The sequence below is a fragment of the Desulfovulcanus sp. genome (assembly GCF_982781345.1).
In genome coordinates this window covers 1-57,671 of sequence record NZ_CEYAEZ010000004.1, presented here as the reverse complement: position 1 = coordinate 57,671, position 57,671 = coordinate 1, and the positions used below count along the sequence as shown (strand labels likewise).

The window sequence follows — 57,671 nt, the reverse complement described above, 5'->3', positions numbered from 1 at the left end:
CTCAGATAATGGCATTACTAACTTGCATAGACCTAATGATGTTATTGTCGATGCTTCTATACCTGCAGTCATTAAAAATGGTTTAAAAGGCTGGGGGCCATCTGGAGAAGTTGACGATTGTGTTATTACTGTCCCTGATAGAAGTTATGCTACAATGTATCGTGAAATAGTGGAAGATATTAAAGTGAGAGGGCAGTTTGATCCAACTAAAGTAGGTAGTGTTGCTAATGTTGGCTTAATGGCAATGAAAGCTGAGGAATATGGTTCGCACGATAAAACATTTTTCCCTCCTGCTGATGGTACTATAAAAGTTGTTGATGGAGATGGAAAAATATTACTTGAGCATTGTGTAAATGAAGGAGATATTTATAGAAGCTGTATTACCAAAGATAAGGCAATTAGAAATTGGGTTAAGCTTGCTGTAGATAGAGCAGAAGAGAGTGGATGGACTTTAGTTTTTTGGCTTGATTCATTTAGAGCCCACGATAGAGAAATCATTAAGAAGGTTAAAGAAGAATTACCTAAATATAACCTTGACAATATTGATTATTACATCAAACCACCTCAAGATGCTATGAAGTTTACTTTAGAAAGGTTTAGAAACGGTGAAGATACTATTGCAGCAACAGGTAATGTACTAAGAGATTATTTAACTGACTTGTTTCCCATTATTGAAGTCGGAACAAGTGCTAGGAGCCTTTCTATCGTTCCACTTATTGCCGGAGGTGGTGTGTATGAGACAGGTGCTGGAGGTAGTGCGCCCAAGCATGTTCAACAATTTGTCAAAGAAGGACATTTGAGATGGGATAGTTTAGGAGAGTTCTTGGCTTTTGCTGAATCATTACAACTTGCTTACAAGCAATCTGAAGATAAAAAATTGCTTATTATAGCAAATGCTTTGTCTAAAGCTATTGGTAAATATCTTGATAATGATAAAACACCAAAGAGAAAGGTAGGAGAACTTGACACGAGAGGAAGCCATTTCTATCTTGCACTTTACTGGGCCCAGGCTCTGGCTGAACAAACTGAAGATGAGCAACTGGCACAAAAATATGCCAAAGTAGCTAAAGAGCTGGAAACAAATGAAGCAAAAATATTAGAAGAGATCCAGGCAACAGAAGGATCTCCTAAAGACATCGGCGGATATTATCATCCTGATAAAGAGAAAACTGAGTTTGCCATGCGGCCAAGTAAAATTTTTAGGGACATTATTGACTCCCTTTAAATTAATTCCCTGAAACCGTGAATTTATCTAATCATGACCGTTTTGAATATCAGAAAGAGGACTGTCCTTCCCGCACCTAATCGGATACGGTTGTATTAAATGAACTTCAGTTTTCAAAACAATAGGCCTTCATCCTTAGGTGCGGGGAGACAGTTCCAACTTAGACGGTTTAGATTTGAAATAATTCACGGCTTCATGTTGATAAGCTAGACAAAGCACTTCCTTTGAAAGGAAGTGCTTTGTCTATTTTTCTTAACTTTTTGTTTAAGTGTTAAGTTTTATTTAGCCTAAATCCTTGAGTTTTATTGTGCTTCGTTATAGTCCTTGACCATTCTGAACACCTGAGGGGGGCTGTACCTGTGCACTATTATACATTCTCCAGAGAATGGAATTGTAAAGAAAGTATATGTCTCTACACGGTGTTAATTGTGCAGTCGGGTAAGACTATTAGAGTTGGTGCTTCGGATGACAGTTTGGTCGTTGAAGCGCTGCTACCCATGCAAGATGTGGTTTATGTGTAACCCGGATGCTTTTACCGCGCAGTATGGCCGTACCTTTTAGCTGGCCAGTGTAACTTTAATACGGGATTATCTTGAATGGGAAGGACAAAAATATCGCCATTTCCCGATATGATTGTGCTGGTCAATATTAAGACAGGCGAGCGCACCATCCTGGAATATCTACTTGATCCCTACCTGGAACGATTGCCCCACGCCTTTACTGAAAGCTTAATTATAACCAACTAAAATGACCGGAGCTAATTGTCCCGTGAACGGTAAAAATTCACAACTATTTTTCCTGCATAATAGGTTTGTACCTTTTATCACTTTTTTTGTACCTCATATCGAATTTGAAGTGCAAATTTTCAAGAATGTTAATATTAACTTTATTAAATTCCACAAGGAAAAAAATGAGGAGAGAAACTAATGGCCAAAACCTTGACCCAAAAAATTCTGGAAAGTCATCTGGTCGTGGGCGAGTATGAGCCTGGGAAAGAAATAGGTATTCGCATAGACCAGACTTTGACTCAGGATGCCACTGGCACCATGTGTAACCTTCAGTTTGAGGCTATGGGCATTCCCAGGGTAAAGACTGAACTTTCAGTTAGTTATGTTGACCACAACACTATTCAGGCTGGTTTTGAGAATCCTGATGATCACAAGTACCTACAAACAATGGCTGCAAAATACGGGATGATTTATTCCCGTCCCGGCAATGGTATTTGTCATCAGGTACATCTGGAGAGGTTTGCTGCTCCTGGCAAAACCCTGCTTGGTTCTGACAGTCATACCCCAACTGGTGGCGGCATTGGCATGGTAGCTATTGGCGCTGGCGGTCTGGATGTTGCCGTGGCTATGGCTGGCGGGCCGTTTTATCTCACCTGTCCCAAAGTGGTTCGCATCAATTTGACAGGTAAATTGCCTGAGTGGGTGACTGCTAAAGATGTAATTTTAAAAGTACTGGAGATTTTTGGCAGCAAAGGCAATGTCGGATGCGTGTTTGAATATACAGGCGAAGGAGTAAAAACACTGAGTGTTCCTGAGCGGGCTACCATTACCAATATGGGCGCTGAGTGTGGGGTGACCTTTTCTATTTTCCCCAGTGATGAAGTGACCAGAGAATTTCTAAGGGCACAGGCCAGGGAGACAGATTGGGTGCCGCTGGCTGCTGATGAAGGCGCTGTTTATGAAAAAGAGGTGGAAATTAATTTAAGCGAGCTTGAGCCGATGATTGCCTGTCCGCACAACCCTGGTAATGTGAAAAAGCTGGCAGAAGTGGAAGGGCTGGCTGTTGATCAGGTTTGCATTGGTAGTTGCACAAATTCTTCTTATCGCGATCTTATGATCGTGGCTGAAATGCTGGATGGCAAGGTTTGTCATCAGGATGTGAGTTTTGTTGTTGCTCCAGGTTCCAGACAGGTTATGCGTATGCTGGCAGAGAACGGAGCGCTGGATAAATTAATTGCTGCTGGTGCCAGAATAGCTGAAAGCGCTTGTGGTTTTTGTATCGGCAATAGTTGTGCCCCGCGCAGCAATGGCGTGTCTTTACGGACCAGTAACCGCAATTTCTTGGGGCGCTGTGGGACAAAGTCAGCAGATGTTTATTTGCTTAGTCCTGAAGCTGCTGCTGCTGCTGTTATTACCGGCAAGGTTACTGATCCGCGTGCATTGGAGATAAGCTATCCTGAGATTATTCAGCCTGAAATGTTCTTAATTGACGACACCATGTTTATCGCTCCGTCACCAGAGCCAGAAAAGATTGAAATTTATCGTGGCCCAAATATTGGCGAGCCTCCAGTGAATGATCCCATGCCTGAAAAGATAGATGGCGTGGTAACCATCAAAGTTGGTGATGAGATTACCACCGACCATATCATTCCAGCGGGCAGCCGGATGAAATATCGTTCCAATGTGCCCAAATACGCAGAATTTGTCTTTGAGGTTCTGGATCCGGAATTTCATATCCGGGCCAAGGCCTATAAAGAGAAAAACAAACATAATATAATTGTTGGTGGTCTGAGTTATGGTCAAGGGTCTTCCAGAGAACATGCGGCAATTTGTCCCATGTATCTGGGGGTAAAGGCCGTTATTGCCAGATCTTTTGAACGCATCCACGCGGCAAATCTTGTGAACTTTGGTATTGCTCCGCTGCTATTTCTCAATGAGGCCGATTACGAGGATGTTGCTCAGGATGACGAATTGGAGATAGCGGATATGCGGGAAAAGATTAAGGCTGGCCAGGATCTGACAGTTGTGAATAAAACCAAAGGTAAAAGTTTTACCGTAACTTATCAGCTCTCAGACCGTCAGAAAGAGATCCTTTTGGCTGGTGGAACACTTAGCTATATGAAAATGAAAGCGTAAGGAGAGTATCATGGCACAACGCGGCATTAGAGAATATGATGCAAAAAGAATGCTGGCAAATTATCTGAAAGATAATCTGCCAGAGATTGCTTTTGAATTTAAGGGCGTTTTGGTTACACCTGAAACAGATTGGGACGTCCTGGTAAAAGAAAATCCCTGGTTGGCTACTGAAAAGTTGGTAGCCAAGCCGGACCAATTGTTCGGAAAGCGAGGCAAGCATGGCCTGGTCCTGGTAAATGCCAGCCTGGATGAGGTAAAGGCCTGGATTGGCGAAAGAATGAACAAAGACGTGACCATTGGCCAGGTGACCAATGAGTTGAATTGTTTTTTGGTCGAGCCATGTGTTCCACATGAGAAGGAATATTATTTGGCCATGACCACAGAAAGAGAAGGAGATAAGATTTTTATTTCTGCTCATGGCGGTGTAGATATCGAAGAGGTATGGAACACAGTCAATGAAGTATTTATTCCTATTCTTGCCAAAGAAAATATTGAGGAAAAGATTGCTCAGGCCATTCCAGAAGAAATAGAGAATAAGGAAGCTGTAACTCGCCTTGTAAAGGCATTATATGACTTCTTCGTTGATTATCATTTTACCTACCTAGAGTTTAATCCCTTTGTTTTAGAGGGGAACAAGTTTTTCCCATTGGATGCAGTTGCCCGCCTGGACGATACCGCTCAGTTCGAGTGTGTGGAGAAGTGGGGCGATCTTACCTTCCCAACACCTTTTGGACGCAAGAGCACTCCGGAAGAGGCATATATCAAGCAGTTGGATGCCAAGAGCGGTTCATCAATGAAACTCACCGTGCTTAATCCTAAAGGCCGGATCTGGACAATGGTGGCCGGCGGCGGCGCCAGTGTTGTTTATACCGACACCATTTCTGATCTTGGTGGGGCGCAGGAACTGGGCAACTATGGCGAATATAGCGGTAACCCCACCACAGACGAGACCTATGAATATGCCAAGACACTTCTTGACCTTATGACCAGAGAAAAAGATCCGCAGGGCAGGCCCAAGGTGCTGATTATAGGCGGTGGTATTGCCAACTTTACCGACGTGGCCAAGACCTTTGATGGCATTGTTAAGGCTTTGGAAGATTATACCGAGAAGTTAAAGGCCGTGAATGCTAAGATTTTTGTGCGCAGAGGTGGTCCCAACTATGAAAAGGGTCTCGCCAAAATCAAGGCTGCAGGCGAAAGGTTAGGCCTTAGCATTGAAGTTTACGGTCCAGAGGCCCACATGACCAGAGTTGTTAAACTGGCCTTGGAAGAACAAGCTGCTTAAGGAGGACACAATGTCAAAACCGGAATATTGTTTGTTTGATAGAAACACCCAGGCCATTATTTATGGCTATCAGCAAAGGGCAATCCAGCGGATGCTGGACTTTGACTATATCTGTAGACGCGAGACCCCCAGTGTGGCTGCCATTGTGGCCCCAACGCGTAACAACGGTTACCATAAATGTTTTTTTGGCAACAAGGAAATCTTGATCCCAATTTACAGGGAGTTTGATGAAGCTGTTGAAAAGCATGCAAATGCTGATGTGGTGGTCAATTTTTCATCCTATCGTTCTGCCTATCCCACGACTATGGATGCTCTGGCCAAGGACACCATCCGTACTGTGGCCATTATTGCTGAAGGCATACCCGAAAGATATGCCCGTATAATAGCGGCTACAGCCAAGGAGATGAACAAGTGCGTTATTGGTCCTGCCACTGTAGGCGGAATTGCTGCCGGCGCCTTCAAAATAGGAAACTCAGCAGGAACCCTGGAAAATATTATTCGTTGCAAACTCTATCGACCTGGCAGCGTCGCTTTTGTTTCTACATCAGGCGGTCTGTTTAACGAGTTGAATAATATTATTTCTCAGGCCACAAATGGAGTTTATGAAGGTATAGCTGTAGGTGGCGATTTATATCCTGGCTCGACCTTTATTGATCATTGTTTGCGCTATGAAGCCAACCCGGACATCAAGATGATGGTTGTCCTTGGTGAGCTGGGTGGTAAAAAAGAATATGAAGTAATTGAGGCCATGAAGGCCGGTAAAATTACCAAGCCTCTTGTTGCCTGGTGTACTGGGACCTGCGCCAAACTTTTCCCGGGCGAGGTACAATTCGGTCATGCAGGCGCCAGGGCCGGTGATGATTCCGAGACTGCCGAGGCTAAAAACAGAGCCTTTAAGGAAGCAGGTGCCATTGTCCCCAAATCTTTTGACGAGCTCAGGAAGGTCATCAGGGAAACTTTTGAGGACTTAAAGGCCAAGGGGGTTATTCCTGAGTTGGAAGAGCCAGAAGTCCCACCTGTTCCTGAAGATTATGCCGAGGCAAAAGCAAAAGGCAAGGTACGCCGGGCAACCAGTTTTATCTGCACCATCAGCGATGATAGCGGCGAAGAAGCTACATATAATGATATTCCCATTAGCTCGGTTGTCGAGCAGGGGATGGGTATTGGAGATGTCATTGGTTTGCTTTGGTTAAAATGCCGTTTACCGAAATGGGCTAGCGAATATATTGAAATGTGTATAAAGATTGTTGCTGATCATGGCCCCTGTGTCTCAGGTGCCCACAATGCTATCGTTGCTTCCAGAGCCGGAAAGGATCTGGTTTCTTCACTGGCGAGCGGACTCCTGACGATTGGACCCAGATTTGGCGGGGCCATTGACGGTGCTGCCTATTATTTCCGCAAGTTCTGTGATGAAGGCAAAACTCCCAGGCAGATGGTTAACGAGATGAAGGCCGCTGGTACCTTGATTCAGGGTATTGGGCATAAAATTAAGAGTGTACGTAATCCTGACAAGCGGGTTGAACTGCTTAAGAATTATGCCAAAGAGAACTTCCCCTCGACCAAATATCTGGACTATGCCCTTGAAGTAGAAAAGGTGACCACGGCTAAGAGGGGTAACCTGATTTTGAATGTGGATGGATGTATTGGAGTTTTGTTTGTGGATTTGCTGGCTAACTTAGGGTTCAGTTCAGAGGAAATCGGCGAAATTATTGATGCCGGAACATTGAATGCAGTTTTTGTTCTTGGCCGCAGCATTGGCATAATCGGTCATATTCTGGATCAGAAACGGCTCAAAGCCGGACTTTATCGCCATCCAATGGATGATATCTTGTATGCTACAGAGCCTCCACGCGAAGTAAGCTAATGAACATTCGATTAGGCTAGGCTTTAAAAAAAACAATGCGGGGGATTTCCCCCGCATTGTATAAGTTTTAAGTGTTAAGTTTTAGGTGTTAGGGAGAGGATATGTCTACGGTCCACACTACACTTAAAACTTAACACTTAAAACTCTATAAAAATAAAAAGAGGAGAAAGATGCGCAGACATAAGGTATCGATTATTGGTGCTGGAATGGTAGGTTCTACAACTGCTCATTGTTTAGCTCAAAAAGATATAGCAGACATAGTATTATTGGACATCAAAGACGGCCTCGCTGCGGGCAAGGGTCTGGACCTATTTGAAGCCTCGCCAATTAATGCATTTCATGGTCAAATTCAGGGAACAACGGATTTTGCCCAGACCAAAGGCTCGGATTTAGTGGTGATAACAGCTGGCTTGCCACGTAAGCCTGGAATGTCCAGAACGGAATTGATAGGAATTAACGGAAAAATTGTTGTCAATGCTGTTAAAGAGTGTATAAAATATTCACCAGAAGCAAAAATTATTATTGTCACTAATCCTGTTGATGCCTTGACCTATGCAGCCAAGAAACTTGTAGGTTTGCCACAGGCTCAGATTATGGGTATGTCAGGGATGCTAGATTCTAGCCGGTTACGTACCTTTATCGCCATGGAATTAGATGTTTCCCCTCAGGATGTTAAAGCAATGGTAATCGGAGCCCACACAGGGTCAAATATGATTCCTTTGCTTCGTCTGGCCAATGTAAATACAGTTCCATTGCCTGAATTGTTGGAACAGGAAAAGTGGCCAAAGATAATAGACAGGACAAAGAACGCAGGTGCAGAGATAGTTAGTTTATTACAGATCGGTAGCGCCTATTATGCTCCTGCAGAAGCGACAACAGAGATGGTTGATGCCATTTTGCGTGATAAGAAGCGCCTTATGCCATGTTCTGTATGCCTGGAAGGAGAATATGGCTTATCAGATTGTGCTCTTTGCGTACCTGTAATTTTAGGAAAAGATGGGGTCGAAAGGGTTATTGAGATAAAACTCACTGATGATGAAATGCAAGAAATGGCCAAAGGTGCTAATGTGATTAAAGAGATGATAGAGTGTATCGATGTTTGATTAAATTCAAGGAGAAGAAAATTGCGCGTTGCCTTAAATCTTCAGGACAATTTACTGAAAAAGGTTGAGGAAATAAGTGGCGAAAATGTTTTTGCCTGCTATCAGTGCGGTAAATGTTCTGCAGGCTGTCCAATGGTTGCAGAAATGGACCTTTTACCCAATCAGGTGATCCGTTTTCTGCAGATTGGCGCGGGTGAGGCAGTATTAGAAAAGCGTACTATATGGCTTTGCGCCAGTTGTTTTACTTGTGCTGCTCGCTGTCCTAAGGGTGTAAATTTAGCCAGGATGATGGAAGGTGTACGGGTGGCCATCTTGCGTCAGAGTAATGCCGACCAGGTTACCCCGCCTGAAATGGTCAAAGAGCCACTTCCTCAGATTGCGCTAATCAGTGCCCTGCGCAAATTTACAACTTAGAAGCTGGAAATGCTGACGGATAAAGTCTAAAGTTATTTTTCTGGTAACCAGTTTTATTCAGCTTTTACCTTTCAGCATTGAGCCAAATAATAAGGAAGGCAGATATGGAGATTGCTTATTTTCCCGGATGCACGTTGAAGACGACAGCAAAATCATTTGAGACATCAGCCTTAGCTATAGCCGAGTCATTAGGACTTAAAATTAAAGAATTGCCAGAATGGACTTGTTGCGGAACAGTCTATTCATTGGCCGAAGACGATTTAATGAAGCAGCTAGGCCCTATAAGGACTTTGGCTAGGGCAGAAGGCTTAGGTTATAGTACACTGACAACTCTTTGTTCAATGTGCTATAATACATTAGTTCAGGCGAAGCAATTTGTAGCAAAGGACTCGGATCGGCTCCAGAAGATAAATACCTTTATGGAAGAAGAGTCTGACTATACAGGCACGGTGGAAATCAAACATTTTTTGACTCTTCTTATGGAGCTGGGCTTAGATAGGATTAAAGAAGCAGTGCAAAATGATTTGGCAGGCAGAAAAATTGCCTGTTATTATGGATGTTTATTGTTGCGTCCACAGAGTGCGTCAATTGATGATTGCGAACAGCCACAAATTTTAGAGCAGCTCATGCAAGCCTTAGGCGCTGAACCGGTATTTTTCCCGTACCAGGTTGAATGCTGTGGTAGCTATTTAACAGCGGTAAAACCTGATATTGTGGCCAGGCGCGCATACAGGATTTTAGAAAATGCAAGAGAAAATGGTGCGGAAGCGGTCATAACGAGTTGTCCTTTATGTTCGTTTAATCTCAAAGAGCGCCAAAAAAATATTAAGGCCATTTATTCAGGTTTTAAAGATATACCTGTGTATTACTTTACGGAAATTATGTCCGAAGCATTAGGAATTACAAAAACAGTGGAGAACAGCTAATGCGCATTGGAGTATTTATCTGTCATTGCGGTAAGAATATAGCCGGGGTAATAGATATAAAAAGGCTGACTAATTCTGTAGCCGAACTAGAAGAAGTCTATTACGCAACCGATTATGTATACCTTTGTAGTGAACCCGGCCAAAAAGCAATCCAGGATCAGATCAAGGAACTTGGCTTAACCCATATAGTTGTAGCTGCCTGTAGTCCCAAGATGCATGCTACAACTTTTGCGCAGGCCTTGGAAGACGCGGGAGTAAATGCTTATCTGCTTGAGATTGCTAACATCAGGGAACAATGCTCCTGGGTTCATCCTCATGAGCCTGAAGAGGCTACCGACAAAGCTTTTGAGCTGATTAAGGCTGGTGTGGCCAAGGTCGGTCAGGCTGTTCCTTTGCAACCACTAAGCGTTCCTTTAAACAGAAAAGTACTGGTCGTTGGGGGAGGGATAGCCGGGATTCAGGCTGCTTTGGATATCGCCAATGGCGGTTTTGATGTGTACTTAGTAGAAAGGACGCCATCCCTGGGTGGACACATGGCCCAATTAAGCGAGACCTTTCCTACCCTGGACTGCTCGTCATGTATTCTCACACCTCGTATGGTAGAAGCAGCCAAACATCCTAAGATTCATCTATACACCTATTCCGAGGTCAAGGAAGTCCAGGGTGTAGTGGGGCAATATAAAGTAAAGATAGAGCAAAAACCGCGCTATGTTGACCCGGTGAAATGTACTGGATGTGGTGACTGTACCGAAGTATGTCCGGTGATTGTGCCCAATGAATTTGAGCAAAATCTAGGTGGACGTAAAGCTATATATGTTCCCTTTTCCCAGGCAGTACCTCTTAAATACACAATTGATTTGGAAAACTGTCTGAATACAAGAAAACTTGTTGTCTGCGATCAATGTTATAGGGCCTGTGGTCCCAAAGCAATAAATTATTTGATGGAGCCAAAAGAGGAAGAGATTGAGGTCGGGGCCATTGTTGTGGCAACCGGATATGATCTCATGCCTGTTGAGGATTTGAAAGAGTATGGCGGCGGATTGTATCCGGATGTTGTGTCAGGCCTTGAATTTGAACGATTGGTTACGGCTTCCGGACCAACTAGCGGTGTAGTCAGGCGTCCATCCGACGGCAAAATCCCTAAGCGGATCGTCTTTATTCAATGTGCGGGCTCGCGTGATCCTGAACACGGTTGTGCTTACTGCTCAAAGATTTGTTGTATGTATACTGCAAAACACGCCTTTATGTTTAAGCATGCTGTGCCTGATGGTGAGGTATTTGTATTTTATATTGATGTGCGAGCTGCGGGCAAAGGATATGAGGAATTTGTGCAGCGGGTTATGGAGGAAGAGAGGATTGCCTATTTGCGGGGCAAGGTATCTAAAGTATTTCAGCGTGATGATAAATTAATTGTATGGGGATCTGATACATTAACTGGTATGGCAGTGGAAATCGAAGCTGATATGGTTGTGTTGGCTCCAGCGGTTGTGCCAAGTAAAGGAGCAAAAGAGCTGGCCAAGCTTTTTAAGACGCCAGTTAATGAATATGGATTTTTAGATGAAGTTCATCCAAAACTCAGGCCTGTTGAGTCTTCGGCTATGGGGGTTTATCTGGCCGGAGCAGCTCAGGCGCCCAAGGATATCCCTGATAGCGTATCTCAGGCTAGTGCGGCTGCAAGCAAAGTCCTGGGTCTCTTTTCTCAAGAAGAGTTGGCTCTAGAACCGATCAAGGCAGAAGTTAATCTTGATAATTGTGACGGATGTGCGCTTTGCGTCGGAGTTTGTCCCTATGGGGCAATATCTTTGGTTCAGGATGAGCCTGACGGTCCGAGGCATATCCAGGTACATAAGGCCTTATGTCAGGGCTGTGGAGTGTGTATGGCTACCTGCCCGAAGGAAGGAGTCAATGTTGCTGGATTTACCTTAGCGCAACTGCGAGAGCAATTAAGGGCTATGTTGAAGTAGGCGAAGGGCTAAGGGGTGAGTAATTAAAGTAAATTTTGATTTAAGGACGGATAAGATGCTTAAAGCAAAAAGAAAATTATTAAATGCGGACAAATTACAGGTTCCTTGTGGCCGGCCTGTTGTTTTTGAGGAAAGGTGTAAAGGGTGCAGGCTGTGTGTAGAGTATTGTCCAAAACAGGTTTTAGAGATGTCAAAAGATTTTAATGAAAAAGGGTATCATTACCCACAACTTAAGCAGGGTCAGGAAAAAGATTGTATTAATTGCGGTTATTGCCAGGAAGTATGTCCTGATTTTGCGATATATGTAGAGAAAGTAACCAGTTAGCGGAGCGAGGGACAAAATATGGGAAAGGATGTTTTAACAGGGGTACATTTTATGAGTGGCAACCATGCCTGCGCTGAGGGTGCGATAGCAGCAGGCTGCCGTTATTATGCAGGCTATCCGATTACACCTTCAAATGAAATAGCCGAGAGAATGTCATGGCGTCTTCCGCAGGTAGGTGGTATTTATATTCAAATGGAAGATGAGATTGCTTCGATGGCCGCCATCGTCGGAGCTTCATGGGGAGGGGCAAAGTCCATGACTGCTACCTCCGGTCCAGGTTTTAGCCTGATGCAGGAAAATCTGGGGCTTGCTGTTATGACAGAAGCTCCATGTGTCATTGTTGACGTTCAGAGAGGCTCCCCTTCGACAGGATTGCCAACTCTTGTTGCCCAGGCCGATGTAATGCAGGCCAGATGGGGCAGTCATGGAGATTATGCCACTATATCCATTTCTCCTTCTTCACCGCAGGAATGTTTTGATTTTATGATTAAGGCCTTTAATTTGGCAGAGACCTGGCGGGTGCCAGTCGTTATGTTAAGTGATGAGAGCATTGCTCATTTGTCCGAACGAGTAGTGATTCCTGAGAAAAAGGATATAAAGACTGTTTTTAGAAAAGTGGCGACCGGTCCTAAAGAAGGATTTTTGCCTTTTAAGGTGGGAGATGATCTTGTTCCTGAAATGCCCATAGCAGGCACTGGCTATAGGGTACATGTGACTGGTCTTACTCACGATGAGCGGGGATATCCGGATTTAAGCCACCGGATGCATGAGCAACTTGTGCCCAGGCTGGTCAACAAGATAAAACAAAATGCTGAAAAGATTATTGAATATGAAGAATTTATGATTGATGATGCCGAAATAGTGCTAATAACATTTGGAGTGTCCACGAGGATCTGCCGCGCTGTGGTTAAACGGGCCAGGATGGATGGTTTAAAGTTGGGCATGCTGCGTCTGATAACTGTATGGCCATTTCCTGAGCAGAGGGTGATTGAACTTTCAAAGCAGGTCAAGGCGATGGTTACAGTTGAGATTAACCTGGGGCAGCTGGCATTGGAGGTAGAAAGAGTGGTCAAAGGCAGATGTGAGACATACCTCATTCCCAATGCTGGCGGAGAAGTCCATGAACCAGATATGGTATATGCCAGGGTAAAAGAGATTGCTCAAAATAGTTAGTTTAAGATGGAGAGAACAAAATGTCAGAAATAAAGCATCCTTCAGGGAAATTAGTCAGAGAAGATCGTATGCCCCATATTTTTTGTCCGGGGTGCGGAATTGGGGGTACGATTAGCAATATAGCAGAGGCCCTGCTGGAGAGCGGTCAAGACCTGGATAAGTTTACCGTTGTATCAGGTATTGGTTGCTCCGGTCGTGCAGCGGGGTATTTTAAGCTGGATGGGTTTCACACCACACACGGACGGGCAGTAGCTTATGCTACCGGGCAGAAATTGGCCAACCCTGATCTGAATGTGATAGTTTTCAGCGGAGACGGAGATTTGACCACCATTGGGGGAAACCATTTGATCCATGCTGCTCGCCGTAACATGGATTTGATTGTTATCTGTATCAATAATTTTAACTACGGTATGACTGGCGGGCAGATGGGCGGAACCACACCGACTTTGACCAAGACGACTACAAGTGTCTATGGAAATTTTGAGACTCCGTTTAATGTGCCGCTGCTTATGACTGCCTGCGGAGCCAATTATGTGGCTCGTTGGACTTCAGCCCATTCTCATTACATAAAGAAATCTTTTCACGAAGCCTTGGAGAGGGAAGGATTCAGGTTCATAGAGGTCATTTCCGCCTGCCCAATTAACTGGGGACGTAGAAACAAGATGCGCACGGGCATAGATTTGGTTAAATTTTTCCTTAATCAAACAGTGGTGAAGGAAAATCCTGATCCCCAAGATGCGGTTATCCAGATGGATACGCCTATTTTGTGCGGTGTGTTTGCAGATAAGGGACGCCCTGGCCTTTTACGCTCCATGCATGAGGTGCTGTCTCCCAAGGTGAAAGTTGAGAAGTTTAGAGGTGACGGAAAAGTAGAAGTGCCAGAGACTAAGGAAGAAGCTCCGGAGATTGTCAGCAGTCCGAAGAAGGTGGAGCAGGTCAAAATAAAGCTTGGTGGTCTTGGCGGACAGGGAATTGCTCTTCTGGGCCTGATTATGGGCCGTGCGACGTGTATTTTTGATGGTAATGAGGCAGTGTACTCTCAGGAATACGGAGCAGAAGCGAGGGGTGGTGCGTCGGCATCTAGCGTTATTATTTCGTCAGAGAAGATAGATTACCCTTATATTAAAGTTCCTGATGTTATGGTGCTCATGGCCCAGGCTGCTTTTCGCAAATATAAGTCTGAGATACAACCGGGCTGTACATTGTTTATTGATAAAGACTTGGTGAAACCAGAAGACTTGCCGGAAGATGTAAAAGTGTATGCTGTGCCTGCTACGCGTATGGCCGAAGAGGTAGGGCGTAAAGTAGTTGCCAATATAGTCATGCTAGGTTTTATCTCCGCTTTGACTGACTATATCAGCCTGGATGCAGTACAGTCAGCTCTGAAAATGTCAGTGCCCAAAGGAACAGAAGAATTTAACCTGAAGGCCTTTCAGGCTGGTTATGAATACGGGGAAAAGTTGAAGAAGGAAGAAGCATAGGAGGCCGAGATGGCAGAACAGGAATATACCATTGGTGAAAAGACCATTGTTTTAGAGGGCACAAAGAGGATACCCATTTATATAATGGGTAAACGCTATGAGGTCCTGGAAGGGCTTACTATTATGAAGGCCCTGGAGTTTGCCGGTTATCAAATTAAAAGAGGTTGCGGCTGTAGAGCAGGTATTTGTGGCGCTTGTGCCACGGTTTATCGCCTTAAAGATGATTACCGGCTCCGTTTTGGTCTGGCATGTCAGACCACGGTTGAGCCGGACATGTACCTGACACAGATTCCCTTTGTGCCTGCTAACAAGACTGCTTATAATATGGATGAAATTACCCCTGATGTAGGTACAATTGAGAAACTGTATCCCGAAACATTTCGCTGTTTGGCCTGTAATACCTGTACCAAAGCCTGTCCCATGGAGATTCCGGTAATGGACTATATACAGGCTTTGATGCGTGGCGATATTGCAAAAGCTGCTGAGTTATCACACAGTTGTATTATGTGTGGCATGTGTAGCATGCGTTGCCCGGCAGAGATACAGCATTTCCACGTGGCCATGCTCGCCCGGCGATTGTACGGCAAGTATATTCAGCCAAAGGCCGAACATCTGGCTAAAAGAGTGGAGCAAATTGAGGCAGGTAAATTTGAGTGGATGCTAGATGAACTAGAAGGCCTCTCTGATGAGGAATTAAAACAGAGGTATAAAGATAGAGAATGGGAGCCGGAACCATACGATCCGGCCTGGAAACCTCAAGACACTAAATATTTGATTCTGGAATAATAGAGTTTAGAGAGAAGAAGGCTACCTGCTACGAACTATGAGCTATTAAAAGGGGAAAGAGATGAAAAAATCTGGATATCCGGAAAGTTTGCAGGAGACGTTGGCCAAGGTAGAAGAAACCAGGCCAGAGCGTCTTAAGGAAGCAAAAAAGCAAAAATATTTTCCAAAATTATCGCCGGATGAATACCGGGGGGTATTGGAGAAATATCACCCTGATTATAAGCCTGAAGGTCGGAAGCCGTTGCAAGTCGGACCAAATAAAGGAGATTTGTTGCAACCCGAATTAATCGAAGTCTTACAGGGACGGCCTTGGATTGATCCGGCTACATTTGCCTCAAGGCTTAAATCTCCTGATTTTAGCACTGATGTATTGATCATTGGAGGAGGCGGTGCTGGGAGCGCTGCTGCTATTTTGGCCACGGAGCAAGGTGCTGACGTTATTATGGCTACCAAATTGCGTCATGGTGATGCCAATACTGTGATGGCTGAAGGCGGGATCCAGGCTGCTGACTTGCCTTATGATTCCCCCTACTTTCATTTTTTGGATACAATTGGTGGCGGACACTTTACCAATGATAAAAAGTTGGTTCGGGCCCTGGTAACAGACGGTCCTCTGGTCATGAAGTGGCTGGAAGATCTCGGGGCTATGTTTGACAAGGAACCAGACGGGACCATGAAGGAGCTCAAAGGTGGCGGGCTTTGCCGGCGGAGGATGCATTCTTCAGCAGATATGACCGGCTCAGAAATTATGCGTGTCTTGCGAGATGAAGTCCGCAACCGCGAAGACAAGATCAGGGTCTTGGAATTTTGTGCAGCTGTTGAATTGTTGCTCGATGAAAGTGGGGCTATCGGCGGAGCCGTACTCTATAATTTGGATACTGAAGAATATATCGTTGTTCAGGCCAAAGCAGTAATTTTGGCCACAGGTGGTTCAGGCCGCTTACATTTGCATGGTTATGCCACCACCAATCATTATGGAGCTACGGGAGATGGCCTTGCCCTGGCTTATCGTTTGGGCGTGCCTCTGCGTAATTTGAAATACGCCCAGTTTCATCCCACTGGAGCTGTATATCCTGAGCAGTGCGTGGGTATGCTTATCACAGAAAAGGTAAGGACATTAGGTGGTGAGCCTGTAAATTATCACGGTGAGAGGTTTTGCTATCCTCTGGAGCCAAGGGATGTCGAGGCCGCTCTGTTTATCCGCGAATGTCTGGAGCGGGGCAACGGTATTGTCACCCCCACCGGTAGAGTTGGTATCTGGCTTGATTCACCAATGATCGATATGTTGCATGGTGAAGGCACAGTAGCCAAAGCCCTGGCCGGCAAATATTTGCAATTTAAGCGTTACGGTATTGATATAGCTAAAGAGCCCATGCTTATCTTCCCCACTCTGCATTATCAGAATGGTGGACTGGAGATTAATGAATACGGAGAAACTAGAATCCCAGGATTGTTTGCAGCGGGAGAAGTATCTGGCGGGGTGCACGGCGATAACCGGCTGATGGGTAATTCCTTACTCGATACCAATGTATTTGGCCGTCGTGCGGGTGCAAAAGCCGCCCAATTTGCCAACCAGAGAAAGGAGGTCAAGTCTCTAACCCTAACGCATGTAGAAAATTACTTGAAAGAGCTGAAGCAGGCTGGCGTTGAGCCTGAGATGAAATCTCCTGTGGTATTACCAGACTATAGAAATCCAGAGGTAGTCCAGAATTAGTTGAGCAGTAAAATGGTTAAATAGTCGAGTATGTTAATATAACTAGTACACCAACAAACCAATAAATTAAAAAAGGTGTTGGCTGATGAAAGTCCATGAGTATCAAGCAAAGGAATTATTTGCCCGGTATGGTATTCCAGTGCCCAAGGGCAAATTAGTAACGCAGGTGGAAGAGGTTGAGGATGCAGTTAACGAGCTGGGATTGCCAGTGGTTATCAAGGCCCAGATCCATGCCGGGGGGCGCGGTAAGGCCGGAGGTGTTAAACTAGCCAAGACCCTGGATGAGGCACGCGAAATCACCCGGGAAATGTTGGGCAAGCCCCTGGTTACTCACCAGACCGGAGGGCAGGGAACTATAGTGCGCAAAGTCCTGGTGGAAGAGGCCGCGGCCATTAAAAAAGAATTTTATGTAGGTATGGTTATTGACAGGGCTAAACGCTGCCCGGTTATGATGGTCAGCCCGGCTGGTGGAATGGAGATCGAAGAACTGGCTAAAGAAAAACCTGAGTTGATTTTTAAAGAGCCGATTGATCCGTTTTTAGGATTACTACCTTTTCAGTGTCGTTCATTGGCCTTTAAGCTTGGCGTAGATATTAAGAGTGGCGGTAAACTGCTCGCTGCTTTGTATAAGCTTTTCATCAGCCTGGATTGCTCTCTTGCAGAGATCAATCCCCTTATTTTGACAGAAGATGGACGGCTCTTGGCCATTGATGCAAAATTGAATTTTGATGACTCTGCCCTATTCAGACATCCTGATGTAAAGGAAATGCTTGATCCTGATGAATTGGATCCATTGGAATATGAGGCTTCAAAATATAATCTTAACTATGTTAGACTGGATGGAAATGTAGGGATTATGGTCAATGGGGCCGGCCTGGCCATGGCAACCATGGATGTTATTAAATTGGCAGGCGCAGAACCGGCAAATTTTCTAGATGTGGGCGGAAGTGCTAATGCAGAAATGATCGCGCAAGGGTTTAAGATTATTCTTTCCGATCCGAATGTAAAACTCATTTTTATTAATATTTTCGGAGGAATTTTACGCTGTGACGTACTAGCCCAGGGTGTAATCGAGGCCGCCAAGCAAGTAGATATTCCTGTGCCTATTCTGGTCAGGCTTGAAGGGACCAATGTGGAGCAAGGGCGTGAGATGCTGGCGAAGTCAGGCTTGAATTTTGTTGTTGGTAAAGATCTAAGTGATGCAGCCAGGAAAATTGTAGATATTTTGGGTTAAAGGAGTGTGGAAATGGGTATCTTGGTCAATAAAGAGACGCGTGTCCTGGTTCAGGGAATAACAGGTAGAGAAGGTGTTTTTCATACAACACAGATGCTGGCCTATGGGACTAAAGTAGTCGCAGGCGTAACTCCAGGAAAGGCTGGTCAGCAAGTAGAAGGTGTGCCCGTATTTAATACGGTTGAAGATGCCGTGCAGGAAACCGGGGCCAATGCATCGGTAATTTTTGTTCCCGCGGCCTTTGCCTGCGATGCTATTTTTGAAGCAGTTTCTGCCGGAATAAAATTGGTAGTTTGTATTACCGAAGGGATTCCAACACTGGACATGATGAAGGTCAAACGTTACTTAGCCGGTCACCCGGATGTTGTTGTCATTGGACCTAACTGTCCAGGTCTTATTGCGCCACCTGTTCAGTGCAAAATGGGTATTATGCCGGGCCATATTCACACACCGGGGCCTATTGGCGTGATTTCGCGCAGCGGTACCCTAACTTATGAAATCGATTATCAATTGACTCAGGCAGGATTAGGTCAGAGCACTTGTATAGGGATTGGCGGAGATCAGATTCCAGGGACCAATTTTATAGATTTGCTTAAGCGTTTTAAAGATGATGATGAAACCCAAGGTGTGGTCATGGTTGGCGAGATTGGAGGGACTGCTGAGGAAGAAGCTGCCGAGTGGATAAAACAAAATTTTAATAAACCAGTAGTCGCCTTTATTGCAGGTAGAACTGCTCCTCCGGGTAAGCGTATGGGCCATGCTGGAGCAATTATTTCTGGAGGCCAGGGTACTGCCGAAAGCAAAATGGAAGCTTTAAGAGCTGCCGGGATTTATGTGGCAGAGGATTTAGGTACTCTGGGCCAGACAGTTAAGGAAGTAATGGGCTTGTAGTTGTTTAAAGGCAACTAACACTTACATAGAGAAGGCATAAGGCATAAGGAAAGAGTCAAATTATCTGGGCCCTTCAACCTTAGCCTTACGCCTTTTTTTTAACAGTAAAATTTATGATCCTACCATTCTTAGATAAGTCTCCACAGATTCATCCCAGTGCATATATTTTTGAGAGTGCAGATATTATTGGTGACGTTACCATTGGGGAGCAATCCAGCATTTGGTTTAAGGCCGTTGTTCGAGGTGATGTTCACTATATCAGGATAGGGGACAGGACAAATGTTCAGGATGGGGCTCTCTTGCATGTGACCCGTGACACACATCCTTTGGTTATTGGTAACGATGTAACTATTGCTCATGGTGTTGTCCTTCATGGATGTACCGTAAAAGACAGGGTACTGATTGGGATGGGGGCTATTGTTCTGGATGGGGCAGTAATAAATGAGGACAGCATTGTTGGAGCTGGGGCTTTGGTGCCACCAAATATGGAAGTGCCATCACGTACTTTAGTTGTTGGAGTTCCAGCTAAGGTAGTAAGGGAATTGAAGGAATCTGAAGTTAAGCATATCCAACAATCTGCAAAAAATTATATACGATATGTAGAAAACTACAGGAAGTCAGGGGTGAAAAATGTCAACGCAAGCAAAAAAGAATAAAAAGAAGAAAAAAATTCCTAGATGGGCATTTGTGAAGTGTCGTGGTGGTGAGCGGGCTCCCCGCTCTTTTTTTTACCCTGATGATATAAAAGATTGTACTCAAGCAGTCGAGAAACTTGGGCCTAACCTGGTGTGTAAGATCGGTTGCTTGGGCATGGGGACTTGTACTCGCGTTTGCCGTTTTGAAGCCATTTCTATGAGTGAAGATGGTTTGCCAGTAATTGACCAGGAAAAGTGTACTGGCTGTGGCAAATGTGTTAGGACATGTCCGCAAAATGTATTGGAGCTTAGATCAGTCTTGTCTATGCTCTTTAGATTTAATCGCGGAGATGACTGCCTTGCTCCCTGCCAGCAAGCCTGTCCAGCTCAGATTGATATTCCTCGTTTTATCAAGGCCATAGAGGTTGGGGACTTTACTCGTGCTCTTATGATTATCAAGGAACATATGCCCATGCCCCTTACCCTGGGACGCGTATGTCCGAGACCTTGTGAAGACACCTGTCGTCGTCAGCAGGTGGATGAGGCTGTAGCTATAAATTATTTAAAGCGTTTTGTCGCAGACCTGGAGTGGAAGAGTAAAAAGCGCATTCCTCTTTATGTAGCGCCTGATACCGGTCATAAGGTCGCAATAATAGGGGGCGGTCCTGGAGGACTGTCTTGTGCGTATTTTTTACGCAGGTTTGGACATTCGGTAAAGATTTTTGAATCCATGCCCAGGCTTGGAGGCATGTTGCGGTACGGCATTCCTGACTATCGTTTGCCGCCTGAAATTTTGGACTGGGAGATAGAAGGAATACTTGACTTGGGGATAGAAGTCGAAACCGAAGTGGCCTTAGGCCGTGATTTTACCTTACAGGATCTGAAGGATAGAGGCTATGAAGCTATCTTTCTGGCTACAGGCGCATGGAAAACCTGGGCCCCTCGCATGGAAGGGAATGATGCCAAGGGGGTAATGTCAGGGGTAGAGTTTTTGCGTAAAGTGGCCGAGGGGAATCCGCCCAGCTTGGGTAAAAGAGTAATGATAGTGGGTGGTGGCAACGTGGCCATGGATGCTGCCCGGACAGCCCTGCGTCTGGGAGCAGAAGATGTCTGCGTTATCTACAGGCGCAGCAGACAGGAGATGCCCGCCCTGGAAGAAGAGATAGAAGCCGCCGAGGCAGAAGGCATAAAATTTTTGTTTCTGACCAATCCTGTAAGATGCGTGAAATGTGAGAGAGGGAGATTACGCGAGATTGAGTGCATCCAGATGGAATTGGGAGAACCTGATGCGAGCGGTCGTAGAAGGCCTCAGCCCAAGGAAGGGTCTGAATTTTGTTTACAGGCCGACAATTTGATTTTGGCCATTGGCCAGTATCCTGATACGGAAATTTTTAAAAATGATCCATTAGGAAAGACACTGGAAATTACTAAATGGGACACTATTACTGTTGATTCTGCCACCTGTCAGACTATTATCCCAGGTGTCTTTGCCGGAGGTGATCTGGTTATTGGCCCTATGCGCGTGGTGGATGCTATTGGCATGGGCAGGCTGGCGGCTAGAAGTATTGACATGTATCTGCGAGAGGGCATTGTCAAGCCAGTGGAAAAGATGTTATACAAGCCTTTTCCGGAGATTAAGGTGGTAAAAAATATTGAGAAGGCAAAGCGCCAGTCCATGCCTCATCTTGAGGTAAAAGAGAGAGTAACAAATTTTGCCGAAGTTGAACTTGGATATGATGAAAATGCCGCCCTTGCCGAAGCCAAAAGATGTCTTGATTGCGGTCTGCAATGTTACGGATGAGAAGCTTGACAGGGACAAGTCAGGGCACTATTTATGAATCTTATAATAAAAATTGAGGAGGAGAATTAAATGGCAACGCAATTAACAGACAGTAACTTTGAGGCCGAAGTTTTGAGGAGTGATATTCCGGTATTAGTTGATTTTTGGGCTCCGTGGTGTGGACCGTGCCGGGCGATTGCCCCTGTGATTGATGAGTTGGCTCAGGAATATGCCGGACAGGTAAAAATAGTTAAAATGAACGTGGATGAGAATCCCTCAACCCCGGGTAAATATGGCATCCGGGCTATCCCAACGCTGATTCTTTTTAAGGGTGGTGAGGTAGTCGAACAGATTACCGGAGCTGTTTCGAAGGCCAGTCTCAAGCAGATGATAAATGAGAAAGCACTATAAGTAGATGAAAATATACGACGCGTTGGTAATTGGCGCAGGGCCAGCGGGGACCACAGCTGCCTTATATCTCTTGCGTTCAGGAGTATCTTTGGCCTGGGCCGAAAAGTTGTCACCTGGCGGTCAGATGCTTTTGACCGAGCGGGTTGATAACTATCCGGGCTTCCCCAAAGGAGTGACAGGCTTCGAACTAGCGGAGACATTTGTCCAACACCTGCAAGGCTTTTCCTATGATCATTTTCAAGACGAAGTCCTGGAAATGAAATTAAATCCAGGTGCAAATCAGATAAAAATAGGAGAACAATGGATTGAGGCCAAGACGGTTATTATCTGCTCTGGCGTTAAGTGGAAGAAGTTAGGTGTTAAAGGAGAAGATAGGTTTGTTGGCCGAGGCCTGTCTTATTGTGCTCTTTGCGATGGTAATTTTTTTAAAGACCAGGTCGTGGCTTGTATTGGAGGAGGGAATACAGCTCTTGAGGAATCTTTGTATTTATCCAAGATCGTTAAAAAAGTATATTTAATTCATCGTCGAGATAAGTTTAGAGGGGCTAAGATTTATCAGGAAAAAGTTTTTCAAAATCCCAAGATTGAGATTATCTGGAATACCGTAGTCCAGGAATTTGTAGGTGAGAATGAATTGCAGGCCTTGCGGCTGAAAAATGTAAAAACAAGCAAAGAATCAATATTGCCAGTAAATGGGGCTTTTATTTTTATAGGTGTTGCACCGCAGGCTGATTTTGTAGCGGAAGAAATTAAAAGAGATGCAGACGGCTTTATTATAACAGATGCAGAAATGAGGACCAATATGCCTGGGATTTTTGCGGCAGGTGATATACGTTCTAAATTATGTCGTCAGATATCTACAGCTGTCGGTGATGGGACCACGGCCGCGAATAGTGCAAATTTATATCTGGAAGGATTTGATGGATAAGCAGAGATTCCGTTTTATATTTATTTTGCTGTTCGTATTTTTGTGTTCGGGATGTGGAGTTATTGATTATTTTTTCTTAAGTCCTCCTGAAGACACTGCCCAGGAACTGGCTGAGGCAGGTTACGAGGCCATGCAGGCTAAAGATTACAGCAAGGCCATCGAGTATTTTACTAAGTTGAGGGATCGCTATCCTTTTAGTCCTTATACGCCAATGGCCGAAATCAGTCTTGGCGATGCCTATTTCCTAGATGAGCAGTATAAAGCTGCCGTTGAAATCTACAAGGAATTTGAATCATTGCACCCCAGGCACAAAGCAATTCCATATGTTCTCTTTCAGATAGGAGTAGCTAATTTCAAACAGTTTAAATCTATTGATCGGCCTCAAAGCAATATGACTGAGGCTCTAGAATATTTTTATCGGGTCAAGGAGACATTCCCTGACACAAAATACGCTAAAGAAGCAGATCAGTATATTCTAAAGTGTCGCAGATATCAGGCCGAGCATGAGATTTTTGTGGCAGATTTTTACTGGCGCACGGAAAAATATCTTTCCGCCTGGAAGAGATATGAGTATGTAGTTGAAAACTATAAAGATTTGCCTGATATAATCCAATATGCCCGGAGAAGAGGAAAATTGGCCTATTTCTTATATCAGAAAAAAAAATCAGAGCAAAAAATGGAACAGGAACAGGGCAGTTGGAAGAAATGGTTTGACTGGCTATGAGTTGAGTATAAAGTTTTGTGGTTTGAGCTAAATTGTTTTGCCAGCAAACAACTTAGTGCACCCTGTGAACTGATACCATGGATGTTTAAACTACAACAAAACTTTGCAGAATTTTTAAGCGGTCCTCTGGGCCGCTTTTTTTGTATTTGGAGGATGAAATGTACCCGCAAAATTGGCTGGAGCGATTTGCTGTAGATGATCAAATATTGGGCCAGGCTTATGAGCAATTGGGAGCGGTAAAGAGATCCTGGCTAAAGAAACTCATAGCCAATCTTTACAACTATTATGGACGCGAAGAGGTTCAGGAAAAGGTTGTGAGCCTGACTCAGGGTCAAGGGCTTAAAAGTTATGTTCAAATTACCCCCTGGAATCGACTGGTTTGCGTCATTGACAACCAATTTAAGGCTGCCAACAAGGTCTTGGCAGCTATTATGCCAGCCGTAATGACCGGAACAAAAGAGATTATTGTTATCGTAGAGAACTGGGAGGAAAATGAACCTCCTGAACAGATTTTAGTGGGGCTGGAACTTATGGGGGTGGAAAGTATTCTGGCTATGAGCAGAGAGGATATTTTAAATTTTATTCAGGAATCAGAGAATAACAACGCTTTAAACGGTTTGTTTTATTTAGGTCCCAAACAGATCCTTTCTCAGGCACTTGGTCAAAAAAGGGATTATTTTTTCTGGACTCCGCGGCAAATCAAGTTGGCAGGGATTGTTATTGATGCTAGTAAAGAATGGGACATAGATGTGTTGAGTTGGGCCAATCCGGAGTTAGATTTTATTGTCCTTGGTGATAGAAAAGAGAAATGGCCGCAAAATTTTCATCCATTTAAGGGCGAGAAAGAAAGTTTTTGGTCACTGGATTTTGATGTTTTATTTGCGTCAGAGAAGGAGTTTGTGAAAAATAGACATATAAGTTTGGGGTTTGGGCCAGGTCAGGAGGGTAGTTGGATTTGGCCGGACCTGGACAAGGCACTCTTTTATCAAAGGAGGGTGTTTTGGAAATAAAGTATAAGGCTAAACGGTTAAAAGGTAAAAAGGTGAAGCAGATTGAGTTAAACCTCTAGCCTCTTAACCTATTAATCATATTGGAGGAGAGATGAAAACCAAGGCTCTTCCGGGAAATTATTTGGAAAAGATAAGAAATATAGGCATTATTGCCCATATTGATGCAGGCAAGACTACTTTAACAGAGAGAATCTTATTTTATGCCAAAAAGATTCACCGGATGGGAGAGGTGCATGAAGGGACAGCAACCATGGATTATCTGCCTGCAGAACAGGAAAGAGGCATAACTATTGTTTCCGCATGTACAACCTGCGGGTGGAAAGATAAAGTTATCAATATAATTGATACTCCAGGGCATGTAGATTTTACTATAGAAGTGGATCGGGCATTGAGAGTCCTTGATGGAGTGGTTGCTGTATTTTGCGCAGTCGGAGGAGTAGAACCTCAAAGTGAAACCGTGTGGAAACAATCTGAAAAATATCATATACCCAAGATTGCCTTTATCAATAAAATGGACCGGATAGGCGCTAGTTTCGAAGCAGTTCTTGAGGCCATGCGTCAAAAATTGCAGGTTGTTCCGGTGCCTATCCAGGTGCCCTTGGGCCAGGGAGAAGATTTCAAGGGGGTTATAGATATTTTACGCATGCAAAAGCTTAAATTTAATCCCCAGGACCAGGGTCAGACTTTTGAGCGTTTGCCACTTGAGAAGGAAGAAAACGAATATGCTATCAAGTGGAGAGAATATTTGTTTGAACACCTGGCAGAGATAGATGATAGTGTTTTGGAATCTTATCTTGAGGGGGAGGAAGTCTCCCTTGATGAGGTGAACAGAGTCCTGCGCAAGGCAACTCTGGACTTAAAACTTGTACCAGTGCTTGCTGGTTCGGCTTTAAAAAATACAGGGGTGCAACCTGTATTGGATGCTGTGTGTAATTATTTGCCTTCCCCGGCTGATGTTCCCCAGATTGAGGGTATTGAACCATCAACAAAGGAGAAAAAGTTTTTTCCCATATCTCCAAAGTCTCCATTGTCAGCCCTGGCTTTTAAGGTGACAATGGAGACTGGTCGCAAGCTGGTTTTGTTACGAGTGTATTCGGGTAAGATAGTTTCCGGCCAGACAGTATATAATGTCAGCCAGAAGGTGGAGGAACGCGTGGCCCGTCTATTCAGGTTGCATGCAGACCATAAAGAAAAGATAGAAGAGGCTGTTGCCGGGCAGATAGTTGCCGCTGCCGGATTAAAAAATACCAAAACCGGGGACACCATGTGTTTGCGAGAGAATCCTATCCTCTTGGAAAAGATCTCAGAATATAAGCCAGTTATATCTATGGCTCTGGAACCTAAAAATAACGCTGAAGAGGAAAAGCTTCTCCATGCACTGGATAAGGTGCTTCAGGAAGACCCGACCCTTTTTGTTGAACGGGATAAAGATACTGAGCAGCTAATTATTTCGGGCATGGGCGAATTGCACCTGGAGGTAGTACTGGATCGGATAAGAAAAGACTTTGGGGTGGAATTTCGGGCCGGCCAGCCCCAGGTTGTCTATCAAGAAACCATTGCCGATAAGGCCTTTGGTGAGGCAGAATTTGCCAAGGAATTGGGTGAGGATGTCCATTATGGTTATGTTCGGCTTATGGTTGAACCTTTGTCCAGAAATAGCGGAAGAGAGATAAGATTTGAGATCAATAAGCAAGCCTGGCCAACTGAATGGATAGAGGCTGTGTATAATGGTATTGAAGACGGCCTGCAGGCAGGAACTATCAAGGGGTTCCCTGTTCAGGATATTCGCGTTGTGGTTCTAGAGTTAAAAAGCGCAGAACAAGGGTCAAGTCCTGTAGGATATAGAATGGCTGCGGTTATGGCTTTGAAAGAGGCTCTAAGCAAAGCCAAACCAATGCTTTTAGAACCTATCATGTGGGTAGAAATCTATACTCCTGAAGAGTTTGTTGGCGAGTGTATTAGCCTACTTGGGGCAAAAGGTGGACGTATTGAAAATATGTTTGATCGGCATGGTCAAAAAATTATACAGTCTCTAACTCCTTTGCGAAAAATGTTTGGGTTTTCTACTGATCTGCGTTCAGCAACCCAGGGACGGGCTGCACTAAGTATGAAGTTTGATCGGTTCGATACTTTTGACTCTTAAGAAACAGAAAGTAATTAATCAGTGAGTGTGAAGAAGTAAGGAGCGAACCAATTATTTAATTAGTTTAAGTGAGGGGGCCGGCCCCTCACTTTATTTAAGCGCAAATCAAGGAGCCTAATTTAGTGACATTGCCCCACTACTAAATACTTTGCTTCAGACCTGAAGCATTAAGGTGTTCAGGAAAAACCACTGCTTCCACAGGAAGATGTATTGGATTTTGCTGCTTCTCCTGAACCGACTTTGGAAAAGACCTGAGACAAACATCTTTGGACCTTTTCGCTTTGACATTTGGGACAGCGAATATAACTCGGCTTTTCACCAAAGACTAATTCTTCAAATATGTTGTGACAATTGAGGCAGGTAAATTCATAAATGGGCATTTTTTCCTCCTCCTAATAAAAATTGAAAAAAATAGATAAAAGTCTTGTTTAAATTCATTTTCTTTGGCATGAATAAAACTATATAAGTTCAGAATCAATTTTTAACCTTAACCTTTAACCTCCGACTAATAAACCTTATTAATTTTTCCAGGGGGCTTTTCATGGCAGAAATAAAAAAAATACTTTGCGCGATTGATTTTTCAGAAATCAGTTCAAAAGTGGCGGATTATACACAGACCATAGCTAAGTCTTTGGGAGCAAGTGTCAAGGTGGTTTATGTGGCTCCCAGCCTTTCTCAATATGTTGGTTTTCATGTCCCACCCACTTCCATTGAAAGTTTCGTGGGGGAGATTGTCTCCGGAGCAGAAAAAACAATGGATATTTTTGTCAAGGAAAATTTTACAGAGGTAGATGTGAGTGCTAACGTTATCACTGGTTATGCCTCAGAAGAGATTTTAAACTTTTCAGAGCAAGAAGAGGTGGATTTGATAGTTATGGGTACACACGGTCGCAAAGGGATTGACCGTATCCTGTTTGGCTCAGTAGCAGAGAAGGTAGTAAAGAGAGCTAAAATGCCTGTGTTAACCATTAGACCATAAAGAAACAGTGTCTTTTTTAAAGATTTTTCAACCGGAACTGGCCAGCTGTGGGCTGGACTTGGGCAGTACATGGGTCAAAATTGTCAGGCTGACTCAAAAGGGGAAAAAAGTACATTTAGATCGTTTTGCCCGATTGCCCTGGACAGTAAATGATTTTGATAGGCCGGAAAACAGCGGGGCAAAAATCAGGAGCCTGTGGACTAAGTTGGGGCTAAAGGACAAATTTGTTGTCTCCTCCCTGGCCGGACATTCGGTCATTGTCAAGCGTGTCACGTTCCCTAGAGGTTCAGAAAAGGACCTGGCGAATAATGTGAAGAAGGAGGCAAAACAATATATTCCTTTTGAAATCAAAGATGTTTACCTGGATTTTCAGGTTATAGGTCCGGGACATAAAGAAAATACAGTAGAAGTCCTCCTGGTGGCCAGCAAGAGAAATGTAGTCCAGAATTTAATTAAAGTTCTGGAATATTCACAACTATCCTTGAGAGTTGTTGATGTGGATGCCTTTGCCCTGAGTAACTGTTTTGAATTCAACTATCCAGAATTGTTAGAAGACCCGGTTTATCTTTTAGACATTGGTGGTCAGGAGAGCGTTTTTTGTGTATATTGGTATAAACAGCCTATTTTTTTCCGGGAAATGGGGTTTGGAGGGCGGCATTTAACGGATGTCTTGGCTAAGATTTTGGAAATTAATAAGCTTGAAGCTGAGAAGATTAAATTAGAAGGCCCTGATTCAATAGATGAAGAAAAAAGGCGCGAGATAGATAGCCAACTTAAAGCCCAACTTGAACTTTGGCTAACGGAAATAAAAAGGCTGACCGGCTTTTATTTAACTTCTGTATCTGGAGCCAAACCCGGACAAAAATTGTTTTTGTCCGGGGGAGGAAGTTTGTTGCCTGGGATCAGCGAGTTTTTGAGGCAGGGGTTAGACTTAGAAGTTGAGTATTTAGACCCATGGCGGAAACTCGAAAAGGATGTCCATAGATTTGACCCCAAATATATAGAAGCTGTTAAAGCGCAATTTGTTGTTCCCACAGGTCTTGCCTTGAGGGGGCTTATTTGATGATTAGAATAAATCTTCTTCCCCAGACTAAGAGAGCAAAAACTTCCGAAGTTGGAAAGCAAATAATAATTTTTTCTCTGGGGGCCATGGTTTTGCTTGTTGGAGTTTTGGGCATAAACTACTGGCTGCAAACAAGAATAGAGAAATTGCAAGTTATAGAAAAGGAAAAGCAGGCTCAAAAAAACAGACTGCTTGTTAAAGTGGCCAGAGTGAGCAAATTAAAAAAAGAATTGGAGTCTGTACAGACAAAAATTAAGGTGATAAAGGAGATTAGACAAACGCAGAATCTACCGATCCATTATATAGATGAATTAATTAGTAACTTGCCAGAATCCAAAATTTGGTTTGAGGCCTTTAAGTTAGAAAAAGATGGGCGTATAGATTTGCGTGGTGTAGCTCTGGATAATCAAATTTTTGCATATTATGTTCAAAAATTGCGCTCCTCGCCGTATATAAAAGAAGTGATGACCCAAAGGACGTCCAGACGCAGGATTTTAACTTATGATTTAGTGGAATTTCAGTGCCAGATTATGGCCCAGCCACCTGAGAAGCAGAGCGGATCACAAAATGGATAAGCAGGTTATCATTGATAAAATAGAACAACTTACTCCGGTTCAAAAGGCATTGAGCCTTGTTTTGTTTCTGTTTTTCATTGTCGGAGGATCTTGGTATTTTCTCTTTTCATCAAAGATTGATGAACTTACCAAGTTAAAAGGAAATATCACCGCCTTGGAAGAAGCTATTACTAAATACAGGCTATTGGCAGCAAAGCTTCCACACCTGGAGGAGCAGCTTAAGGAGCGACAAAAAGAGCTAATTTTGGCCAAGATGCTTCTCCCTGAAGATGCACAGGCCTTAGAACGTTTGCTGGCATCTTTTGAAAAGTTAGGTAATGAAAAGGGAGTTGAGTTTATTTTGTTCCAGCCTGGTCCTGAAAACATTTATGAGTTTTACGCTACCCGTCGGGTACAGTTACGCCTACAAGGAGCATTTCACAATTTGGTACAGTATTTTGATAGCCTGGTTAGATTAGAACGTTTAGTTAGTTTGGAGAATTTACGATTAACACCGGTTAAGAATAATGGGGCCACAGGAGAAAGTTTATTGATGGCAGATAGTTCGATATTGGTTTATCGGGCTTTGACTCCTGAAGAGATATTGGACAGAAAATCAAAGAAGAAATGAGTTATTGTGTTTATTGAGTTTTGGTGCGGCGAAGGGCAGATACTACTCCCTTGTTATGATAACGTTGAGTGGATTCTCTTATGAGGAATAATAGTTTTCTGATAGTTTCCTGTTCGCTGTTTTCTGTTTTTTGTTTGCTTATCTTCTCTTGTTCTTCAGCTTTGTCTGAGGATAAGGGCGCAACAGATTCAGGAGACAAGCTACTTCAGGAATTGGATAAAATTCCAGAGTGGATCAGGCCGCCGGACTATAAATATTCTCCCATAGGAAAACCTGATCCTTTTGTTTCTTTTATCCAGGTTCAAAAGCAAGAACGGTCAATATCAAGACCTAAAAAATCAAAGCGCATTCTGACCCCACTGGAGAAAGTTGAAGCTACCCAACTTAAGCTTGTGGGTATTATCTGGTATGCTGATCGGCCAGAAGCAGCTTTGGCAATGGTTGAACTCCCAGATGGTAAGGGCTTTATTTTAAAAAAAGGCGCGTTGGTAGGACGCAGTGGAGGGCAGGTAGTAAAAATATCTCCGGACCAGGTCTTGATTCAAGAAGAAGTGATTAATATTTTTGGGAAGTTAGAAAAAAGGAACATAGTCTTGAAGCTCCATCCAAGTAAAGAGGAAAGCAATGAAAAGTAAGTTTCTTATAAAAGGCCTGTTTTGCTTAAGTATATGTTGTATTCTTTTTATGCAATTTGCCTGTGCACCAAAGTCTGGCCTTAACAGGAATCAAAAAGACATATCCACTCCAGTTAAAAAGCAAAGTAAAGTTGACAAGGCACAGGGTGAGATTTCAATTAAAGAAGAAAAAACAATCATCACCCTGCCCATAGCTTTAGACATAGATGTTTCGCCCTATATAGACGATGAAAAATTAATTTTATCTTTTGCTCCTCCCATTACTCCTTTTCTCCTTCCAGCCCCAAAGGGAATAGTGACCAAGGTCTTCTGGGCTTTGGATAAAAAAGGTCTGGCCAAGGATTTAAATATTATTTTGTCCAAGCCAGCCCAGTTTTTGCTTTCCAGGTCCAATGATGAACAATTGCAAATCCTTTTGGTCGAACAGAGAGGGAGAGCCAATTCGGCCGGAGTAGAATCAAGGGGGGAAAATGATTTAATAGAACAAGAAGGTGCCAAGATTCAAGAGATAGAATTCTTACGTAACAAACAAGGAAATTTGTTTGTCAACCTCAAAGGTAAAGGACCATTTGAGATAATTCCTAAGAAAAGTGGCCCACAGAAAATAGTATTATTCATTCCTAATTGTCAGGTAAACCTTGAGTATGCAAGACTTTTCCGCTTAAATAAGTTTAATACTGCAATTAAGTCTGTATTTGTTCAGAATATTAAAAACGGGGTCAAACTTAGTTTCGCTGTACAGAATAAAGTTCCTATGCACATGGACAGTGACGCGGACGGATTATCTATACGATTTTTAACAAGTGAGCAACAAAGTAAGTCCACAGACAAAGGCCTAAATGTAGCCAAAGTTACTCAAAAAGAAGAAGAAAATGGTGTAGATATTCCAGAGTTAAACACCTTGTTTCCTGGAATGAAAAAGAAATATACGGGTAAAAAAATTTCTATTGACCTGCAGGACGCCGATATAGAGCATGTTTTAAGGCTGATTACGGCTATAACTAATTATAACCTGATCATAGATGAAGACGTAAAGGGCAAGATATCATTGCGGCTTTTTGATATCCCCTGGGACCAGGCCCTGGACCTGGTTTTATTACAAAAGAATTTGGGTATGGTTTTAAGGGGCAATATCATGCGTATTGCCACAATTGCTAAACTGGAAGCAGAAAGAGAACAATTACGCAAGGCCAGAGAGGCAGCCCTTAAGGCCAAGGAAAGCATGAAAGAGCTGGAGCCCCTAAAGAGAGAGTATATCCAGATCAATTATGCAACCGCAAGCGAGCTTGAACCTAAGGTAAAGGAGTTTTTGTCTCCTCGTGGTAAGATTACTTTTGATTCACGAACCAATCAATTGATTGTCCAGGATACCGAGTCTAACTTAGAGCAGATTCGTTCTGTGGTTGAAAAGCTGGATAGACCGGAGCGACAGGTGCTCATTGAGGCCAGGATTGTTTATGCAACAGATGATTTTAAGCGTAGTTTGGGATTAAAATGGAGTTTTGCCAATACCGGTGAGTATTTCCATCAGGATAGATATTACAAAAATTATGATATAACCGGGCTTAATTTTCCAACTACTGGGCCTTTGGATTTCTCTGTAGGTGGCCAGATTGCCAAAGTTTTGGGGAAGGATTTGTTTACCTTGGACGCTGAATTGAAAGTAGGTGAAACCAAGAATATTTCCAAGACCATATCTGCTCCGCGGGTGATCACTTTGAATAACCAGCAGGCTGAAATAATCCAGGGGACTAAAATTGCCGTCACCACTGAGTCAGAGAGTGGCGGGACAACGATTGAATACCAGGATGCTACACTAAAGTTATCAGTTTTACCCCAGATAACTCCTGACAATAAATTGATCTTAGACCTTGAGATAACAGATGATAGTCCCGTAGCCGGAGGTGGGGGCGATATTGAGACAAAGAGTACCAAGACCAAGTTGATAGTTAATGACGGAGAGACGATTGTCATTGGAGGAGTAAAAAAGATTGCCCGGACAACAGCAGATACGAGAGTGCCATTGCTGGCGGATATTCCAATTTTGGGATGGTTATTTAAGAACAGGTACAAAGGTGAGTCGCAGCAGGAACTACTGATATTTATCAGGCCCAAGATTATAGATTGATGACGCGTCATCTGCAAAAAACTCTCTTTCTTCAAGCACCATATCAACCGGGCTAACACTTCCCAGGGATGCACTTCTTGGGAAGTGTTGCCGTGAGATTGCACCTCTTAAATCCTTCATCACGATAATGGAGCTTAAAAAGACTTTAAGGTTTAGTAAGAGGTCAAAAGGGCTTGTTTTTGTATGCGGATAAAAATGGTTATTCCGGGCGCGGGCGACATCTGTTCGGCATCTTATCCAGTGTGTGCAGATCGGAGAAGGACTGAGGTAGTGTCTGAGTCTGCGCGTAAACAGGCTCCCGTTAAATAGTTTATACTTTTATTGATTGTTTTTGGTCTAAATGTTAGCAAGCCCCCTTTGTTAGGGGGCTTGTTTGGTTATATGAAGAGGTAAAAAATGGATAAAGATCTGATCCGCAAAGAGGTTTTAGGTTTTAAGGCCTATAGTCCGGGCTTAAGTATAGAGGAAATCAAAAGGAAATACGGGCTAACCAGAGTCATAAAAATGGCCAGTAATGAGAACCCCTTGGGTACCTCGTCGGTAGTGAGGGAGGTCATTGCCCAGAATGCTTCTTTGGCCTTTCGCTACCCAAGGGCAGGAAGTCCGGACCTATGCGCTGCTATCGGGGAGTATTTAAACGTCCCTGCAAAAAATATTGTTTGTGGCAACGGTTCGGATGAAATTATTGACCTTATCATCCGTCTCGTGGCCAAACCTGGCGAGGACAATATAGTCGCCTTTAAGCCATGTTTCAGTATCTACAAGTTGCAATCACAGTTTGCCGGGGTGGAGTTTCGTCAGGTGCCCTTGAGCAAAGATTTTCACTTTCCCTGGAATGACCTTTTTCAAGCCGTTGATGAGAAAACAAAAATTGTTTTTATCACCAATCCGGATAATCCTTCTGGATTTTGTGCCAGAAAGGATGAGTTGGAAGAAGTTTTGTCCAGGCTACCTCAAAGTGTGCTGGTAATTATCGATGAGGCCTATATAGATTTTGCCCTGCCTCAAGACGAGTATTCTTTGCTTTCTGAGTGGCAGGACTACCCTAACCTGGTTATTTTACGTACATTTTCCAAGATGTTTGCTTTGGCAGGTTTAAGACTTGGCTTTGCTGTACTGCCAGATTTTTATGCTGATTATTTGCAGCGAGTGAAGTTGCCTTTTAGTGTTAATATCCTGGCTGAAAAAGCAGGCATTGCCGCTTTAAAGGATAAGTTTTTTTATGCCCAGACCTTGGAAACCGTTCGTGCCGGCCGTGAATTTTTAAGCACGGAGCTCGAGAGGCTCGGATGCAAGACTTTTCCTTCTCAAGCCAATTTCTTGATGTTTTTACCGCCGATGGATGCTTCCGAAGTCTTTGAGGGCTTACTTAAGAAAGGTATCATCATCAGACCTCTCAAAAGTTATGGTCTGGAAGAATATTTGAGGGTAAGTATTGGCACGGAAGAAGAAAATAAATTGTTTATCAAAGAACTAGAAGAGGTCCTTAATGGATCAAAATAAGCTTATCATCACTATTGATGGCCCGGCAGGTGTGGGCAAGACAACTATGGCCAGGAAATTAGCCAAACATTTAAGTGTTGCTTATTTGGATACCGGGGCCATGTTTCGGGGGGTGGCCTGGAAGCTGGGACAGGATGCCTGGCTAAAAGATGAGCAAATCCTGGCAGATGAGCTGAAAAAGATGCGTTTTACCTTGCGTGGCCAAGGTGAGAGTAGCGAGATGTGTTTGAATTCAGTACCTTTGGGTCCGGAAATTCGTACCGAGACTATAGGGTTATGGGCATCAAACATAGCTAAACTGAAAGTAGTCCGTGATTTTTTAAAAAAGGCCCAGCAGGAAATAGGTCAGCAAACCTCGTTGGTTGCTGAAGGGCGGGATATGGGCACGGTAGTTTTTCCTCATGCCCGGTACAAGTTTTTTCTGGATGCAAGTCCTGAGGTCAGAGCAAAGAGGCGTTATTTACAACTTAAAGACATGGGGCAAGAGGCAGATATTGAGGCTATTTTAGAGCAGATAAAACGAAGAGATGACCAGGACAGAAACAGGGCCATCGCCCCTCTTTGTCCGGCAGACGATGCCATAGTCATTGATACCAGCGAGCTCAGCTTGGAAGATGTTTTTGCGTGTTTACTTCAACATCTGAAGCCTGCAATCGTTTAGTAAGGGACGAGAGAAAGCTTAAAAAAGTTATGAGAGTGTGCGGGCTCGGTAGAATTTTGGTCGAGACAGGCCGCTATTTTAATTCTCCGTGATTACTTAGGTTAAACCAAGGGTACCGAAGTTGCAGAAAACTTTTGATACTCTTCTATCGCCTTTATTTGAGCAGTTTTACGCAAATCATTAACCTCATCGCAATGGGCTTTCAACAGCGAGACGATATATGGGTCTAGAATCGAGCTGTTCGCCATCTGGTCAAGGATTTGCAAAGCTCTGTCTATACTCATTCCTTTCCTATAGGGCCGATCCTCTGTAATGGCAGTAAATACATCCGCAACCGCCATAATTCTGGCACCTAACGACAAATCTTCCCCTTTGTGATGAAAAGGGTAGCCTTTACCGTCTAGACGTTCGTGGTGAAAGGAAGCCCAACTATTGATAATTTCGAGTTCGGTTATTGGCTCGAGACACCGGTAAGTGTAGAAGGTATGGCTACGAATTATAGCAAACTCTTCTTTTGTTAATTTTCCAGGCTTTTCCAATATTTCAGGAGGTACTGCCAGTTTTCCTAAGTCATGCAGATAGCCAGCCACCCGCATCATCAGGCATTCACGCTTAGAGAATCCTGCGAGTCTGGCCAATGCTTCTGCACTGGCTGCCACTCCGCTGGAGTGAGTAGCGGTGAATCGACTTCTAAAATCGATAATCCTGGAAAATAGCTTGCTTAAGCCTAGGAGCATCTCTGGTCCCAGGTTAACCGGTTCCGTTTTTACCTGGCGACGTAAAGTCGTACTTATAGATGATGACGTGATATCCAGCCAGAAATACTCTTTGGCACTCAAGCTTTCAAAAGCAACTACAATTTCCGGAGCAAACAGTTTCCCAGAGTGTTTTTTGATTAGCTTAGTAATCCGCTCAACTTGTCCGAGGATTTCTTGTTCTTTGTTTACCGTCACTGCAACCCGATCGGCCAGGTGGATAATATGGCTGCCTATAGGCACCTCTATTCCGTTAAACTCAGTACCTCCGCCATAATTCCACGGAACATGATGGAATCGTACGAGCTTAGCTATTTGAGAAAGGGGTGTAAACATTTTGAGAAGCAGATAACCTAGCTCAGCGTGTTGGTGAGGATTTTCAAATTCAAAGTGCAGGGCATCCATTTTGTCTTTCATCGATATAGCGCCGCTATCATGTAATGCTCCTGCCAACATTAGATTCCTCTGTTCTTCAGCGGACAGGTTCATTTCTGTAGCTATATTAACAGCGATATAGGCTACCTGCATATGGTGGTTGACCACAGCTGGACTGACCAGATCCATTGCCTTTGATAGGCTTATAATCAAATCGAATAGATCAATCTGGGGTTCTATTATCATCTTACTATAGTCGTATCCGTTGAGATTGATAACGATAATATCGTTGTATTTTAAGTTTTATTTTCCGGACAGAGCAAACAGTCTTTTGATATAAATACCAAATTAACATTCACGGTCAAAAAAATTAGAGTAAATTGTTAGGTTATAGAAAAAGGATATAGTTTTTTTCTATTTGGGGATTTTTGGAATAAGGTTAATCACATATTTTCTTCACTTCCTCCCATAGTCTATCCATTTCCTCTATTGAGGATTGTGAAAGGTCTATGTCTTTTTGGGTCGCCAGTTCTTCCATGGCCTGAAACCTCTGCAGGAATTTGTTGTTCGCCTTGTCCAGAGCACTATTGGGTTTTATGCTGTTTCTGCGGGCATATTCAGTAAGGCTAAACAGATAATCCCCAAACTCTTCTTCCATCTTGTCTTGGTCTTTTGATGCCTTGGCTTTGAGCCATTCCTGCCATTCTTCCTGCAATTTATTTTCCTGGTCGACGTCTTTGGGCCAGGTAAAGCCAATGCGCGCGGCCTTGGAATTGATACGATATGCTCGAAGCAGAGGAGGGAGGGTAGGAGGAATAGAGGCAAAAACAGATTCTTGTTTGTCTTTTTGTTCTTTTTCTTCTTTTTTAATCTTTTCCCAGGTCACTAAGAGCTCTTCTATGTCCTCAATTTTTTTGTCTCCAAAGACATGAGGATGCCGCTTGATCATTTTAGCTGCATTAAGTTTAAATGTTTGTTCAAGAGAAAACTTGTCTTGATACAAACGGGCAATAAAAAAGAGCAGAAAGAAAACATCGCCTAGTTCCTCCTGGATTTCATCCAGGTCCTTTTTGCGAATGGCCGTAACCAGTTCAAAGGTCTCCTCAATAAGATAATCACAAAGACTATCCGGTGTTTGTTTTTTGTCCCAGGGGCAGCCGTTTGGTCCCAAGAGAGTGTCAATAACTTCAAGAATTTCTTGTAATGCTTTACTTTGACTCACTGAACCTTTCCTTTTCTTTTTTTAATTTTTCAATCCAATCTTCTTTCCAAAAAAATTGTATAGAGCTATCCTGGTCATTGAATTTTTCTTTGAGTTCCTGGGGTAGAAAGTTTCCCAATATCTTGGTCACATTATGGACATAAGGGGCTAGTTTTGACTCGTGAATAAATTGGGTATTAGTTGGCAAAAACGATGTCAAAACTAAGAGAGTTATACTGCAAATCAGGCTGGCCTTAATCAACCCCAGGCCCCCTCCTCCTATCCGGTCCAGCCAGCCGAGCATGGCACATCTGAGAAGGCTTTTTAAGCCTATGGACAGGATAACGACCAGAGCCATGACCCCCAAAAATATACCCAGGTAGCTTGCAATTTGAGCCCAGCTTTTATCAGGAATAATTTTGGTCACATAGGGAAGAATCTGGCTGTAGTATTTATTGGCCAGAAAAAATCCTAGTAAAAGGCCAACTACGGAAGAAATTTCCTGAACAAGTCCGCGAAAAATTCCTCTCAGCAAAAAGAAAGCCAGGACAATGATAAAAAAGATGTCCAAAGAGTTCATTTTTATCTCTCCCTGCTGAAAAAAGCGCGTTTAGAGGCGCATATGATACAACAAGGATTCTGGGTTTGCGCTTTAGAATGATTTAAAAATGACCGCCACTCGGGAGCCCGCCTTCGGTGGACGGAGAGAAGGATCTTAAAAGAGCATGAGGCAAATTTAAGTATATATGTTCGCCACTTTTGCAGGTAACCCTGTCTCAAAGTAGTCAGTGCATCCGTTTACAAAAAATGGCGGGTATAGTTACTTATGGATTTGCTCAAGGCTTCCTTGACAGTATAGAATTCAGAAATTAAGTTCAACTGTTTAAAGGAACAAATTTTAGTACCAAGGAGAAGAGTAATGGCCTATGATATTCGATTGGTGAAGTTGATTAATGGTGATATGGTCTTGGGAAAATGGGACGCCCAAGAGGAAAAGATCAAAGATCCGGCGTTGTTGCAGATGTTGCCTACCCAGCAAGGTGGAGTGCAGATGCTCCTTTTGCCTTTTGGTTATCCCTTTGATACGGAAATTACCGGAGAAATTGATGGCGCGCATATTCTGTATGAGTATAAAACTGTGCCGGAAGACCTGAAAAATAAATATCTGGAAGCATCAAGTAATTTAACTATCTCTACGCCTTCTGATTTGAAAAATTTGGGGAATTTGACTGGACCCGGAGGGAAGGTTACGGACCTTGGCTCTTTGTTTAAAAAATAGTTTTAATGTGTATATTTTGCGATAATTTATAAAAAAGTTTTAAAGGGCAGACCAAAAGTCTGCCCTTTAATTTTGTAGAGAGTTCATCCATGAAAGAATTGCTTCCCTTTTTTATCCGTCCGAGTCATTATTTAGGTAATGAAATTAACAGTGTGCACAAGGATAAACGTGATGTCCAGGTGCATATGGCATTGGCCTTTCCTGACTTATATGAAGTAGGCATGGCCTATATGGGGCAGAGGATTTTGTACGAAGTGGTCAATGCTCGACCAGAGTTTTGGGCGGAAAGGGTCTTTGCCCCGTCAAGGGAAGTAGCAGAGGTTTTACAATCCAGGAACGTTCCCTTGTCTACTTTGGAATCAGACACCCCTCTAAAGGAACTGGATTGTCTGTCCTTTAGCCTTACCCATGAACTGGCATACACCAATGTGCTTTATATGCTTGATCTGGCGGGAATACCCTTTCGGGCCAGTGAGCGAGGCCAGAATTTTCCTCTGGTGATTGCTGGCGGAGGAGGGACTTTTAATGCCGAACCCATGGCTCCCTTTCTAGACCTTATTGTTGTTGGGGATGGAGAGGAGATTTTGGTCCAGATTTTGGAAGTAATAAAAGAGGGAAAAGCGGCCGGATTATCCAAGAGCGAGATTTTGTACCAGTTAAGATCTTATCCCGGAGTGTACATCCCGGCATACTTTGATACTTCAGCAGAAAACCCTCATATTTTGGTCCCTGTTTATTCGGATTATACACGGGTTGAAAAAAATATCGTCTCTGATTTAAATAAGGTCAGCTTTCCAACAAAGCAGATGATACCCTATGGAAAGGTGGTGCATGATCGGTTTGCAGTAGAGATAGCCAGAGGGTGTACCAGGGGATGCAGATTTTGCCAGGCGGGTGTGATTTATAGGCCAGTAAGAGAGAGAGGTGTGGAAAATATTGCCCGGCTTATTGATGAGGGGTTGGACCAGACCGGTTTTGAGGATCTTTCTTTCTTGTCTTTGAGCACAGGAGATTTTTCCGCTTTAGAACATCTTTTTGTTAAGACCTATGCAAGGTGTGCTCAGGAACAGGTAGCCATATCCCTTCCTTCTTTAAGGGTCGGTTCTGTCAGTGAAAATATGATGCAACTTATGGCCAGGATCAGAAGAACAGGAGCCACCCTCGCCCCGGAAGCCGGTACACAGCGTCTAAGGGACGTCATTAATAAGGGGATCACGGAAGCAGAGCTTTTGGACCATTGTCGGAAATTGTTTGATTTGGGCTGGAGTTCAATCAAACTCTATTTCATGATTGGTCTCCCCACAGAGACAGAAGAGGACCTGGAAGGAATACTGGATTTATGCCTGAAAGTTTTGGGCACTGCGAAAACAAAAAAGAGAATTCAGGTTACGGCTTCTATATCTCCCTTCGTGCCCAAACCACATACCCCCTTTCAATGGGAGGAACAGATTGGGCTTGAGGAGATCCACAAGCGTATTAAATTTTTGCAGAAAATTTTCAGGTTGTTTAATAAACTCAACTTGAAATGGCATAAACCCGAAATGAGCGTTTTGGAGGGAGTGTTTTCTCGAGGCGGACGGGAACTGGCTGACTCCCTGGAAGAAGCTTATAGGCGCGGCGCAATTTTTACCAGTTGGGCTGACCATGTAAATTATCCTCTCTGGCAAAAAGTTTTTCAAGAGAAGGCAATAGATATCCATAAGTATCTTGGTCCGAGAGAATATGATCAGCCCCTGCCATGGGACCATATTTTAAGTGGGGTGGATAAGAGATTTTTGCTCAAGGAACTAAATAGGGCCAAGCAGGGAAAAATTACCAAGGACTGCCGTTACCATCCATGCCGGTGTTGTGGTGTGTGCAATTTTGATTCGCACAAAAGCAGCTTGAGCGTGCAGGCTGCAAAAAAAGAAATTAAGCCTATTTTGAATTTGTGCAAGCCGGATCAGGACCAGAAAAGGGATTTTAGTCCGGGCGATAAAGAAGACTTAGGGTTGAAGAAAGCCCATATAAGACTTTGGTATGAGAAATTGGGACTAAGCGTGTACTTGAGCCAACTGGAAGTGCAAAAAGTCCTGGAGCGGGCTATGCGCCGGGCAAAATGGCCACTTAGCTTTTCCTCAGGATTTCACCCTTTACCTTTGCTTTCTTTTGGCAGGGCTTTACCTGTTGGTATTGGCAGCAAAGCCGAATGGGTCAATGTTTATCTGCGCAAGACTATAGACAAGGATAGATTGCTTCAAAGTTTGAATGCTGGGTTACCTGAAGGAATGAAGGCGCTTTACATCGAAGACTTGTCTTTGGCTAAAAAGCAGGCTCAAGCCTTGTGGGAAGATTTTGAGATTACTTTCTTGGGGCCTGCAGATTGGATAAAGAGCTTGCAAGAGAAATGGAATGAGTTTGTAAGCTCAAAAGAATTTATTCGGGAGAAAAAGGGAAAAAAGAAGAGCAAAAAGATTGATCTCCGAGCTTTGGTGGAGTCAGGTGGCTTTGAGCAAGATGTGCTTAAAGTGAGGTTTTCATGGCAGGAAATATACTTGAACCCTTTATTTATTGTGGACTGCATTTTCCCGGAACTTGAACCGAATCAATTTCAAATGGTCAAGACAAGACAATTATTTAGTTAACTCGATTTTCGGGTTTCTTTACGGGCTTGTTCTGAGTCTGTTGCCAAATCCTATTTTTAGCCGCTGATTGAAAGGCTTGGTTTCTGAAATGCATTACAAACGGCTTGGGTAACCCATCTTGACGAAGCTTGCGGAAAAACAGAGCATCTGGATGAAAGGGCTAAATACTTTGCGATGTTGACCATAACTATCGATATTAAAAAGAATTTTTGTTTACTCAAAATATCCCATTATGCTCTGTCCGCAAGCAAGTTTTAGAACAGGTTCAAGCCTTTATACCAGCATGAAAGAAACCAAGACTAGAATAAACCATGGAAATTAAGTTGATAAAAGGGTTCGGCTACAAACTCTTTTCTTCAATGCTAACAAAGAGTTGGGCACAGCTACAACTTTAAATAATTCAAAATCCAACATTGCCTGCAAAAACACCGTAAGCGTTAGTACTTGCAGGCGCAACAGCATAAATCGTGGTGAAAAAAATGACAGAGATAAAAGCCGATTTTCGTTCTGGCATCGTTGCTTTGATTGGACCGCCAAATGCTGGCAAGTCAACACTGTTAAATCAGATTATTGGCGAGAAAGTAGCTATTGTCAGTCCAAAACCGCAGACCACCAGAAACCAGATAACCGGAATATTGACACGGGAAGATGTACAGATAGTTTTTCTAGACACACCCGGAATACATCAGCGCAAAGGCAAGTTGAACTCGTTTTTGCTAAAATCAGCCTGGGATGGCCTTGCTTCTGCTGACGTGATTGTGTTTTTGCTAGATGGTCATCTTTATTTGCAAAAGCCACAGCTTATGGAGCGCGAGCTTGTACCTCTGGCGGAAAGGTTAAAAAAAGTTAAAAACCCTTTGTTTATAGCGGTAAATAAAGTTGACCGGGTGAAAGATAAAAAGCTTCTTTTGCCTTTATCCGCACGTTTAAATGAACTTATGCCAGATGTTGAAATTTTCTTTATTTCTGCTCGGAATGGGGATGGAGTTCATGAGCTACTTGCCAAGATTATTCCTGTTTTGCCTTACGGACCGCCCCTTTATCCAGAGGACCAGATATCGACACTTCCTCTAAGGTTTATGGCTGCGGAGATAATCAGAGAAAAATTATTCTTGTCTTTGCATAAAGAGTTACCTTACAATTTGGCTGTGCAGGTAGAGCATTGGGAGGAAACAGATACTTTGGTCAAAATCATGGCCACTATTTATGTTTCCCGTTCTTCACACAAACCCATAGTCATTGGGCATAGGGGGCAATTATTGAAAAAAGTAGGGCAGGAGGCCCGGGTGGAAATTGAAGAAATAGTTGGTAAAAAAGTTTACTTAGAATTGTGGGTGAAGATTAAACCTAAGTGGACTGAGAATACATCTTTTTTGTTTTCATTGGGACTGGGATAAGCCCAAGAAGTTTATTCAAACCATAACACACAACATTTAAAACATAATCTATAATGCAATGAACTCTACAAACATGGAATTGATTAGCAGATGGAAGAAGGTTGTCCAGGAAGTTAGTGAGGCATGTGTAAAAAGTGGCCGCAGGCCAGAAGAAGTGACATTGATCGCGGTTTCTAAGAAACACACGGTGCAAGCTATATCTACTTTGGCGAGGGAAGGACAGATAGATTTCGGGGAAAATTATGTCCAGGAAGCCCTGGCCAAGATAGAGGAGCTAAGTGCTTTACAATTAAGGTGGCATTTTATTGGTCGTTTACAGACTAATAAGGTTAAGTATGTTTTGGGTAAATTCGTACTCATTCATACTTTGGATTCGGAAAAGTTGGCGCAAGTGTTGCATAAAAAAGCTGAGTCCCTTGATGTAATGCAGCCGGTTCTTATTCAGGTAAATATTGGTCAGGAAGCGCAAAAATCCGGTGTTAGTGAAGACAATCTTTTTCCTTTAGTGGAACGGGTGTTGTCTTTAGATAACCTTAAACTACAGGGGTTAATGGCTTTACCTCCTTTTTTTGAACAAGCAGAGAAGGTTAGACCTTATTTTGTGCGTTTAAGGGAATTGAAAGAAGAAGTGGAACGAAGATTTGAACTTAGACTCCCACATTTATCTATGGGTATGACTAATGATTTTGTTCAGGCTATAGCGGAGGGAGCAACTTTTGTTAGAATAGGGACCAGAATTTTTGGGCCGCGCTAGGGGACCACTGATTTTTAATGAAAAAACGAAAAAATTAAAAGCATAGAATCATAGTAGAGAGGTCGCGAACTGACGTAGCTTCGCTTTGTTCAAAATGATGTGCTGTATCTCGTGTTCTGAAAAGAGACTTTGGCGGACAAGAGGCGGGAAATAAATTTATTCTTTGCAGGTTCATTTTACACTCAGTACTTACAAGCATAGAACTCAATAAACTCGAAGAAAGGGTAGACTATGGATCTGGCCACCATAATTGGTATTGTTCTTTCTTTTGGCTTAGTTGTTGCTGCTATTGTGGTCGGGGGCAGCCCCATGATTTTTGTCAATGTGCCTTCTATGCTTATAGTTGTTGGCGGAACCATCGGGGCAACATTGGTCAATTATCCTTTGGGCCATGTTCTAGGGGTTGTTGGGGTAATAAAAAACACTTTTTTTAATAAACTGGATAGCCCAACCAAGGTAATTGAACAATTTATTGACTATGCCAATAAGGCCCGGCGGGAAGGCATTTTGTCTTTAGAACCGCTTATAAAAGATATTAAAGATGGATATTTACGTAAAGGACTGCAGTTGACGGTTGATGGTTTAGAGCCGCAGACCATTCAAGAAATAATGGAGACAGAGATTTCTTATCTGGAGGAGAGACACGAGACAGGTGCAGAGATCCTGACCATTATGGGAGGATTTGCCCCGGCCATGGGAATGATTGGAACGGTTATCGGTTTGGTTCAGATGCTTCAGACCATGAATGATCCTAGTACAATTGGTCCTTCTATGGCTGTAGCCCTTATTACCACATTTTACGGGGCAATTTTGTCCAACCTGGTATTTAACCCAATGGCTGGTAAGCTTAAAACCAGAAGTAAAGAAGAAGTGTTGATCAAAGAGATGATGTTAGAGGGTATCCTGTCTATTTCAAAAGGGGAAAATCCCAGGATTGTGGAAGAAAAGTTAAACAGTTATTTACCTCCTAAGTTGCGCAAGAGTTCTGAATAACTTTATGGCAAAAAAAAAAGAAAAACAAAAAGATGGCGAAGGTATGCCTGCCTGGTTGGTCACCTTCTCCGATATGATGACTTTGCTTTTGACTTTTTTTGTTTTGCTTTTGAGCATGGCCTCTCTTACTGATGAACGGAAAAAAAAAGTAGCCTTGGGCTCATTGGTCGGTTCTTTTGGGTTGGGAAAGAGAGCTTTGGATGTACTGGGCACAAAGCAAGGTCCTAAAATGGTTGAGCCAGGCGCGATGGAGGATTATGATGACCTGGAGGCGCTAAAGCCTTTACTCTGGGATGATAAAAACGAGGATTTAAACTTTATTGCTAACAGGTTTATTCAGATTTTGACTATTAATACAGATATGCTCTTTGAGCCAGGGCAGGTTCAATTAACAGCCCGGGGAAAAAAATTCTTAGACAAGATGATACCTGTACTCAAAAAAGTACAATATCCACTTCTTTTGACAGGACATACTTCTACTTTAAGAGATGAAATCGGTCCGGACTATTTGAAGGTGATGAAATCAGGGGAGATTGATCCTTCATGGAAGTTATCATTACTAAGAGTTTTAAATGTATACCGTTATTTTTTGAGTCAGGGGATTGATCCGGAAAAGGTGCGTGTTGAGGCTTTTGGCAAATATCGACCACGCTACAGTAATCAAAGGGCATCGGGTCGAAAAAAAAATCGACGAGTGGAAATTGTTTTGGACAAGCGTAATCAGTCTTGGGCACATACTGCTTTAAGTAAAGTTAAGGTGCGCCAAAAAATTGATCGACACAGGTATATATATAAGGACTTCATTTTTGAATTAAACTCCACAAGATGAGAATTAAACCGTGGCTAGAAAGAAGAAAAAGGGGGGAGGCGGTGCAGCCAGTGACGGTTGGCTGGTGACATTTTCAGATTTGGTCACTCTTTTGTTGACCTTTTTTGTCCTCCTTTTGAGCATGTCTAGTCTTGATAAAAGTGTGGTCCAGGAAGTTGTTTCTATTTTTACAGAAAGAACAGCTTTTTTGTCGGAAAAATCAGCAGGTAAGATTGCCCATCGATTTAAAGTACTGCAGAAGTTGGTGGCAAAGAAGTGGGAAATTTTGGAAAATGAGCAGAGAATCAAGGACTTGCTTTTCCCTGATGAGGTTTTGCCCAAAGAGATTTCGAGGAGTACTCTGGAGAAAAATTTACGCATACTAGTCAGGCCAGAAGGAGTGGCTCTTGTCCTGACTGATAAGTTGTTGTTCCCATTAGGAGGGACTAAATTGACTCCTGCTGCCAGGAAAATATTGAAGGAAGTTGCCACATTGGTTTCCATCTGGCCAGCTCCTGTCAATATTGCTGGCTACACAGATAATATTCCGGCCAGAACTAGAGATAATTATGATATTTCCGGGGAAAGGGCTTTGGCTGTGTTAACTTTTTTTTTAAAACAAGGTCTTGAAAGTTCAAGGCTCTCCATTTCTGCCTATGGTCCGAATTTCCCTGTGGCTGATAACAATACAGAGTTTGGTCGGGCGCAAAATAGAAGAGTGGAGATTTTATTTAAAACATATAATTATAGCTATTTGTAAAGTTTAGAGTGTCGACTTGAAGTCGATTGATCTGCGCTATACGGAGAAGAATCAGTATCCAACATAAATTTTTCAAAGGGAGCAAACATGGCCAAGAAAAAAAAGGACCAGGAGCAAACAGAGGAAAAGAAAAAGGGTGGCATTTTAAAGTGGATAATTTTACTGGTACTTTTGATAATCCTTGGAGTGGGTGGATTCTTTGGCTATAAGTACTTTTTTGCCGGCCCTAAAGACAAGGTTGAGGCAGAAGGCGGAGCCCAACCCCAGAACGAACAGCAGGCCCAACAAGAGAAGCAGCCCGCAGAGCAAGGGCCGACAGAAATGTATTCTTTGCCCCCCTTTGTAGTTAACCTGGCCGACCCGTTAGGGCGTAGATATTTAAAGCTTTCTCTGGATGTGGAACTGATAAATAAAAAAACAGCCAAGGACTTGGAAAAAAAATTGCCCAAAGTAAAAGATACTATTTTGCTTTTACTGTCCAGCAAGAGTTTTGCGGATATTGATTCTATGGAAGAGAAGATTCAGCTCAAAAATGAGATTGTGGAGCGGTTAAATCAAATTTTGGGCAAGGCCAAGGTAGTAAGAGTATATTTTACTGAATTTGTTGTACAATAAGGATTAGAGATGAACAAAATTTTAAATCAGGATGAAGTTGATGCGTTACTTCGGGGTTTAACTGGAGGTGAAATAGAGGCAGAAACTGATATCCCTGAAGATGATTCCGGGATAGTTCCTTTTGATCTCTCCAACCAGGATCGGATCATTCGGGGACGGATGCCTGTTTTAGAGATTATTAATGATCGTTTTGCCCGCCTTGCCAGCAATGCTATGGCCAATGCCATGCGCAAGAGGGTGGATGTGAACCCCGTGTCCATTGACATGAGTAAGTTTGGCGATTTTATGCGTTCTTTGCCTGTGCCCACCAGTATTAATATCTTTAAAATGGAACCATTGCGAGGCAACGCTTTGATGGTTGTGGACACCAGGCTGGTGTTTGCCTTGGTGGAAAATTTTTTTGGGGGCTCAGGTTCCGTGCCCAAAGTGGAGGGACGGGATTTTACGCCCATTGAACAGACAATTATTACCCGAGTTGTAAAAATATTATTATCCAATTTAGAAAGTGCTTGGAATCCAGTGCACGAAGTAAAAATAGAACTGGTTCGCTCGGAAATTAACCCTCAATTTGCGGCCATTGTTCCGCCCAGTGATGTGGTGGTTGTTGTATCCTTTGAGGTGGAGTTAGAGAATGCCATTGGTTCTTTAGTGATCAGTCTGCCTTATGCTACTATTGAGCCTATACGCTCTAAGCTTTATGCTGCCTTTCAATCAGAGCGTCTTGAGGTGGACCATGCGTGGATATCCAGATTTAAAGAGCGTCTTATGGAGGTCCCGGTGAAGGTGGAGGTTATTTTAGGACAGACACAGATTACCGGTCGACAGCTTTTGAATCTGGATGTGGGGGATATTCTTCTTTTAGACACAGATGAGGATGATTTGTTAAGGGCTGAAGTGGAGGGAGTTACGAAATTTTACGGAATACCAGGTTTTGTAAAAGGTAATAAGGCCTTTCAAGTAATAAAAGAAGAAGAAACTCATTTTTAACTTGGAGTAAGGTGTATTGTTGCTTCGCTTTGTTAACTTTCCTTAAACCTTAAAAATTAGATTTTTAAAGGTGAAAAAATGGCAGACGAAGAAAAGAAAGAAATGACCGATCAGGAGAAGCTAGCTGAAGAGTGGGCCGCTGCTTTGGGTGAAGAAAATATTGATCTTGCCGATGAAGACCAGGAAGCAGGGGAGGAGAGTACTTCTTCTGAGCAAGAGGAGCTGGCAGAGGAGTGGGCCAAGGCCTTGGCTTCCGAAGAAGAGGAAAAGATTAAAGATGAAGAAAAGCGTAAATCTCTGGCTGCTCAGTCAAAAGAGGCCCAGTTCAAAGATTTGACAGCTGAAGCCAGAGCCCAAAAAGAGAAACCAAAAAGGGATTTGGAATTTATTCTGGACATTCCTTTGACAGTAACGGCACAACTTGGCAGTACGCAGCTTTTAATAAATGAACTACTGCAACTAGGTCAGGGTTCAGTCATAGAATTGAATAAATTGGCCGGTGAACCTTTGGAAGTTTTGGTTAATGGGAAATTGGTAGCCAGGGGTGAAGCAGTGGTCATTAATGAAAAATTTGGAGTTAGACTCACAGACATTATAAGCCCTATCGAGAGGATCAAGCAACTTGGCTAACGCAACCAATATTGCTGCACCCAATCTGGATGTGGGGCTGGCCGGTATTAAGATGGCCGCGGCCCTGTTTATAATTCTAGCCCTTATTTTCATTGGTTTTTATCTATTGCGCCGTTTTGGGTCCAAGGCAGGTCTGCCTTTTGGCAGAGGGAAACTGAATATGGTGGCCAGCCTGGGACTAGGCCCGAAGAAGAATGTGGTTGTGGTCCGCTTTTTGAATAAATATCTTGTACTTGGGGTTACTGAAACCCAAATCAACAAGTTAATGGAGATGGATGCGGACCATGAAACCGAACAGGACTTTTCCAGTATTTTGGCCCAGGAAAAGAATTCTCATTCTCGTAAACCTTAGCCTGCTTGTTTTCCTACCTTCCCTGGTTTTTGGGGTTGATGAGCCCATTTTACCTTCCATTTCTCTACAGCTAGCTGCAGGCCAGACAGAGCCGGAAAAGGTCTCTGTGCTTTTAGAGATCCTTTTTTTGCTCACTGTTCTTTCGGTGGCTCCGGCCATTGTGCTCACAATAACTTCTTTTACGAGAATTATCATTGTTTTTTCCTTTTTGCGTCATGCCATGGGAACGCAGCAGATGCCTCCCAACCAGGTTTTGGCGGGTTTGGCCATTTTTATGACGGTGGCCATCATGGCTCCCGTTGGCAAGCAAATCAATGATCAAGCTCTACAGCCTTATCTTAATGAAGAGATCGGTTATAAAGAGGCTCTGAAATTAGCTGAACAGCCAGTGAGACAATTTTTATTCAAACATACTCGGGAAAAGGATCTTTCAATCTTTTTTTCCATTACGAAAATGGAGCGGCCTAAGAGCAAAGAAGATGTGCCGACCATGATTCTGGTGCCTGCCTATATGATCAGTGAACTGAAAACCGGCTTTCAGATAGGCTTTTTAATTTACATTCCTTTTTTGATTCTGGACATGGTCGTGGCCAGCATCCTTTTGTCTATGGGTATGATGATGCTCCCACCAATAATGATCTCGATGCCATTTAAGATTTTACTTTTTGTTATGGTTGATGGTTGGAATTTACTTATTGGTTCTTTGGTAAATAGTTTTGCTTAATAGGCCGTTTTTTTATAAAGTTGCAAGGCTCAAAATGACTTCTTTAGTAGGAGGGAGATTAATGACTCCAGAATTCGTGGTTGGTTTTGCCAGACAGGCCATTGAATTGACATTGATGATATCTTTGCCCATGCTGGGTGTTGGGCTGGTAGTTGGGGTGCTGGTCAGTATTATTCAGGCCGCAACTCAGCTTCAGGAGATGACACTGACTCTGGTCCCCAAGATTATTTCCATCTTTATCGTCCTCTTAATTGCATTTCCATGGATCATGGACAAGATGATCACCTATACTCGGGAACTCTTGCTTAATTTACCTAATTATATTCGCTGAGATAATTTTAGAGTAAACAGAAAGTATTCAACTAAACTGAGGTTGTTAAAAGTAGGTTTTTTAAGGATAAATAGCAAATTTTAGTTGCTGTGGCTTACTTTAGCCAGTTTTTCTCTCCATTATACCGAGAAATTGGCCGAGCATGATCGCACCGGCCTGTGCTACATTCAATGAATCAAATCCTCCAGGCATAGGGATATAAAGGCTGTGGTGGCAGCGTTTGAGCACATTAGGTCTTATCCCCTTCTCTTCATTTCCCAGTACTAGAATTGCTGGAAATTTAATCCTGAAATTAAAAATATTTTCTGCTTCTAAATCATATCTGGCTGCATAGATCCAGAATCCACTATCCCTAGCTTCATCCAGAGCCCTGGCAAGGTTGGTTACCCGGGAAATATTTATCTGGTGGATAGCCCCGGCAGAGGCTTTGTACGCACCTGCGCCCAAATAAGCACTACGGTCTTTAGGCACGATAAAACCGCCTGTACCTAAGGCAAGCGCGGTCCTGGCCAGAGTACCAACATTGCCTGGGTCTTGAATTTGATCTAAGGCTAACAGTACGGGGAGATAAGCTTTTTGGGCCTTTGCCAGAATTTCACTCAGAGGGATATTTTTTTGGGCGCTAGTACGGGCTATCACTCCTTGATGGTTGCCGCTATAAATGCGGTCAAGGTCAACTCGGTTTAGAAATTTATAACGGATACGGTTATGTCTGCACTGGTTGACTATTTTGGCCAATGCTCCACCCTTATGGTGTTGGAAATATACAAGGTCAATTTTTTCCGGTTCGTTTTGAATAAGTTCCATTACCGGTTTGCGCCCGGGGATATAATTTATCATTTTGCTCATAAATTTAGGTTAAAATTGAATTGATTTAATCTGGCTTGATATCCGAAAGTATGATTTTACCCTGATAACAGGCAGATTTGTTATTGCCAAGTAGATAAGTTTCAGGTAGCTCCGAAGTTTAACTAATCTGCATCGATGAGGAGAGACTCTATGCGCTTTTGGGCATTGTTAATAACCATTTTTTTATTCGCCTGTGCACCACTTAAGACGACTACTCAAAGGGAACAGGTTGTGGAACAACCTGTAGCAATGACCAATGATGTTAAAGAGGAATCATCTTCCCTGGAAAGCCCATCCAATGAGGAGCCTCTTGTTACAAGTGAAGATTTTAGTAGCGATGTTTTGGAGGAGAAAGATTTAGAACCGGAAATCGAGCAGGAACTTGCTCCGGAAATTGAGCAAGAACTTGTTCAAGAGCAGGTCCAGCTTACTCCTGAAGAGGAAAAGGTCTTACAGACAAAAACAACCATACAATTTGATCTCGATGTATATGAAACCAAGGAGATGCAGCTCTATTTTAAACTCTATACCCACAAGTACCGTAAGACCTTTGCTAGATGGCTGAAAAGGGCGCAGATTTTTTTACCTTTTATTAAAGAAGTCTTCACAGCTCAAGGATTACCCCAGGATTTGATTTTTCTGCCCTTTGCGGAAAGTGGGTTCAACCCTTGGGCTTATTCCAGGGCTGGAGCTGCAGGTCTGTGGCAGTTTATGCCATCAACAGGACGAAAGTATGGTCTAAAGGTGGATTGGTGGATAGATGAGCGCCGGGATCCATATTTATCTACCTATGCAGCAGCTAGTTATTTAAAGAAATTATATAATGATTTTGGAGATTGGTATCTGGCCCTGGCTGCGTACAATGCCGGTGAAGGGAGAATTTCCTGGGCCCTTAGGCGTAGTGGATGCGATAATTTTTTTGATTTGGCCAAAAAGCGACGCTATTTAAGGAAAGAGACCAAGTATTATGTCCCCAAATTTCTAGCCATTTTAAAAATTGTACAGAACCTGGAAGAACTAGGCTTTGAACCCATTGATTGGGATAGGGATACACAGGTTGAGAAGTTAAAGATAAAAGGCGGAACAGACCTTTTGGCTTTGGCTGGTGCCGCTGGTGTAAAGTGGAAGGAATTCAGGAAGTTGAATCCGGCCTTTCGTCGTCAAGTCAGCCCGCCGGACAAAGAGTGTTTTGTTTATATCCCCAAGGAAAAGTTACAGTTGGCCAAGGCCTATCTGGATAATCCCCGGTCCAGGCCTTATGCCGGCTACAAGAGATACAAGATTCGTCGGGGAGACTCATGGTGGCGCATTTCCAGGCGATTTGGTGTGCCTATTGCCGTGCTAAAAAAGGTGAATAACAAAAGAAGTAATCTGCTAAGGCCCGGTTCTTGGATTATGGTCCCGGCTAGAGGATCAGATATTGCTATTTATAACACCGATAGGATCAGGACCCTGGCCAGGAAGCGGGCCAATTATATTGTGCAAAAGGGTGATACCTTGTGGGATATTTCCAGGCACTTTGGTATTAGCCTAAAAACCCTTATCAGGGCCAATGGAATTACTTCTGCCAAATCTCTCAGGCCTGGCCAGAAACTATATATACCTGATGTAAGTTATAAACAAACTCAATTGGCTCGGCGACAGGCAAAGAGTGTTCATGCCCGGTTGGTCGAATATCGTGTACGAAGAGGCGATACCCTGTGGGATATCGCCAGAAAGTTTGCTGTGAGAACTTCTGACCTTGTAGAATGGAATGGTTTGTCTAAAAGAGGGATTATTCGTCCCGGGGACAAGCTTAAGATCTATGTTCCATAAGTTGCCTTAAGTAGTTCATGGCGTCAGAAGGACAAAACTCTTGCCCTGTCCATATGCGGAATTGTTCCAGGGCCTGGTAGACAAACATGGACAGGCCAGAAATTGTCTTGCAACCTTCTTTTTGGGCATCAATAAGAAGCCTGGTTTGCAAAGGGTTATAAATCAGGTCGTAGACAATTTTGAACCGGCTTAAGTTTTTGTCCCAGGGCGAATGATTTTCCCATTTTCCGTGCATACCTAAAGGGGTGGTGTTGACCAGAAGGTCTGCCTTTACCTCATATCTCTCTTCCCAGGCAATTGTTTTCAGGTCAAATTCACGGGCAAGGCTCCTTGCCTTTTCTTGTGTCCTATTTGTCAGGTAAATTGTAGAAACAGACAAGTCTTTAAGTCCTACGATTACGGCCCGACTTGCCCCGCCGCTACCCAGGATAAGGGCAGAATTTATCTTTTCTTGTAAGAGGGTTAAAGGGGTTGTGAAACCTATAATGTCGGTATTATCCCCGACAAGTTTTTCATCCTCCCAGTACAATGTATTAACCGCCCCAATTTTTAACGCCCGTGGAGTCAAGATATCCAAATAGGGCAGGATGGTCTGTTTGTGTGGGATGGTTACACTGACCCCGGCAATGGGCAGAGTGCGCACGGCAACCATGAATGCCGGTAATTTTTCCGTCGGTATGGACCAACGGAAATAGGTTTTAGGTAGCCTTTTTTGCTTAAATGCCCAGTTGTGTAGTGGAGGGCTTAAGGAGTGGCTAATGGGGTAGCCAAGAACTCCATATGCTTGATACATGTTGATACCTTGCTCGTTGTTTATAGCTCATGGTAAAAATTGAAATCAATTGCATCTGCCAACAACTATTATTGATTATGAGTTACGAGCTCAGCTTAGTGGTCCGTTTTTTTGAACATAGTCTGCCCCGGCCTGCAAGGCTTCCTCATTTTTGGGGATCAGATGCTGGTAATGGCTGGAAATTACACTTTTGAGGCTTTCCTGCACCTGGGTTAAGGGAATAATGCCAGTGACCTGGATATAAGCCCCTAAAGCAACCATATTGGCCATACGGGAGTTGCCAATACCATCAGCGATTTCATTGGCAGGCACAGGGTAGGCCCTTATTCTTTGTTTGTCTGCCAGGCTTTGATCCACTAGGGAAGAGTTGATAATCACTATTCCTTTATCTTGAACCCGCGGCTGGAATTTGTCCAGAGAGGGTCTGTTCATGGCAATAAGGCTTACGGGGTTGTGAATTATGGGTGAGCCGATTTCCTCATCAGAAATGACAACAGTACAATTAGCTGTTCCGCCACGCATTTCCGGCCCATAGACCGGGATATAGGTTACGTTCAGGCCTTGCTCCATGGCTGCATAGGCTAATAAATTGCCAATGAGCATCACCCCTTGACCACCAAAACCAGCTATGATCACATCTTTATAGATACTCATTTTGCCTCCGAAATACAGTCTTTAAATTCTCCCAACGGAAAGTAAGGGATCATTTCCTTTTCTATCCGTTCATTAGCTTGAATAGGGGACATCTTCCAGTTAGTCGGACAGGCAGCCAAAACTTCCACAAACCCAAAACCAATACCTTGGATCTGGGCAGTAAAGGCCTTCTTTAAGGCCTTTTTGGCCTTGGTTAAATTTTTGATATTGTTTACAGCCACGCGGGCAGAATAGGCTGTTCCGCCCAGATCTGCTATAATTTCGGCCATTTTGATTGGCAGGCCTTCCTTTTCAGCACGCCGGCCCTTGGGGCAGGTGGTTGTTTTCTGGCCTACCATGGTGGTTGGGGCCATCTGACCTCCAGTCATGCCGTAGACTGTATTGTTCACAAATACCACCGAGACTCGCTCTCCCCTGTTGGCACAATGCATGATTTCTGCCAGGCCAATAGAGGCCAGGTCTCCATCTCCCTGATAGGTAAAGACGAATTTGTCCGGCCTGGCCCTTTTTACCCCGGTAGCTACGGCAGGGGCCCGGCCATGTGGAGCTTCCACTGTGTCCACCAGAATATAATTGTAAATAAATACAGAGCAGCCAATAGAGCCGATACATATGGTATCTTGGACAAGATTCATTTCTTCCAGACATTGAGCCACCAGTTTGTGTGCTGTGCCGTGGTGACACCCGGGACAGTAATGGGTAGGACGGTCAGCCAATACTGTTGGACGAGGATTGATAAGTTTTTCTTCCATTATTATTTCTCCGTGCAATGTCCACTCTCGTTTTTGGTTAAATGTTTATTGGTTTGCCATTTAATCATTCAGTCATTTAACCAAGTTCTTAACTTCCTAACTTTCATTCTTCAGGGCCTGTAAAATTGGTTGTTCGAAATCATTTGGCGTGGGCAGGTTGCCTGGCAGATGACCATAAAAATCTGACTTGGCAAGACCGCAGATGCTTAAGCGCACATCCTCTACCATTTGGCCCAAATTGTGTTCAATTGTCAAAAATCTTTTTCCCTCTCTGGCCAGTTCCTGCAAAGGTTTTTTGGGAAAAGGGAATAATGTGATGGGTCGGATTAGACCGATCTTATGTCCCTCTTTTCTTAACTTGCGAATAGTGGACTTGGCTATGCGGCCAATAGAGCCATAGGCAACCACAATTAAGTCAGCATCTTCCGCCATAAATTCTTCCCAGGCACACTCCTTTTCCATGCGGGCATATTTTTCTTTTAGGTTTAGATTATGCCCGGCCAGTTCACCATCTTCAAGAAAAAGGGATTTTAAAATACGGTGGGACCTATCTTTTGCGCCCGTTAAGCACCATTTTTCTGCTTCGGTTGTGTCAATATCTTCTGGTTTCCAGGGAATGATTGGTTCTTTCATTTGTCCTAAAATGGCATCACCTAAAATCATGACCGGATTGCGATAGGCAAAAGCCAGGTCAAAGGCTTTGATAGTCAGGTCATAAGCTTCCTGCACAGTGCCTGGAGCCAGGACTAAAAGTCTGTAATCACCATGTCCTCCTCCTTTTGTAGCCTGGAAATAATCTCCCTGTGACGGTCCAATATCGCCAAGACCTGGGCCACCTCTGTTCATATTGACAATCACTGCAGGTAGCTGACTGCCTGCCATGTATGAAATGGCTTCCTGTTTCAATGAAATGCCTGGACTGGATGAAGAGGTCATGGCCCGCACACCGCAGGCAGCAGCACCAAGAAGCATGTTGGCCGCTGCTATTTCGCTTTCGGCCTGGACAAATTCTCCTCCAGCCTCTGGCAAAGCTCTGGACATAAACTCAGGAATGTCGTTTTGAGGTGTAATGGGGTAGCCAAAGTAGCATCTACATTCAGCAGCCAGAGCTCCGTGGCATATGGCTTCGTTGCCTTTGATAAAAATCTTTTTTTCCCTTTCCATATCAAGCGGCCTCCCCGATTTTTGTCGGTTTATAAACTAAAATGGCCGAATCAGGACAGATGTGTCCACAAAAACCACAACCAGTACATTCGGTCATATCCTCTGAACGTACCTCGACCACCTTGTAGCCCTGTTTGTTAAAACGGCTTGACTGGACAATAATTTTTTTGGGGCAAACCAAGGTGCATAGGAGGCAGCCTTTACAACGTTCATCCTGTACTTCAATTCTGGACATAAATCCTCCTTTGCTTAGGTGCTGCACTGCTTTCTCTCCATCATTCTGAACAGAGCGGAGTTTCTTTATGGTCCTCAGGCGAAGCGGACGGCTTTCTGCCACCTGCCTTTGGCGAGACCACAAAAATGACGTTACAGAACACGGTTAGAGAATAAGCATTGCATCTCCGTAAGAAAAAAAACGGAAATCGTTTTTTATTGCAAACTCATAGGCTCTTAAAATGTTTTCTCTGCCAGCTAGGGCCGAGACCAAAATAATAAGCGAAGAGCCAGGCAGGTGAAAGTTGGTGATTAAATGATCAATAACCTGAAACTTGAAGCCTGGCTTGATGAACAGGTCTGTCCATCCCTGGTAGGGGTTGATCCCTCCCGTGAGACAAGCCATGCTCTCCAATGCCCTGACTGTGGTTGTGCCTACAGCAACTATGGGCCTTTTTTCTTTTTTGGCCCTCTCTATATTTTGGGCAGTATCTTCAGGAATTTCAATGTATTCTGCGTGCATTTTATGTTCACGAATGTCCTGGCAACGGATTGGGGAAAATGTGCCGTATCCCACATATAAAGTTATTTCGGCCCAGTCGACTCCGCATGCTGTTAGCTTATTTTTTACTTCCTCTGTAAAATGTAGTCCTGCTGTGGGTGCTGCAACTGACCCCAATTTTTCTTCTCTAGCATAGATAGTTTGATACCTGTAGCGATCCACTTCGCTGACATCTCGGCGAATATAAGGCGGAAGTGGCATCTTGCCGTAACTAATGAATTTTTGGGCTAGGTCTCCTTGCCAGAAAAGCTTTACCCTACATTTCCCAAAATCTTTTCGCTCAAGTACTGTTAATTTTAAATCTTTTTGAAAATAGATCTCTTCTCCTACGCGGGGCCCTTTAGATGCCTTTAGCAAACCTTCTGCTGAGGCGCTCAACCAATCATTGTCCTCTTTTTCGGCCTTTATCAAAGGTAGTGGGGTTAAAAGGAGAAATTCTACCTTGCCCCCGGTTTTTTTGCGTCCAATAAGTCTGGCAGGAAGAACCTGGGTATTGTTCACCACCAGGAGTGAACCATGCGGTATAAAATTATGGATACTGGAAAAGGCGCTCTTGTGCAGAGTTCCCCTTCGCCTGTTTAAGATGAGCAGGTTGGAGGCCTCTCTGCTTTGGGCCGGTACTTGGGCAATTTTGTCTGCTGGAAGCTCGAAAGTATAGTTTTTTAAATCAAAGTCGGGAGGAATTGTCATTTTGTTTAATGTTGAATAGATTCCTGGAGCAAAATTACCTTTGCTCCAGGACAATTATTTTTTTCGTTTTTTGAGCAAATTTTTTGTATCCATCCATGGCCTTTCACCAGAGAAGGCCGAAGCTATTTTTTGAGTCGAAGAATTGCTTATTTTTAAGCAAAAACAAAATTATTAACTAAGGTTACTGTTTGATGCAACCCTTAATTTTTTCGTTTCACCTGCGCGGAAATCATAAAAAGTTCGCTATAAAGCTTAACTTAAATATTAGTCTTTATTTGAGTTGATAATCAAGTGGTTTTGAAAAAAAAAGCTAATCTGTTAATTATTACAACAAATTACCTTGGTTTGTTGATACCTAAAATGTTGACATGGATATTTTGGGGATTCTGTTGTCGTTTGAGGGGGTAAGTTAGAGGACTATAGATGATATTATTGACCCAGCTGTGTATTTGTATGGCTGGGCTCCGACCTTCTGCTTTTATTGCCAACTTAACCTTTTAGAGCTTGTGGCCGAACCTTTTTATCAACTTAATTTCCAAGTTTTATTTCAGTCTTGGTTT

The 57,671-nt window shown here is 43.3% G+C and carries 56 protein-coding genes (1 of these 56 running past the window's edge); 45 read left to right on the top strand and 11 right to left on the bottom strand.

Going from position 1 to position 57,671, the window contains the following annotated elements; all coding sequences use genetic code 11:
* From AC3WVG_RS01345 to fusA, 23 genes are all read left to right on the top strand, one after another.
* Positions 1-1,225: the 3' portion of an NADP-dependent isocitrate dehydrogenase gene (locus AC3WVG_RS01345; RefSeq protein ID WP_488796379.1), read on the top strand. Its footprint begins 998 nt before the window's first position; the window shows 1,225 of its 2,223 coding nt (coding positions 999-2,223); its start codon lies off the left edge, out of view; its stop codon occupies positions 1,223-1,225.
* Between the two features lie 596 nt (positions 1,226-1,821).
* Positions 1,822-1,971: a hypothetical protein gene (locus AC3WVG_RS01340; RefSeq protein ID WP_488796378.1), complete on the top strand. Its 150-nt coding sequence runs from the start codon at positions 1,822-1,824 to the stop codon at positions 1,969-1,971.
* Between the two features lie 180 nt (positions 1,972-2,151).
* Positions 2,152-4,089 carry an aconitate hydratase gene (locus AC3WVG_RS01335; protein ID WP_488796377.1) on the top strand — a complete coding sequence of 646 codons (1,938 nt, stop codon included), beginning with the start codon at positions 2,152-2,154 and terminating at the stop codon, positions 4,087-4,089.
* Positions 4,090-4,099: 10 nt separating this feature from the next.
* Positions 4,100-5,374, top strand: coding sequence for an ATP citrate lyase citrate-binding domain-containing protein (locus tag AC3WVG_RS01330; RefSeq protein WP_488796376.1), 1,275 nt, complete (start codon positions 4,100-4,102; stop codon positions 5,372-5,374).
* Between the two features lie 10 nt (positions 5,375-5,384).
* Positions 5,385-7,238, top strand: coding sequence for a citrate/2-methylcitrate synthase (locus AC3WVG_RS01325; RefSeq protein ID WP_488796375.1), 1,854 nt, complete (start codon positions 5,385-5,387; stop codon positions 7,236-7,238).
* Positions 7,239-7,408: 170 nt separating this feature from the next.
* On the top strand, positions 7,409-8,341 hold the full coding sequence (gene mdh, locus AC3WVG_RS01320; RefSeq protein ID WP_488796374.1) for a malate dehydrogenase: 933 nt from the start codon (positions 7,409-7,411) through the stop codon (positions 8,339-8,341).
* Positions 8,342-8,362: 21 nt separating this feature from the next.
* Complete coding sequence (locus AC3WVG_RS01315; protein WP_488796373.1) at positions 8,363-8,755, top strand: 4Fe-4S dicluster domain-containing protein; 393 nt, start codon at positions 8,363-8,365, stop codon at positions 8,753-8,755.
* 104 nt (positions 8,756-8,859) lie between these two features.
* Positions 8,860-9,681 carry a CoB--CoM heterodisulfide reductase iron-sulfur subunit B family protein gene (locus AC3WVG_RS01310; protein WP_488796372.1) on the top strand — a complete coding sequence of 274 codons (822 nt, stop codon included), beginning with the start codon at positions 8,860-8,862 and terminating at the stop codon, positions 9,679-9,681.
* Positions 9,681-11,645 (top strand): 4Fe-4S dicluster domain-containing protein, encoded by a 1,965-nt coding sequence (locus AC3WVG_RS01305; RefSeq protein ID WP_488796371.1) that lies wholly within the window; start codon positions 9,681-9,683, stop codon positions 11,643-11,645. The genes AC3WVG_RS01310 and AC3WVG_RS01305 overlap by 1 nt, the downstream gene beginning before the upstream one ends.
* A gap of 55 nt (positions 11,646-11,700) precedes the next feature.
* Complete coding sequence (locus tag AC3WVG_RS01300; protein ID WP_252381171.1) at positions 11,701-11,970, top strand: 4Fe-4S dicluster domain-containing protein; 270 nt, start codon at positions 11,701-11,703, stop codon at positions 11,968-11,970.
* A gap of 18 nt (positions 11,971-11,988) precedes the next feature.
* Positions 11,989-13,143, top strand: a complete 1,155-nt coding sequence (locus tag AC3WVG_RS01295) for a 2-oxoacid:acceptor oxidoreductase subunit alpha (RefSeq protein ID WP_488796370.1) — start codon at positions 11,989-11,991, stop codon at positions 13,141-13,143.
* 20 nt (positions 13,144-13,163) lie between these two features.
* Positions 13,164-14,624 carry a 2-oxoacid:acceptor oxidoreductase family protein gene (locus AC3WVG_RS01290; RefSeq protein WP_488796369.1) on the top strand — a complete coding sequence of 487 codons (1,461 nt, stop codon included), beginning with the start codon at positions 13,164-13,166 and terminating at the stop codon, positions 14,622-14,624.
* A 9-nt stretch (positions 14,625-14,633) separates the two neighbouring features.
* Positions 14,634-15,410 (top strand): 2Fe-2S iron-sulfur cluster binding domain-containing protein, encoded by a 777-nt coding sequence (locus AC3WVG_RS01285; RefSeq protein WP_488796368.1) that lies wholly within the window; start codon positions 14,634-14,636, stop codon positions 15,408-15,410.
* Between the two features lie 61 nt (positions 15,411-15,471).
* Positions 15,472-17,124, top strand: a complete 1,653-nt coding sequence (locus AC3WVG_RS01280) for an FAD-binding protein (protein WP_488796367.1) — start codon at positions 15,472-15,474, stop codon at positions 17,122-17,124.
* A gap of 85 nt (positions 17,125-17,209) precedes the next feature.
* Complete coding sequence (gene sucC / locus AC3WVG_RS01275) at positions 17,210-18,358, top strand: ADP-forming succinate--CoA ligase subunit beta (protein WP_488796366.1); 1,149 nt, start codon at positions 17,210-17,212, stop codon at positions 18,356-18,358.
* Positions 18,359-18,370: 12 nt separating this feature from the next.
* Positions 18,371-19,249, top strand: a complete 879-nt coding sequence (gene sucD / locus AC3WVG_RS01270) for a succinate--CoA ligase subunit alpha (RefSeq protein WP_488796365.1) — start codon at positions 18,371-18,373, stop codon at positions 19,247-19,249.
* Between the two features lie 113 nt (positions 19,250-19,362).
* Positions 19,363-19,905, top strand: coding sequence for a gamma carbonic anhydrase family protein (locus AC3WVG_RS01265; RefSeq protein ID WP_488796364.1), 543 nt, complete (start codon positions 19,363-19,365; stop codon positions 19,903-19,905).
* The gene (locus tag AC3WVG_RS01260; protein WP_488796363.1) at positions 19,880-21,685 is read left to right on the top strand and encodes an FAD-dependent oxidoreductase; all 1,806 of its coding nucleotides are present in this window, start codon (positions 19,880-19,882) and stop codon (positions 21,683-21,685) included. The genes AC3WVG_RS01265 and AC3WVG_RS01260 overlap by 26 nt, the downstream gene beginning before the upstream one ends.
* A 69-nt stretch (positions 21,686-21,754) precedes the next feature.
* Complete coding sequence (trxA, locus tag AC3WVG_RS01255) at positions 21,755-22,075, top strand: thioredoxin (RefSeq protein WP_488796362.1); 321 nt, start codon at positions 21,755-21,757, stop codon at positions 22,073-22,075.
* 4 nt (positions 22,076-22,079) lie between these two features.
* Entirely contained in the window at positions 22,080-23,003 is a 924-nt protein-coding gene (gene trxB, locus AC3WVG_RS01250; protein WP_488796361.1) for a thioredoxin-disulfide reductase, read from the top strand.
* On the top strand, positions 22,996-23,727 hold the full coding sequence (locus AC3WVG_RS01245) for an outer membrane protein assembly factor BamD (RefSeq protein WP_488796360.1): 732 nt from the start codon (positions 22,996-22,998) through the stop codon (positions 23,725-23,727). Before trxB ends, AC3WVG_RS01245 begins: the two co-directional genes overlap by 8 nt.
* A gap of 158 nt (positions 23,728-23,885) precedes the next feature.
* Positions 23,886-24,737 carry a hypothetical protein gene (locus AC3WVG_RS01240; protein WP_488796359.1) on the top strand — a complete coding sequence of 284 codons (852 nt, stop codon included), beginning with the start codon at positions 23,886-23,888 and terminating at the stop codon, positions 24,735-24,737.
* 91 nt (positions 24,738-24,828) lie between these two features.
* Complete coding sequence (fusA, locus tag AC3WVG_RS01235) at positions 24,829-26,880, top strand: elongation factor G (protein WP_488796358.1); 2,052 nt, start codon at positions 24,829-24,831, stop codon at positions 26,878-26,880.
* A 176-nt stretch (positions 26,881-27,056) separates the two neighbouring features.
* Here fusA and AC3WVG_RS01230 read toward each other — a convergent pair whose 3' ends face one another.
* The gene (locus AC3WVG_RS01230; RefSeq protein WP_488796357.1) at positions 27,057-27,260 is read right to left on the bottom strand and encodes an FmdB family zinc ribbon protein; all 204 of its coding nucleotides are present in this window, start codon (positions 27,258-27,260) and stop codon (positions 27,057-27,059) included.
* A 161-nt stretch (positions 27,261-27,421) separates the two neighbouring features.
* Between AC3WVG_RS01230 and AC3WVG_RS01225 the strand changes: the two genes are divergently transcribed.
* The 8 genes from AC3WVG_RS01225 to cmk all read left to right on the top strand — a co-directional run bounded on the left by AC3WVG_RS01225 (position 27,422) and on the right by cmk (position 35,034).
* Positions 27,422-27,859 (top strand): universal stress protein, encoded by a 438-nt coding sequence (locus tag AC3WVG_RS01225; protein WP_488796356.1) that lies wholly within the window; start codon positions 27,422-27,424, stop codon positions 27,857-27,859.
* A 7-nt stretch (positions 27,860-27,866) separates the two neighbouring features.
* Positions 27,867-28,922, top strand: a complete 1,056-nt coding sequence (gene pilM, locus AC3WVG_RS01220; protein WP_488796355.1) for a type IV pilus assembly protein PilM — start codon at positions 27,867-27,869, stop codon at positions 28,920-28,922.
* Positions 28,922-29,497, top strand: coding sequence for a PilN domain-containing protein (locus tag AC3WVG_RS01215; protein WP_488796354.1), 576 nt, complete (start codon positions 28,922-28,924; stop codon positions 29,495-29,497). Before pilM ends, AC3WVG_RS01215 begins: the two co-directional genes overlap by 1 nt.
* Positions 29,490-30,107, top strand: coding sequence for a type IV pilus inner membrane component PilO (locus AC3WVG_RS01210; protein ID WP_488796353.1), 618 nt, complete (start codon positions 29,490-29,492; stop codon positions 30,105-30,107). Before AC3WVG_RS01215 ends, AC3WVG_RS01210 begins: the two co-directional genes overlap by 8 nt.
* Before the next feature lie 80 nt (positions 30,108-30,187).
* Entirely contained in the window at positions 30,188-30,742 is a 555-nt protein-coding gene (locus AC3WVG_RS01205) for a pilus assembly protein PilP (RefSeq protein ID WP_488796352.1), read from the top strand.
* Positions 30,732-32,870: a type IV pilus secretin PilQ gene (locus tag AC3WVG_RS01200; protein WP_488796351.1), complete on the top strand. Its 2,139-nt coding sequence runs from the start codon at positions 30,732-30,734 to the stop codon at positions 32,868-32,870. The genes AC3WVG_RS01205 and AC3WVG_RS01200 overlap by 11 nt, the downstream gene beginning before the upstream one ends.
* Before the next feature lie 396 nt (positions 32,871-33,266).
* Positions 33,267-34,373 (top strand): histidinol-phosphate transaminase, encoded by a 1,107-nt coding sequence (hisC, locus tag AC3WVG_RS01195; RefSeq protein ID WP_488796350.1) that lies wholly within the window; start codon positions 33,267-33,269, stop codon positions 34,371-34,373.
* A complete protein-coding gene (gene cmk / locus AC3WVG_RS01190) occupies positions 34,360-35,034 on the top strand; it encodes a (d)CMP kinase (RefSeq protein ID WP_488796349.1) in 675 nt (224 codons plus the stop codon). The genes hisC and cmk overlap by 14 nt, the downstream gene beginning before the upstream one ends.
* A 101-nt stretch (positions 35,035-35,135) precedes the next feature.
* On the opposite strand, the gene AC3WVG_RS01185 is transcribed toward cmk, so the two are convergent.
* The 3 genes from AC3WVG_RS01185 to AC3WVG_RS01175 form a co-directional block, all read right to left on the bottom strand.
* On the bottom strand, positions 35,136-36,410 hold the full coding sequence (locus AC3WVG_RS01185) for an HD domain-containing phosphohydrolase (RefSeq protein ID WP_488796348.1): 1,275 nt from the start codon (positions 36,408-36,410) through the stop codon (positions 35,136-35,138).
* 193 nt (positions 36,411-36,603) lie between these two features.
* Positions 36,604-37,386, bottom strand: a complete 783-nt coding sequence (gene mazG / locus AC3WVG_RS01180) for a nucleoside triphosphate pyrophosphohydrolase (RefSeq protein ID WP_488796347.1) — start codon at positions 37,384-37,386, stop codon at positions 36,604-36,606.
* Positions 37,373-37,945, bottom strand: a complete 573-nt coding sequence (locus AC3WVG_RS01175; protein WP_488796346.1) for a CvpA family protein — start codon at positions 37,943-37,945, stop codon at positions 37,373-37,375. Before AC3WVG_RS01175 ends, mazG begins: the two co-directional genes overlap by 14 nt.
* Positions 37,946-38,284: 339 nt before the next feature.
* Here AC3WVG_RS01175 and AC3WVG_RS01170 point away from each other — a divergent pair, with 339 nt between their 5' ends.
* The 13 genes from AC3WVG_RS01170 (at position 38,285) to fliQ (ending at position 49,619) form a co-directional block, all read left to right on the top strand.
* Positions 38,285-38,644, top strand: a complete 360-nt coding sequence (locus tag AC3WVG_RS01170) for a hypothetical protein (RefSeq protein WP_488796345.1) — start codon at positions 38,285-38,287, stop codon at positions 38,642-38,644.
* Between the two features lie 89 nt (positions 38,645-38,733).
* Positions 38,734-41,268, top strand: a complete 2,535-nt coding sequence (locus AC3WVG_RS01165; protein WP_488796344.1) for a TIGR03960 family B12-binding radical SAM protein — start codon at positions 38,734-38,736, stop codon at positions 41,266-41,268.
* A 479-nt stretch (positions 41,269-41,747) separates the two neighbouring features.
* Entirely contained in the window at positions 41,748-42,665 is a 918-nt protein-coding gene (gene era / locus AC3WVG_RS01160; RefSeq protein ID WP_488796343.1) for a GTPase Era, read from the top strand.
* 58 nt (positions 42,666-42,723) lie between these two features.
* The gene (locus AC3WVG_RS01155) at positions 42,724-43,419 is read left to right on the top strand and encodes a YggS family pyridoxal phosphate-dependent enzyme (RefSeq protein WP_488796342.1); all 696 of its coding nucleotides are present in this window, start codon (positions 42,724-42,726) and stop codon (positions 43,417-43,419) included.
* Positions 43,420-43,650: 231 nt separating this feature from the next.
* On the top strand, positions 43,651-44,412 hold the full coding sequence (locus AC3WVG_RS01150; RefSeq protein ID WP_488796341.1) for a motility protein A: 762 nt from the start codon (positions 43,651-43,653) through the stop codon (positions 44,410-44,412).
* A 4-nt stretch (positions 44,413-44,416) separates the two neighbouring features.
* On the top strand, positions 44,417-45,241 hold the full coding sequence (locus AC3WVG_RS01145) for a flagellar motor protein MotB (protein ID WP_488796340.1): 825 nt from the start codon (positions 44,417-44,419) through the stop codon (positions 45,239-45,241).
* Positions 45,242-45,251: 10 nt separating this feature from the next.
* Positions 45,252-45,980 carry an OmpA/MotB family protein gene (locus AC3WVG_RS01140; protein ID WP_488796339.1) on the top strand — a complete coding sequence of 243 codons (729 nt, stop codon included), beginning with the start codon at positions 45,252-45,254 and terminating at the stop codon, positions 45,978-45,980.
* A gap of 87 nt (positions 45,981-46,067) precedes the next feature.
* Positions 46,068-46,595, top strand: a complete 528-nt coding sequence (locus AC3WVG_RS01135) for a flagellar basal body-associated FliL family protein (RefSeq protein WP_488796338.1) — start codon at positions 46,068-46,070, stop codon at positions 46,593-46,595.
* Positions 46,596-46,604: 9 nt separating this feature from the next.
* On the top strand, positions 46,605-47,582 hold the full coding sequence (fliM, locus tag AC3WVG_RS01130) for a flagellar motor switch protein FliM (protein WP_488796337.1): 978 nt from the start codon (positions 46,605-46,607) through the stop codon (positions 47,580-47,582).
* Between the two features lie 78 nt (positions 47,583-47,660).
* Positions 47,661-48,212, top strand: coding sequence for a flagellar motor switch protein FliN (fliN, locus tag AC3WVG_RS01125; RefSeq protein ID WP_488796336.1), 552 nt, complete (start codon positions 47,661-47,663; stop codon positions 48,210-48,212).
* Positions 48,205-48,564: a flagellar biosynthetic protein FliO gene (fliO, locus tag AC3WVG_RS01120; RefSeq protein ID WP_252380782.1), complete on the top strand. Its 360-nt coding sequence runs from the start codon at positions 48,205-48,207 to the stop codon at positions 48,562-48,564. Before fliN ends, fliO begins: the two co-directional genes overlap by 8 nt.
* The gene (gene fliP, locus AC3WVG_RS01115) at positions 48,497-49,288 is read left to right on the top strand and encodes a flagellar type III secretion system pore protein FliP (RefSeq protein ID WP_488796335.1); all 792 of its coding nucleotides are present in this window, start codon (positions 48,497-48,499) and stop codon (positions 49,286-49,288) included. The genes fliO and fliP overlap by 68 nt, the downstream gene beginning before the upstream one ends.
* 61 nt (positions 49,289-49,349) lie before the next feature.
* Positions 49,350-49,619, top strand: a complete 270-nt coding sequence (gene fliQ / locus AC3WVG_RS01110) for a flagellar biosynthesis protein FliQ (RefSeq protein ID WP_488796334.1) — start codon at positions 49,350-49,352, stop codon at positions 49,617-49,619.
* A gap of 99 nt (positions 49,620-49,718) precedes the next feature.
* Here fliQ and rlmB read toward each other — a convergent pair whose 3' ends face one another.
* A complete protein-coding gene (gene rlmB / locus AC3WVG_RS01105) occupies positions 49,719-50,459 on the bottom strand; it encodes a 23S rRNA (guanosine(2251)-2'-O)-methyltransferase RlmB (protein ID WP_488796333.1) in 741 nt (246 codons plus the stop codon).
* Between the two features lie 159 nt (positions 50,460-50,618).
* Here rlmB and AC3WVG_RS01100 point away from each other — a divergent pair, with 159 nt between their 5' ends.
* Entirely contained in the window at positions 50,619-52,283 is a 1,665-nt protein-coding gene (locus AC3WVG_RS01100; RefSeq protein WP_488796332.1) for a LysM peptidoglycan-binding domain-containing protein, read from the top strand.
* On the opposite strand, the gene aroE is transcribed toward AC3WVG_RS01100, so the two are convergent.
* The 6 genes from aroE to queA form a co-directional block, all read right to left on the bottom strand.
* On the bottom strand, positions 52,264-53,076 hold the full coding sequence (aroE, locus tag AC3WVG_RS01095; protein WP_488796331.1) for a shikimate dehydrogenase: 813 nt from the start codon (positions 53,074-53,076) through the stop codon (positions 52,264-52,266). The genes AC3WVG_RS01100 and aroE overlap by 20 nt on opposite strands.
* A gap of 90 nt (positions 53,077-53,166) precedes the next feature.
* Positions 53,167-53,730 (bottom strand): 2-oxoacid:ferredoxin oxidoreductase subunit gamma family protein, encoded by a 564-nt coding sequence (locus AC3WVG_RS01090; protein ID WP_488796330.1) that lies wholly within the window; start codon positions 53,728-53,730, stop codon positions 53,167-53,169.
* The gene (locus tag AC3WVG_RS01085; RefSeq protein ID WP_488796329.1) at positions 53,727-54,482 is read right to left on the bottom strand and encodes a thiamine pyrophosphate-dependent enzyme; all 756 of its coding nucleotides are present in this window, start codon (positions 54,480-54,482) and stop codon (positions 53,727-53,729) included. The genes AC3WVG_RS01090 and AC3WVG_RS01085 overlap by 4 nt, the downstream gene beginning before the upstream one ends.
* A 96-nt stretch (positions 54,483-54,578) precedes the next feature.
* Positions 54,579-55,646, bottom strand: a complete 1,068-nt coding sequence (locus tag AC3WVG_RS01080) for a 3-methyl-2-oxobutanoate dehydrogenase subunit VorB (protein WP_488796328.1) — start codon at positions 55,644-55,646, stop codon at positions 54,579-54,581.
* 1 nt (position 55,647) lies between these two features.
* Entirely contained in the window at positions 55,648-55,881 is a 234-nt protein-coding gene (locus AC3WVG_RS01075; RefSeq protein WP_488796327.1) for a 4Fe-4S dicluster domain-containing protein, read from the bottom strand.
* 144 nt (positions 55,882-56,025) lie between these two features.
* On the bottom strand, positions 56,026-57,111 hold the full coding sequence (queA, locus tag AC3WVG_RS01070) for a tRNA preQ1(34) S-adenosylmethionine ribosyltransferase-isomerase QueA (RefSeq protein WP_488796326.1): 1,086 nt from the start codon (positions 57,109-57,111) through the stop codon (positions 56,026-56,028).
* Between the last annotated feature and the right edge of the window lie 560 nt (positions 57,112-57,671).

Coding starts and splice junctions, on each gene's coding strand:
- AC3WVG_RS01340 (WP_488796378.1), top strand. CDS start 1,822: ATGGGAAGGACAAAAATATCGCCATTTCCCGATATGATTGTGCTGGTC.
- AC3WVG_RS01335 (WP_488796377.1), top strand. CDS start 2,152: ATGGCCAAAACCTTGACCCAAAAAATTCTGGAAAGTCATCTGGTCGTG.
- AC3WVG_RS01330 (WP_488796376.1), top strand. CDS start 4,100: ATGGCACAACGCGGCATTAGAGAATATGATGCAAAAAGAATGCTGGCA.
- AC3WVG_RS01325 (WP_488796375.1), top strand. CDS start 5,385: ATGTCAAAACCGGAATATTGTTTGTTTGATAGAAACACCCAGGCCATT.
- mdh (WP_488796374.1), top strand. CDS start 7,409: ATGCGCAGACATAAGGTATCGATTATTGGTGCTGGAATGGTAGGTTCT.
- AC3WVG_RS01310 (WP_488796372.1), top strand. CDS start 8,860: ATGGAGATTGCTTATTTTCCCGGATGCACGTTGAAGACGACAGCAAAA.
- AC3WVG_RS01305 (WP_488796371.1), top strand. CDS start 9,681: ATGCGCATTGGAGTATTTATCTGTCATTGCGGTAAGAATATAGCCGGG.
- AC3WVG_RS01300 (WP_252381171.1), top strand. CDS start 11,701: ATGCTTAAAGCAAAAAGAAAATTATTAAATGCGGACAAATTACAGGTT.
- AC3WVG_RS01295 (WP_488796370.1), top strand. CDS start 11,989: ATGGGAAAGGATGTTTTAACAGGGGTACATTTTATGAGTGGCAACCAT.
- AC3WVG_RS01290 (WP_488796369.1), top strand. CDS start 13,164: ATGTCAGAAATAAAGCATCCTTCAGGGAAATTAGTCAGAGAAGATCGT.
- AC3WVG_RS01285 (WP_488796368.1), top strand. CDS start 14,634: ATGGCAGAACAGGAATATACCATTGGTGAAAAGACCATTGTTTTAGAG.
- AC3WVG_RS01280 (WP_488796367.1), top strand. CDS start 15,472: ATGAAAAAATCTGGATATCCGGAAAGTTTGCAGGAGACGTTGGCCAAG.
- sucC (WP_488796366.1), top strand. CDS start 17,210: ATGAAAGTCCATGAGTATCAAGCAAAGGAATTATTTGCCCGGTATGGT.
- sucD (WP_488796365.1), top strand. CDS start 18,371: ATGGGTATCTTGGTCAATAAAGAGACGCGTGTCCTGGTTCAGGGAATA.
- AC3WVG_RS01265 (WP_488796364.1), top strand. CDS start 19,363: ATGATCCTACCATTCTTAGATAAGTCTCCACAGATTCATCCCAGTGCA.
- AC3WVG_RS01260 (WP_488796363.1), top strand. CDS start 19,880: ATGTCAACGCAAGCAAAAAAGAATAAAAAGAAGAAAAAAATTCCTAGA.
- trxA (WP_488796362.1), top strand. CDS start 21,755: ATGGCAACGCAATTAACAGACAGTAACTTTGAGGCCGAAGTTTTGAGG.
- trxB (WP_488796361.1), top strand. CDS start 22,080: ATGAAAATATACGACGCGTTGGTAATTGGCGCAGGGCCAGCGGGGACC.
- AC3WVG_RS01245 (WP_488796360.1), top strand. CDS start 22,996: ATGGATAAGCAGAGATTCCGTTTTATATTTATTTTGCTGTTCGTATTT.
- AC3WVG_RS01240 (WP_488796359.1), top strand. CDS start 23,886: ATGTACCCGCAAAATTGGCTGGAGCGATTTGCTGTAGATGATCAAATA.
- fusA (WP_488796358.1), top strand. CDS start 24,829: ATGAAAACCAAGGCTCTTCCGGGAAATTATTTGGAAAAGATAAGAAAT.
- AC3WVG_RS01230 (WP_488796357.1), bottom strand. CDS start 27,260: ATGCCCATTTATGAATTTACCTGCCTCAATTGTCACAACATATTTGAA.
- AC3WVG_RS01225 (WP_488796356.1), top strand. CDS start 27,422: ATGGCAGAAATAAAAAAAATACTTTGCGCGATTGATTTTTCAGAAATC.
- AC3WVG_RS01215 (WP_488796354.1), top strand. CDS start 28,922: ATGATTAGAATAAATCTTCTTCCCCAGACTAAGAGAGCAAAAACTTCC.
- AC3WVG_RS01210 (WP_488796353.1), top strand. CDS start 29,490: ATGGATAAGCAGGTTATCATTGATAAAATAGAACAACTTACTCCGGTT.
- AC3WVG_RS01205 (WP_488796352.1), top strand. CDS start 30,188: ATGAGGAATAATAGTTTTCTGATAGTTTCCTGTTCGCTGTTTTCTGTT.
- AC3WVG_RS01200 (WP_488796351.1), top strand. CDS start 30,732: ATGAAAAGTAAGTTTCTTATAAAAGGCCTGTTTTGCTTAAGTATATGT.
- hisC (WP_488796350.1), top strand. CDS start 33,267: ATGGATAAAGATCTGATCCGCAAAGAGGTTTTAGGTTTTAAGGCCTAT.
- cmk (WP_488796349.1), top strand. CDS start 34,360: ATGGATCAAAATAAGCTTATCATCACTATTGATGGCCCGGCAGGTGTG.
- AC3WVG_RS01185 (WP_488796348.1), bottom strand. CDS start 36,410: ATGATAATAGAACCCCAGATTGATCTATTCGATTTGATTATAAGCCTA.
- AC3WVG_RS01175 (WP_488796346.1), bottom strand. CDS start 37,945: ATGAACTCTTTGGACATCTTTTTTATCATTGTCCTGGCTTTCTTTTTG.
- AC3WVG_RS01170 (WP_488796345.1), top strand. CDS start 38,285: ATGGCCTATGATATTCGATTGGTGAAGTTGATTAATGGTGATATGGTC.
- AC3WVG_RS01165 (WP_488796344.1), top strand. CDS start 38,734: ATGAAAGAATTGCTTCCCTTTTTTATCCGTCCGAGTCATTATTTAGGT.
- era (WP_488796343.1), top strand. CDS start 41,748: ATGACAGAGATAAAAGCCGATTTTCGTTCTGGCATCGTTGCTTTGATT.
- AC3WVG_RS01155 (WP_488796342.1), top strand. CDS start 42,724: ATGAACTCTACAAACATGGAATTGATTAGCAGATGGAAGAAGGTTGTC.
- AC3WVG_RS01150 (WP_488796341.1), top strand. CDS start 43,651: ATGGATCTGGCCACCATAATTGGTATTGTTCTTTCTTTTGGCTTAGTT.
- AC3WVG_RS01145 (WP_488796340.1), top strand. CDS start 44,417: ATGGCAAAAAAAAAAGAAAAACAAAAAGATGGCGAAGGTATGCCTGCC.
- AC3WVG_RS01135 (WP_488796338.1), top strand. CDS start 46,068: ATGGCCAAGAAAAAAAAGGACCAGGAGCAAACAGAGGAAAAGAAAAAG.
- fliM (WP_488796337.1), top strand. CDS start 46,605: ATGAACAAAATTTTAAATCAGGATGAAGTTGATGCGTTACTTCGGGGT.
- fliN (WP_488796336.1), top strand. CDS start 47,661: ATGGCAGACGAAGAAAAGAAAGAAATGACCGATCAGGAGAAGCTAGCT.
- fliP (WP_488796335.1), top strand. CDS start 48,497: ATGAAACCGAACAGGACTTTTCCAGTATTTTGGCCCAGGAAAAGAATT.
- fliQ (WP_488796334.1), top strand. CDS start 49,350: ATGACTCCAGAATTCGTGGTTGGTTTTGCCAGACAGGCCATTGAATTG.
- rlmB (WP_488796333.1), bottom strand. CDS start 50,459: ATGATAAATTATATCCCCGGGCGCAAACCGGTAATGGAACTTATTCAA.
- AC3WVG_RS01100 (WP_488796332.1), top strand. CDS start 50,619: ATGCGCTTTTGGGCATTGTTAATAACCATTTTTTTATTCGCCTGTGCA.
- aroE (WP_488796331.1), bottom strand. CDS start 53,076: ATGTATCAAGCATATGGAGTTCTTGGCTACCCCATTAGCCACTCCTTA.
- AC3WVG_RS01090 (WP_488796330.1), bottom strand. CDS start 53,730: ATGAGTATCTATAAAGATGTGATCATAGCTGGTTTTGGTGGTCAAGGG.
- AC3WVG_RS01085 (WP_488796329.1), bottom strand. CDS start 54,482: ATGGAAGAAAAACTTATCAATCCTCGTCCAACAGTATTGGCTGACCGT.
- AC3WVG_RS01080 (WP_488796328.1), bottom strand. CDS start 55,646: ATGGAAAGGGAAAAAAAGATTTTTATCAAAGGCAACGAAGCCATATGC.
- AC3WVG_RS01075 (WP_488796327.1), bottom strand. CDS start 55,881: ATGTCCAGAATTGAAGTACAGGATGAACGTTGTAAAGGCTGCCTCCTA.
- queA (WP_488796326.1), bottom strand. CDS start 57,111: ATGACAATTCCTCCCGACTTTGATTTAAAAAACTATACTTTCGAGCTT.